The organism is Shewanella sp. S1-58-MNA-CIBAN-0166 (assembly GCF_040310085.1).
GTDB lineage: Bacteria > Pseudomonadota > Gammaproteobacteria > Enterobacterales > Shewanellaceae > Shewanella.
Window position 1 is genome coordinate 1 of record NZ_JBEOPN010000032.1, and the last position, 56,088, is coordinate 56,088.

53 protein-coding genes are annotated in these 56,088 nt (G+C 41.7%); 18 read left to right on the forward strand and 35 right to left on the reverse strand.

The features are described from left to right. The 5 genes from AAEY99_RS17080 to hemC all read right to left on the reverse strand — a co-directional run. On the reverse strand, positions 1-2,380 hold a 2,380-nt coding region (locus tag AAEY99_RS17080; RefSeq protein WP_351011344.1), incomplete at its 3' end, for a retention module-containing protein. 376 nt (positions 2,381-2,756) lie between these two features. Next, positions 2,757-3,926 carry a heme biosynthesis HemY N-terminal domain-containing protein gene (locus AAEY99_RS17085; RefSeq protein ID WP_101086287.1) on the reverse strand — a complete coding sequence of 390 codons (1,170 nt, stop codon included), beginning with the start codon at positions 3,924-3,926 and terminating at the stop codon, positions 2,757-2,759. After that, entirely contained in the window at positions 3,923-5,173 is a 1,251-nt protein-coding gene (locus AAEY99_RS17090; RefSeq protein ID WP_351011346.1) for a uroporphyrinogen-III C-methyltransferase, read from the reverse strand. Before AAEY99_RS17090 ends, AAEY99_RS17085 begins: the two co-directional genes overlap by 4 nt. Positions 5,174-5,258: 85 nt before the next feature. Next, positions 5,259-5,978, reverse strand: coding sequence for a uroporphyrinogen-III synthase (locus tag AAEY99_RS17095; protein ID WP_351011348.1), 720 nt, complete (start codon positions 5,976-5,978; stop codon positions 5,259-5,261). A gap of 25 nt (positions 5,979-6,003) precedes the next feature. Next, the gene (gene hemC, locus AAEY99_RS17100) at positions 6,004-6,933 is read right to left on the reverse strand and encodes a hydroxymethylbilane synthase (protein WP_162022194.1); all 930 of its coding nucleotides are present in this window, start codon (positions 6,931-6,933) and stop codon (positions 6,004-6,006) included. A gap of 272 nt (positions 6,934-7,205) precedes the next feature. Here hemC and AAEY99_RS17105 point away from each other — a divergent pair, with 272 nt between their 5' ends. Continuing rightward, entirely contained in the window at positions 7,206-9,665 is a 2,460-nt protein-coding gene (locus AAEY99_RS17105) for a class I adenylate cyclase (protein WP_350977233.1), read from the forward strand. Between the two features lie 70 nt (positions 9,666-9,735). On the opposite strand, the gene cyaY is transcribed toward AAEY99_RS17105, so the two are convergent. Beyond that, entirely contained in the window at positions 9,736-10,071 is a 336-nt protein-coding gene (gene cyaY / locus AAEY99_RS17110; RefSeq protein WP_101086282.1) for an iron donor protein CyaY, read from the reverse strand. A gap of 100 nt (positions 10,072-10,171) precedes the next feature. Here cyaY and AAEY99_RS17115 point away from each other — a divergent pair, with 100 nt between their 5' ends. From AAEY99_RS17115 to AAEY99_RS17140, 6 genes are all read left to right on the forward strand, one after another. Further along, the gene (locus AAEY99_RS17115; RefSeq protein WP_254439904.1) at positions 10,172-10,333 is read left to right on the forward strand and encodes a hypothetical protein; all 162 of its coding nucleotides are present in this window, start codon (positions 10,172-10,174) and stop codon (positions 10,331-10,333) included. A 20-nt stretch (positions 10,334-10,353) separates the two neighbouring features. Next, positions 10,354-11,598, forward strand: coding sequence for a diaminopimelate decarboxylase (gene lysA / locus AAEY99_RS17120; protein ID WP_101086280.1), 1,245 nt, complete (start codon positions 10,354-10,356; stop codon positions 11,596-11,598). A gap of 40 nt (positions 11,599-11,638) precedes the next feature. Further along, entirely contained in the window at positions 11,639-12,466 is an 828-nt protein-coding gene (dapF, locus tag AAEY99_RS17125) for a diaminopimelate epimerase (protein ID WP_059747101.1), read from the forward strand. A 110-nt stretch (positions 12,467-12,576) separates the two neighbouring features. Next, a complete protein-coding gene (locus AAEY99_RS17130) occupies positions 12,577-13,203 on the forward strand; it encodes a DUF484 family protein (protein WP_174839667.1) in 627 nt (208 codons plus the stop codon). Between the two features lie 135 nt (positions 13,204-13,338). Then, positions 13,339-14,238: a tyrosine recombinase XerC gene (gene xerC / locus AAEY99_RS17135; protein ID WP_162022197.1), complete on the forward strand. Its 900-nt coding sequence runs from the start codon at positions 13,339-13,341 to the stop codon at positions 14,236-14,238. Next, on the forward strand, positions 14,238-14,978 hold the full coding sequence (locus AAEY99_RS17140) for an HAD-IA family hydrolase (RefSeq protein WP_182744822.1): 741 nt from the start codon (positions 14,238-14,240) through the stop codon (positions 14,976-14,978). The genes xerC and AAEY99_RS17140 overlap by 1 nt, the downstream gene beginning before the upstream one ends. On the opposite strand, the gene AAEY99_RS17145 is transcribed toward AAEY99_RS17140, so the two are convergent. From AAEY99_RS17145 to AAEY99_RS17170, 6 genes are all read right to left on the reverse strand, one after another. Beyond that, the gene (locus tag AAEY99_RS17145; protein WP_101086277.1) at positions 14,958-15,473 is read right to left on the reverse strand and encodes an AlbA family DNA-binding domain-containing protein; all 516 of its coding nucleotides are present in this window, start codon (positions 15,471-15,473) and stop codon (positions 14,958-14,960) included. The genes AAEY99_RS17140 and AAEY99_RS17145 overlap by 21 nt on opposite strands. Positions 15,474-15,593: 120 nt before the next feature. Then, positions 15,594-16,106, reverse strand: coding sequence for a hemerythrin domain-containing protein (locus tag AAEY99_RS17150; RefSeq protein WP_432346163.1), 513 nt, complete (start codon positions 16,104-16,106; stop codon positions 15,594-15,596). Between the two features lie 115 nt (positions 16,107-16,221). After that, a complete protein-coding gene (locus tag AAEY99_RS17155; protein WP_351011349.1) occupies positions 16,222-17,505 on the reverse strand; it encodes a Kelch repeat-containing protein in 1,284 nt (427 codons plus the stop codon). 53 nt (positions 17,506-17,558) lie between these two features. Beyond that, on the reverse strand, positions 17,559-17,882 hold the full coding sequence (locus AAEY99_RS17160) for a CC0125/CC1285 family lipoprotein (protein ID WP_162022201.1): 324 nt from the start codon (positions 17,880-17,882) through the stop codon (positions 17,559-17,561). A gap of 34 nt (positions 17,883-17,916) precedes the next feature. Continuing rightward, complete coding sequence (locus tag AAEY99_RS17165) at positions 17,917-18,663, reverse strand: anti-sigma factor family protein (RefSeq protein ID WP_351011351.1); 747 nt, start codon at positions 18,661-18,663, stop codon at positions 17,917-17,919. Continuing rightward, positions 18,660-19,148 (reverse strand): RNA polymerase sigma factor, encoded by a 489-nt coding sequence (locus AAEY99_RS17170; protein WP_101086273.1) that lies wholly within the window; start codon positions 19,146-19,148, stop codon positions 18,660-18,662. The genes AAEY99_RS17165 and AAEY99_RS17170 overlap by 4 nt, the downstream gene beginning before the upstream one ends. A gap of 135 nt (positions 19,149-19,283) precedes the next feature. On the opposite strand from AAEY99_RS17170, the gene AAEY99_RS17175 reads away from it, so the two are divergent. Further along, positions 19,284-20,717: a S8 family serine peptidase gene (locus AAEY99_RS17175; protein ID WP_182744821.1), complete on the forward strand. Its 1,434-nt coding sequence runs from the start codon at positions 19,284-19,286 to the stop codon at positions 20,715-20,717. Here the strand turns inward: AAEY99_RS17175 and AAEY99_RS17180 are convergent. Both AAEY99_RS17180 and AAEY99_RS17185 read right to left on the reverse strand, forming a co-directional pair. Then, positions 20,714-21,619 (reverse strand): surface lipoprotein assembly modifier, encoded by a 906-nt coding sequence (locus tag AAEY99_RS17180; protein ID WP_351011353.1) that lies wholly within the window; start codon positions 21,617-21,619, stop codon positions 20,714-20,716. The two genes, AAEY99_RS17175 and AAEY99_RS17180, sit on opposite strands and share 4 nt — an antisense overlap. Before the next feature lie 58 nt (positions 21,620-21,677). After that, complete coding sequence (locus AAEY99_RS17185) at positions 21,678-22,568, reverse strand: hypothetical protein (RefSeq protein WP_351011355.1); 891 nt, start codon at positions 22,566-22,568, stop codon at positions 21,678-21,680. A gap of 499 nt (positions 22,569-23,067) precedes the next feature. On the opposite strand from AAEY99_RS17185, the gene AAEY99_RS17190 reads away from it, so the two are divergent. Then, positions 23,068-26,064, forward strand: a complete 2,997-nt coding sequence (locus tag AAEY99_RS17190; protein WP_351011356.1) for a UvrD-helicase domain-containing protein — start codon at positions 23,068-23,070, stop codon at positions 26,062-26,064. 142 nt (positions 26,065-26,206) lie between these two features. Here AAEY99_RS17190 and fis read toward each other — a convergent pair whose 3' ends face one another. The 3 genes from fis to prmA form a co-directional block, all read right to left on the reverse strand. Next, the gene (gene fis, locus AAEY99_RS17195; RefSeq protein ID WP_011635942.1) at positions 26,207-26,512 is read right to left on the reverse strand and encodes a DNA-binding transcriptional regulator Fis; all 306 of its coding nucleotides are present in this window, start codon (positions 26,510-26,512) and stop codon (positions 26,207-26,209) included. A 23-nt stretch (positions 26,513-26,535) separates the two neighbouring features. Then, complete coding sequence (gene dusB, locus AAEY99_RS17200; RefSeq protein WP_011635943.1) at positions 26,536-27,498, reverse strand: tRNA dihydrouridine synthase DusB; 963 nt, start codon at positions 27,496-27,498, stop codon at positions 26,536-26,538. A gap of 297 nt (positions 27,499-27,795) precedes the next feature. Then, entirely contained in the window at positions 27,796-28,677 is an 882-nt protein-coding gene (gene prmA / locus AAEY99_RS17205) for a 50S ribosomal protein L11 methyltransferase (RefSeq protein ID WP_162022207.1), read from the reverse strand. Between the two features lie 553 nt (positions 28,678-29,230). Here prmA and AAEY99_RS17210 point away from each other — a divergent pair. The 3 genes from AAEY99_RS17210 to AAEY99_RS17220 are packed head-to-tail and all read left to right on the forward strand — an operon-like array spanning position 29,231 to position 32,711. Next, a complete protein-coding gene (locus tag AAEY99_RS17210; RefSeq protein WP_101086266.1) occupies positions 29,231-29,974 on the forward strand; it encodes a fumarate reductase cytochrome b subunit in 744 nt (247 codons plus the stop codon). A 9-nt stretch (positions 29,975-29,983) separates the two neighbouring features. Beyond that, positions 29,984-31,984 (forward strand): fumarate reductase flavoprotein subunit, encoded by a 2,001-nt coding sequence (locus AAEY99_RS17215; protein WP_351011358.1) that lies wholly within the window; start codon positions 29,984-29,986, stop codon positions 31,982-31,984. Position 31,985: 1 nt separating this feature from the next. Continuing rightward, positions 31,986-32,711 carry a fumarate reductase iron-sulfur subunit gene (locus AAEY99_RS17220; protein WP_101086264.1) on the forward strand — a complete coding sequence of 242 codons (726 nt, stop codon included), beginning with the start codon at positions 31,986-31,988 and terminating at the stop codon, positions 32,709-32,711. Between the two features lie 377 nt (positions 32,712-33,088). Here the strand turns inward: AAEY99_RS17220 and rho are convergent, their stop codons facing one another. Both rho and trxA read right to left on the reverse strand, forming a co-directional pair. Then, positions 33,089-34,351, reverse strand: a complete 1,263-nt coding sequence (gene rho / locus AAEY99_RS17225; protein ID WP_059747484.1) for a transcription termination factor Rho — start codon at positions 34,349-34,351, stop codon at positions 33,089-33,091. Between the two features lie 222 nt (positions 34,352-34,573). Further along, positions 34,574-34,900, reverse strand: a complete 327-nt coding sequence (trxA, locus tag AAEY99_RS17230) for a thioredoxin TrxA (protein WP_011635949.1) — start codon at positions 34,898-34,900, stop codon at positions 34,574-34,576. A gap of 153 nt (positions 34,901-35,053) precedes the next feature. On the opposite strand from trxA, the gene rhlB reads away from it, so the two are divergent. Continuing rightward, positions 35,054-36,358, forward strand: a complete 1,305-nt coding sequence (gene rhlB, locus AAEY99_RS17235; protein ID WP_101086263.1) for an ATP-dependent RNA helicase RhlB — start codon at positions 35,054-35,056, stop codon at positions 36,356-36,358. A 3-nt stretch (positions 36,359-36,361) separates the two neighbouring features. Next, positions 36,362-37,303: a Ppx/GppA phosphatase family protein gene (locus AAEY99_RS17240; RefSeq protein WP_182744807.1), complete on the forward strand. Its 942-nt coding sequence runs from the start codon at positions 36,362-36,364 to the stop codon at positions 37,301-37,303. 113 nt (positions 37,304-37,416) lie between these two features. Here AAEY99_RS17240 and AAEY99_RS17245 read toward each other — a convergent pair whose 3' ends face one another. The 13 genes from AAEY99_RS17245 to rraA all read right to left on the reverse strand — a co-directional run bounded on the left by AAEY99_RS17245 (position 37,417) and on the right by rraA (position 48,976). Next, complete coding sequence (locus tag AAEY99_RS17245; RefSeq protein ID WP_101086261.1) at positions 37,417-37,968, reverse strand: thioredoxin family protein; 552 nt, start codon at positions 37,966-37,968, stop codon at positions 37,417-37,419. 228 nt (positions 37,969-38,196) lie between these two features. Further along, positions 38,197-39,210: a porphobilinogen synthase gene (gene hemB, locus AAEY99_RS17250; protein ID WP_101086260.1), complete on the reverse strand. Its 1,014-nt coding sequence runs from the start codon at positions 39,208-39,210 to the stop codon at positions 38,197-38,199. Positions 39,211-39,224: 14 nt separating this feature from the next. Beyond that, positions 39,225-41,150 (reverse strand): sensor domain-containing diguanylate cyclase, encoded by a 1,926-nt coding sequence (locus AAEY99_RS17255; RefSeq protein WP_351011361.1) that lies wholly within the window; start codon positions 41,148-41,150, stop codon positions 39,225-39,227. Then, positions 41,147-41,965: a TatD family hydrolase gene (locus tag AAEY99_RS17260; protein ID WP_101086258.1), complete on the reverse strand. Its 819-nt coding sequence runs from the start codon at positions 41,963-41,965 to the stop codon at positions 41,147-41,149. Before AAEY99_RS17260 ends, AAEY99_RS17255 begins: the two co-directional genes overlap by 4 nt. Positions 41,966-41,983: 18 nt before the next feature. After that, entirely contained in the window at positions 41,984-42,520 is a 537-nt protein-coding gene (locus tag AAEY99_RS17265; RefSeq protein WP_192115386.1) for a hypothetical protein, read from the reverse strand. A 45-nt stretch (positions 42,521-42,565) separates the two neighbouring features. Then, entirely contained in the window at positions 42,566-43,312 is a 747-nt protein-coding gene (gene tatC / locus AAEY99_RS17270) for a twin-arginine translocase subunit TatC (protein WP_101086256.1), read from the reverse strand. A gap of 3 nt (positions 43,313-43,315) precedes the next feature. After that, entirely contained in the window at positions 43,316-43,729 is a 414-nt protein-coding gene (gene tatB / locus AAEY99_RS17275; protein WP_101086255.1) for a Sec-independent protein translocase protein TatB, read from the reverse strand. A gap of 6 nt (positions 43,730-43,735) precedes the next feature. Then, on the reverse strand, positions 43,736-43,975 hold the full coding sequence (gene tatA, locus AAEY99_RS17280) for a Sec-independent protein translocase subunit TatA (protein ID WP_101086254.1): 240 nt from the start codon (positions 43,973-43,975) through the stop codon (positions 43,736-43,738). 110 nt (positions 43,976-44,085) lie between these two features. After that, positions 44,086-45,735 carry a ubiquinone biosynthesis regulatory protein kinase UbiB gene (gene ubiB / locus AAEY99_RS17285; protein WP_101086253.1) on the reverse strand — a complete coding sequence of 550 codons (1,650 nt, stop codon included), beginning with the start codon at positions 45,733-45,735 and terminating at the stop codon, positions 44,086-44,088. After that, positions 45,732-46,352: a ubiquinone biosynthesis accessory factor UbiJ gene (locus tag AAEY99_RS17290; RefSeq protein WP_101086252.1), complete on the reverse strand. Its 621-nt coding sequence runs from the start codon at positions 46,350-46,352 to the stop codon at positions 45,732-45,734. Before AAEY99_RS17290 ends, ubiB begins: the two co-directional genes overlap by 4 nt. Then, positions 46,352-47,107: a bifunctional demethylmenaquinone methyltransferase/2-methoxy-6-polyprenyl-1,4-benzoquinol methylase UbiE gene (gene ubiE, locus AAEY99_RS17295; protein ID WP_011635964.1), complete on the reverse strand. Its 756-nt coding sequence runs from the start codon at positions 47,105-47,107 to the stop codon at positions 46,352-46,354. Before ubiE ends, AAEY99_RS17290 begins: the two co-directional genes overlap by 1 nt. Positions 47,108-47,362: 255 nt before the next feature. Next, positions 47,363-48,397 (reverse strand): formimidoylglutamase, encoded by a 1,035-nt coding sequence (locus tag AAEY99_RS17300; RefSeq protein WP_502959509.1) that lies wholly within the window; start codon positions 48,395-48,397, stop codon positions 47,363-47,365. Between the two features lie 93 nt (positions 48,398-48,490). Beyond that, complete coding sequence (gene rraA, locus AAEY99_RS17305) at positions 48,491-48,976, reverse strand: ribonuclease E activity regulator RraA (protein ID WP_101086250.1); 486 nt, start codon at positions 48,974-48,976, stop codon at positions 48,491-48,493. Between the two features lie 386 nt (positions 48,977-49,362). On the opposite strand from rraA, the gene AAEY99_RS17310 reads away from it, so the two are divergent. The 3 genes from AAEY99_RS17310 (at position 49,363) to AAEY99_RS17320 (ending at position 51,867) form a co-directional block, all read left to right on the forward strand. After that, positions 49,363-49,611: a YgjV family protein gene (locus AAEY99_RS17310; protein ID WP_101086249.1), complete on the forward strand. Its 249-nt coding sequence runs from the start codon at positions 49,363-49,365 to the stop codon at positions 49,609-49,611. 536 nt (positions 49,612-50,147) lie between these two features. Next, entirely contained in the window at positions 50,148-50,660 is a 513-nt protein-coding gene (locus AAEY99_RS17315; RefSeq protein ID WP_182745125.1) for a phosphatase PAP2 family protein, read from the forward strand. A 157-nt stretch (positions 50,661-50,817) separates the two neighbouring features. Beyond that, positions 50,818-51,867 carry an MJ1255/VC2487 family glycosyltransferase gene (locus AAEY99_RS17320; RefSeq protein WP_351011365.1) on the forward strand — a complete coding sequence of 350 codons (1,050 nt, stop codon included), beginning with the start codon at positions 50,818-50,820 and terminating at the stop codon, positions 51,865-51,867. A 72-nt stretch (positions 51,868-51,939) separates the two neighbouring features. Here the strand turns inward: AAEY99_RS17320 and rsd are convergent, their stop codons facing one another. Then, positions 51,940-52,407, reverse strand: coding sequence for a sigma D regulator (gene rsd / locus AAEY99_RS17325; RefSeq protein ID WP_162022219.1), 468 nt, complete (start codon positions 52,405-52,407; stop codon positions 51,940-51,942). Between the two features lie 456 nt (positions 52,408-52,863). Here rsd and hemE point away from each other — a divergent pair, with 456 nt between their 5' ends. After that, entirely contained in the window at positions 52,864-53,928 is a 1,065-nt protein-coding gene (hemE, locus tag AAEY99_RS17330) for a uroporphyrinogen decarboxylase (RefSeq protein WP_101086245.1), read from the forward strand. Between the two features lie 589 nt (positions 53,929-54,517). Here hemE and AAEY99_RS17335 read toward each other — a convergent pair. Both AAEY99_RS17335 and AAEY99_RS17340 read right to left on the reverse strand, forming a co-directional pair. Then, entirely contained in the window at positions 54,518-55,057 is a 540-nt protein-coding gene (locus AAEY99_RS17335; RefSeq protein ID WP_351011367.1) for a hypothetical protein, read from the reverse strand. Between the two features lie 25 nt (positions 55,058-55,082). Further along, entirely contained in the window at positions 55,083-55,568 is a 486-nt protein-coding gene (locus AAEY99_RS17340; protein ID WP_351011369.1) for a hypothetical protein, read from the reverse strand. Positions 55,569-56,088 lie beyond the last annotated feature (520 nt).

A 56,088-nucleotide genomic window follows, 5' to 3' on the forward strand; every position in this document is an offset into this window, starting at 1 on the left:
CATCGGTGGTGGTACCGCTAATGTCGGCGGTGGCGCCGCTGTCATTTAAGACTAGATCGACAGTGATGTTACCGGCGACAGCATCTACTATTCCATCATCGTTATCTGTTGCAGAATTACCGGCAGGATCTGTAACTTCAGCGACAACGGTATAGTCTCCTTCTGACAATGGGTCAACTACATCGACTTCATATGTTCCATCAGGATTCACTATCGTTGTAATGGTCTGTTCGTTACCTTCACTATCAGTAATAATTAACGTAACAGTACTGCCTACAGGTGCGTCAGTCGTACCCGTGATAGTTGGTGTAGTGTCGTTTGTAAGAGCTGGTGTATCGACTGTAATAACCGGTGGTGTGGTATCTAAAATTGCAGAGTCACTTCCTTCAGGCGTTGTATTACCATTAGAATCAACGACTACAGCAACAACTTCAATTTCTTCACCTTCACCAGGAGCTGGTAAATTGAGATTTACGCTACCAGTATCAATATCTTCTTGTGTTAATACTATTTCAATGCCATTAACAATAAGTGTGTCACCGGCTTGAGCACCAGTGTTGTCCAGGCCGATAGTAACGTTTATTTCTGTAGCGCCATTCAGCTCTTCATTACTAATAAAACCGTCATCATTAAGATCTGTATTAATTACAACGGTAGGTGCGCCATCAGCGACTGGAGTTACATTAATAGTTAATGTCGCTGTTTCACCAGTGTTAGTAGTGTAAGTAATAACAGGAACGGTACCGTTCCAGTTTTCATTTGGGGTGAAGGTATAAGAGCCATCTTCATTGATGATCAGCACACCGCCCTCAAGCGTGACTTCAGTGCCGGCAGGATAGGTTTGGCCGTCAACTTCAAATGTTACCACGCTTAAATCTGAATCTGGATCGCTATCATTATCTAATACATTGCCTGATGCGGGTGTGTCCTCTGATACAGTGACAACATCATTAACTGTTACCGTAGGGTCTTCAACAGGGGTGATTTCAATGGTTAATGTTGCTGTTTCACCAGTGTTAGTCGTGTAAGTAATGACAGGAACTTGACCGTTCCAGTTTTCATTAGGAGTGAAGGTATAAGAGCCATCTTCATTGATGATCAGTACACCGCCCTCAAGTGTGACTTCTGTGCCGGCAGTATAAGTTTGGCCGTCAACTTCAAATGTCACCACGCTTAAATCTGAATCAACATCACCGTCGTTATCTAATACGTTACCCGTTGCTACACTGTCTTCAGCAACAGTATTGGTGTCGTTGACCAAAACGGACGCATCATCAACAGGGGTGATTTCAATAGTTAATGTAGCGGTAACACCAGTATTGGTGGTGTAAGTAATAACAGGAACTGTACCGTTCCAGTTTTCATTTGGAGTGAAGGTATAAGAGCCATCTTCATTGATGATCAGTACACCGCCATCTAGTGTGACTTCAGTGCCGGCAGGATAGGTTTGGCCGTCAACTTCAAATGTCACCACGCTTAAATCTGAATCAACATCACCGTCGTTATCTAATACGTTACCTGTTGCTACACTGTCTTCAGCAACAGTATTGGTGTCGTTGACCAAAAAGGACGCATCATCAACTGGGGTGATTTCAATAGTTAATGTAGCGGTAACACCAGTATTGGTGGTGTAAGTAATAACAGGAACTGTACCGTTCCAATTTTCATTCGGAGTGAAGGTATAAGAGCCATCTTCATTGATTATCAGTACACCGCCATCTAGTGTGACTTCAGTGCCGGCAGGATAGGTCTGGCCGTCAACTTCAAATGTCACGACGCTTAAATCTGTGTCGGCATCGGTGTCATTAGCTAACACATTGCCAGAAGCAACTTGATCTTCGCCGACTGTAATAGTGTCATTTAATAATACTGATGGGGAATCATTTTCAGTAAGAGCTTCTTCTTGAATGACTGCTGTTGGGGCAGCAGCTTGTCCGGTTGTGTCGTAGCCAGAATCCGCAAGTGTTTCGTCACCATCTCTTGTTACAGCAACATAACCAAAATCACCTTGGTTGGCCGTTGGGGTGCCAGCCGCGGTTTCTGGTAAATCTGCAGTTGGGTCTTCTCCAGACGCAATCAATGCCTGTAAAGCTTCGATTTCATCTAAAGCTTGTTGATCTGCTACTTGTTCAACAACGGTATCATCGATGTTATCGGCTAATGTATTAATCGATTCGTCATTAGGAATGTTAGCGCTATTAAAAATAGTGCCGTCATCAAACGTAATCACGAAACCAAGGTTATTACTGCTGGCAACTATTGCACCAGTCGGCACAACTTGACCGAGTTGTAGTTCCTTAGTTTCATTGTTAATCGTTATTGTTACTGAACCTTCCGAAGCAGAAAGTATTCCATTTTTTGACGTAGTCATTGATCCCATTTGAAGCTCCCAACAGCTTTAATACACTTATAATACCAATACATTAATATGCATAATATATGCTTAATTAAATACTAGTATTAACATTAAAATTAATTTAGACACAATATGTTAATAATATCATCCGCTGCTAAAGTAGTCAATTTTTTGACGTTGTACCAACGTTAAATATATTATTGAAAATAGAGTTATAAAATAGATAAATACCATAGAGCATAAACTGATACCACACGTTTCTCCGTCATAAAAAGTTCACAATTACGGATTAGCTCTACCACCATTATATCGGCAGATATAACATAAAATGAACAAATTGATGACAAAAAAGCCTGCAAGATTGCAGGCTTTGGATGTGTACAAAAATAATACTTATTGTTTACAGAATATTAGCTGCATTGCGATAGCTATGAGCCGCTGTCGAATTTTCGCCTAACTGTTCTTGTGCTTGGGCTAAAGCCAGCCATGATTGATGGGTTGGTGCTATGCGACATACATTTTGCCAATGAATTTTGGCTTGTTTAGTATCCCGACTCTGAATCGCTAGTCTTGCAAGGCACATTTGATAGTCAGCATCATTTTCATGAGTGGTTTCTAATTTACTGAGTAATTTACGTATATCTTGATCTTGAGCGGTAATTAAATCAGGTATTGCTGTAAATAACGCTGCTGATGGCGAAGCATTGAGTTGTTTATTAATTAACTTTAGCGCTTGATCTTTATGACCATACTGAATAAGTCCATGAGCATAAGCTAATATAAGTTCATCCTCTTTACGTTCTGACTTATTTAACCAATGCCAACATTTAGTTAACTCAGCTTCAGATACTTTTGCTGCATTGATCATTAAAATACTGTTGGTCTTAGTATTTAATTGGTTGAACTCTGTTTCAGCTAATAATTGACGCTTTTTAAGAATTGGTAACAACAACTTCAATGCCTGCCAATCGTGTTGTTGTTGATATAATTCTTGTGCCAATTTAAGCACTGGGGAGCTACTTTTGCTTGTAGGGTTCAGCTTATCTAATATTGCACGGGCCTTAATCAGTTCACCTTGTTTCATTAAATAACGGGTACGCGAAGTATAAACCGCTGTTTTTGCAATTGGGTTTTTCTCAGCTTGAGTTAAATAATGATCGCGAGCTGTAATATCACCTTGATAGTGTGCCGCTCTAGCTGCTGCAAATAGATTTAATACCGGAATTTCACCTTTTTCAGCCCCTTTTGCCATGGCTTTTTCTGCTGCTGACCAATCTTCTTCTGCCAACGCTAAAGCGCCGATTAACGTATGTTTTTTAGCGGCTTTTCTCCGCCATTGCTCAGGAAGATATCGGCTACTTAATACGATATTTAATAACAAGATGATTAACCATTCGAGTAATTGCAGCGCAAAATAAAACACAATTAAGCCAACAACACCTGTCACTAAGCTGGTTTCTATCTGATAGTCACCCATCGCGATGTAAATGTAACCGCTTTGCCCAATAATGAGTGGACTAAGACACAGTCCAATTAAAATGAGAACAACATAAACTAGCGTCTTAATCATTGCGTAGGCTCCCCAGTAGGCATAATTTCACCATAGATAACCAGTTGCTGCAGTAGTGGCGATGCTTGAAATTTATTGAGGGTAATCTTCTCGATGTTAACTTTGGCAAGCTTATCTAAAGACGCAATCATTGTTTTGGTCTTTGGATCACTTAAGTCAAAATACTGTTGTAACCACTTGTCTGCTAATGAAATAGATTGTTGATAATTCAGTTGATCAAATCGGTACAATGCTAATTGTGCTTGCAATAATTTGTTGCGAATATTTTCGACCAAATACCATTGCTGCTCAGGTGATAATAGTGGTTCTAGATCAGTAGTACGTTTACGGATAGTGATAAAGCCATCAGTTAAATCGTGCCAAGTTCGGGCCAAATTCTGTTGCCAGTCATCAATTGAATCAGTTACTTGTTGAGTGCTTTTATTGTCAGCAAAATTTTCATCAACACGATTTAATGGTAATTGTGTTAAGCCATCAATAAGGGTATCTAAGTCAAAGATAGTATTAGTGATGTCAGTCGTTTTTAATGCTTTAACTTTGGTGATGTCAGCTGCTAACGCTTTGCGTAATACTGTTAATGCAGGATCTTTCATCGCACTAATGCGTTCATCTGCCGATTGTAATAAACCAATAGCGGTTTGTGGATCGTTTTCTAACCACAGTTTTCTACCCGCCATGCGTACAAGGTATTCAGCTTCTGATGCCATCCAATGGTTAGGACTGCGCTGTGCAATCACCGCAACACGCTCTTGCAATTGTTTATTCGACTGCTGCAGTTGGGCTAATTTCGCATAAGCTTTGGTATCATTCAGTTGTTGTTGCTCTAACGTGCCAATGCGTTTATTCGTTGCCATTGCCGTTTGCTGTAATTCATATTTTAACGATTTATTTTGGGTTACTTGCTCAGAGATATTTTGCCCTAACTGAGTTTGGCTATTACTTTGTTGATCCAGTTGCAAATACAGCCAATAACAAGCTGCAATAGCCACTATTGCTACGAGTAAACTGAACAGTACTCCAAGACGGATCCACCAAGAACTAGGTTTCGCTTTGCGTCGACTATTATTGACAGGTGAATTAGCAGAGGAGTTTGCCTGGTTATTATTGGTTTTGCTGTCAGCAGATTTTTGGCTGGTTGCATTGCCTTTTTTGGTCTGTGTCGGCTTTTCTACAGGAGTTGGTGCTGGAGAAATAACTTTCTCATCCTTGTGAGCTGGCGAGTTTGGATCTTTTTTATTGTTTTCCATGAACAGTCCTTGAAAGCAAAAATACAACCAATAAAAGCAATATTAATAAATGCGTGTCGATGCAAGATAACAATACAATAACAAATTATAACGCAAGACTCGCTAGTATAGCTTGAGTATTTGCTCCATTTGCATTGGTAATGTGGCTTAAGCCCATTGCTTTTGCTTGTAATTCGACGCGATTACTGGGGACTATAATATGACATGCACGTAGCCATGCAAATAATTCTTTTGGTACAAGCTCAACTAAGTTGGATAATATTTCACCGCTGGTGACAACGATGGTGTCAATTCCAAACGATTCCCACTGCTGAGTTATCGCTTTAGCGTCAAGTTTTGGTATGGCTCGTTGATAGACTTGCCAATAGCTAACATTGGCGCCTCGCAGTCGTAACTGCTCCGCAAGTGTTTCTCGTCCGCCTAAACCCCGAACAATGATAAATGACTGTTTATCGACATTCTGTAATTGAGCTAGCGATAATAAACCTTCACTATCTTGATTGTCTTCAGGTGAGGTAAAAGCATTGATATTGTATTGAGCTAGGCTATCTGCCGTAGCTTGACCTACTGCAAAATAACGACAATGAGTCGGAAATTGTTGTTGTAATTTTTGCGCAGCAAAGTCCACTGAATTAGTGCTAATAAATAGTAAGTTGTCAGTGTTATTTAAGTGGGTAGGATCGAGTTGTTCTGTGGTTTCTACAACCGATAATAGCGGAGTAACAAGATAAGCAACGTCTCGCTGCGAGAGTTGCTCTTCCATTGCTTGATTGCGCCCTTGTGGGCGCGTTAACAAGACTTTCATGGTCTGTTATCTTGATGACACAAGATTAACTGGCATACACGGCATCTAAAATCGTTTTAGCACCGCGACTCAGTAAATCCTCTGCAAGTGACTCCCCAAGTGCAACCGCATCTGTTTTAGAGCCGGAGACAGTACCTACAATTATTTGGCTACCATCAGGATTACCAACTAAACCTCGTAGAGTTAAGTTATCACCGTTTATTTCAGCAAAAGCACCGATAGGGACTTGGCATCCGCCTTCTAAACGAGTATTCATTGCTCGCTCAGCAAGTACTCTATAACGGGTTTCTAAATGTTCAAGTGGTGCTAATAACGTTTTAACGCGCACATCATCAGTACGGCACTCAATTCCTACGGCACCTTGGCCATTAGCAGGCAGTGATTCTTCGGCAGAAATAAAGTTAGCGATACGTTCCTTTAGCTTTAAACGAATTAATCCGGCGGCTGCTAGAATAATTGCATCATAATCACCGCTGTCTAGCTTGGCTAAACGGGTACCGACATTTCCGCGTAAATCTTTGATAACTAAATCAGGACGAGCAGCTCTAATTTGGCACTGACGGCGTAAACTGGATGTACCTACCACCGCGCCTTGTGGCAATTCGCTGATAGATTTATAACTGTTAGACACAAATGCATCACGCGGGTCTTCACGTTCACATATAACTTGTAAACCTAAACCTTCTGGAAACTCTACCGGTAAGTCTTTCATGGAGTGCACTGCAATATCGGCACGATTTTCAAGCATGGCAACTTCCAGCTCTTTAACAAACAGGCCTTTGCCACCGATTTTAGCTAAAGGAGTATCTAAAATGACATCACCTTTAGTACTCATTGGTAATAACTCAACGGTTAGTCCAGGGTGAATACGCTCAAGCTCAGCTTTAACAAATTCAGCTTGCCACATTGCAAGTGGACTTTTACGTGTTGCGATACGAATTATATTTTCAGACATGGTAGTAGATCCATCAGATAGCCTCATTAAGGTAATGCTATCATCGCTCAAGCTTTGATGTAACAAATCGATGGTAATTGTTTGAAGTGTGTAGGGCTTATTTTTGATTACTATTGTTTGTTAGTGACGAGTTAAACAAAAACAAATGTTGCGACGATCACTATTTAAGCAAAAGTGTGATCTTGATTGGCAATAATGGCCATTAACGGTTAGTCTTTTATAATGAGTAGTTACCAGATAGTTGCATTAGAGAAAGAAAAAGGAAGTCAGCCTTGACCGATAAAACGGCACATTATCAAAAGGATTTAGCTGAAAAACTAAATTGCACCAGATTAGCTCGAGCACTTAATGTACTTACTAATTTGCAGCAACATTTATTTCATCTTATTCCCTTCCTAATACACCATAATCAAATTGATGTTCCCGGTATTATTGATCCTGACACACCGTGTGGTGTCCACGGTTTTATCTTATCAGATGCGATAATTTCAGCATGTGATTTCTTATCTTTATCTATTCCTGAGACAAACCAGCCAAGTGATTGTGTTTTTGAAGGCGTATATGCCATGGGAAGCACCGCTAGTTTTGGGCAGAACCCACAAAGTGATGTCGATATATGGCTGGTTTACAATAGTCAATTGACTCAAGAGCAGCTTAAATTAATTGAATATAAGAATAAACTCATCAGTGACTGGTTTGCAGGTTTTGAGTTTGAAGTGAACTTTTATCTGGTGCATCCGATGCAATTTAGAGAATGCAGCGCATTTGATAATTGTCAGCCAGTAGGATTAGAGCATAGTGGCAGTAGTCAGCACTGGCTATTATTAGAAGAGTTTTACCGTTCTCACATTCGACTCACAGGTAAAGTTGTTGCTTGGTGGCCCGATGCCGACAGTCAAAATACAGAGTCTGATGTCAATTTACTTTATCTTGGCGATATCAATTCTTTGCCAGCGGCAGAATATTTTGGCGCTTCATTATGGCAACTGTATAAGGGGCTAAATAAGCCTCATAAAGCATTATTAAAAGTGTTGTTGCTGGAAACTTATGCCTCGGAATACCCCCATACAACACTGATTACCCAACAACTTTGGCAATATTGTGAACAACAAGATTTTAGTGTTGATAACGATGCTTACTTACTGCTTTATCAGCGTATTGAAGCCTACTTGATTGCTCAAGGTGATGACAATCGTTTAGAAATTGTCAGGCGTTGTTTTTACTTAAAATCGGGTGTCACGTTATCGCGTTTATCACCTCATGGTGCAGCGGACTGGCGGGTAGAAAAAATTAGCTCTTTGGTTAAGCAGTGGACATGGAGTCATGAGTTGGTGGCCACATTGGATAATAGCCCTCATTGGCATGCAGGTCAGTTAAAATGGTTCAATCAGCAACTTAGTGAACTGTTATTAGTCAGTTATAAGAATCTATTAAAATTTGCTTCAAAACAAACGCTAAGCGAACGTATGCGGGTTGAAGAATTAGGCTTGTTGGCGCGTAAATTACACACTTATTTTAGTGAGGATGAACATTTATTACAACCTCTGAACCGCTTGTGGAGTTTATCGACTGCTGAAAAATCGTTGACTATCTTTCATTGCAAGCAAGCATCACGTTTTTATTTATATCGTCAAGCTTATATTGAACAGGATCCGTCTCAAGCTGTTGTGCACAATCAAGGAAATGAGTTCGATAATCATCCTATTCACGATGCGGATAATATATGCAGTTTAGTTGCCTGGTCAGTGTTGAATGGACTCGCAACGGTAGAGACTAAATGGTTTCAAGTTGGACGAGGTAAAAGACGGACTGATAAATTAAGTTACCTAACGCGTAAACTTATCCCTGTTATGCACAATGTACCAACGGTCTATAAGCGTGATTTATGCGAACCATGGTGCTATAAAAAAATTGTGTTGATTACCAATATGGATAAAGATCCGACCACTCAATTGAATGAACAAGAACTGATGTTGGAACATGTTAATGCCAATATTCTATCCTTCGGCCAGACAAAAATCAGTATGTTGTCATCGGTGGCGGTTGTTTGTTTAAACAGTTGGGGTGAGTGGCAGAGTCATCGTTTTAATGGGAAAACCGCATTGCTTGAAGCGATTTCATTTATTATTTTGGGACTAAAACGTTCAAATGAGCAAGTTGATTTATCAATTATTAGCTGCTCGGCAAAATTAAAACAACCGATTTTTAATCAACTGAAAACCTTACTGTTACGTTGTTATGGTTTAATGAAAAAGGTCAATCAGACAAATACATTGATGCATCCGATAACGATAGGCGATCAACATTATAGTATGCATTTCAATTCATTAGGTATGATGTATCGTAAAATTGATTCCACAACAGGTACAGAAAATCTTAATTCGTCTGTGTTGCCGTATGCTGATTTAGCTGACCATTCCCATTTGAATGCGCCATCGGTGATCCAAAAGTTCATCGCCATGGGGGCGAAGCAGTATTTTTTACGCGAACGTCTTCAAACGCTCGATGTGTTCATTGCAGACGAGCATAATCAGCTTGAGCATTTACAATACCAACACACTAGTATTAATGATTTTGTTGCCAAAGAAAGTCATTTGTATGTATTCGACGAGCAAAAGCAACGATCCCCTGTGTTTAATATGCCGCAGTTTTTTCAGCTTGTGGATATTGAAGGCAAGTTAACGGTAATACCTTTTGGTTTGTCAGTAGATGAGATGGGCTCAGCATTTTAAGCAAAAGCCCAATCTCAATGACAATTAAATGACTCACTTAGTGCTATCACACACTAAGTTCTTACGAGGTTTATGCGTTTATCTCGAGCAAAATGCCACTTTGTTTATTGATGGCATCAATCACAAAAGACATAAATTCCAAGCCATTACGGGTATCTAACCATTTACCATCTTTGTAATTAAAGTGATAACCACCTGATTTTGTCGCCAGCCAAATTTCATGAAGAGGCTCTTGTTTATTGATGACGATTTGCGAACTGTCTTCAAAAGCCAGCTGTAAAACATTGCCACTGGCGTTGATATCAACATCGGCATCTTGCTCGTCAATCGCTTTTTCTACCGCGTTCTCTATTTCGCCAAACATTTCATCGGCTAATCGATGAAACTCAGTATCTGTAATAGCCATGTATTTCTATCCTTTGCTTTATGCGTTATGAATGCGATTATAAGACCATTATTCACTAGATGCACAGATGTTGAAAAAAATGAGACTGCTTTTATTTATTATGCTTGCTAGCCTATTCGTAACCGCATGTGGTCAAAAAGGCGTTTTATACAAAACTCCCGAGCCGGTGGCCAATAAAGTCGCCCCAAAACCTGCTAGCACTGATGTGCTAAAGCAAACTGAGGAACTCGACTCTCAACCTTCAACTTCACAACAAGAATAGCATTTATAAGGGACCGCATTTTGGATTACTTTTCATATCAAAATAATTCACTATTCGCAGAAGACTGCGATGTAGCAAAACTGGCCAACACTCACGGTACGCCGTTGTACATTTATTCTCGTGCCACATTAGAGCGCCATTGGCATGCTTTTAATAATGCCGTTGCTGACCATCCGCATCTTATTTGTTATGCAGTGAAGGCGAATTCAAACCTTGCGGTATTAAATGTATTGGCTCGCTTAGGCAGTGGTTTTGATATTGTCTCTGGCGGTGAACTCTCGCGTGTGCTGCAAGCTGGCGGCGATCCTAAAAAAGTGGTTTTCTCTGGTGTGGGTAAAACCGTTGCCGAAATGGAGCAAGCTCTGAATATTGGCATTTACTGTTTTAATGTCGAGTCAAGTGCCGAACTTGAACAACTTAATGACGTCGCGAGGCGCTTGGGTAAAGTGGCACCAGTTTCATTACGCATTAATCCAGATGTTGATGCCGGTACGCATCCATATATTTCAACAGGTCTTAAAGAAAATAAATTTGGCATTGCCATGGAAGAAGCCGAAGTGGTGTTTGCCCGTGCAGCAGAATTAACCCATTTACATGTTAAAGGTGTGGATTGCCATATTGGTTCACAGCTCACCGAAATAAAGCCATTTTTAGATGCTATGGACCGTATGCTTGCATTGATCGATCGCTTAGGCGAGTTAGGCATTCAAATTGAACATTTTGATGTGGGTGGCGGCTTAGGGGTAACATATAACAATGAAACTCCGCCACATCCAGACGTATATGCTGCAGCATTACTTGATCGCTTAAATGGCCGTAAATTGAAGTTAATTTTTGAACCAGGTCGTGCCATTGCTGCCAATGCAGGGATTTTCGTCACTCAAGTGCTTTATCTGAAAGAAAATAGTGATAAGCGTTTTGCCATTGTTGATGGTGCAATGAATGATCTTATTCGCCCATCGCTGTATAGCGCATGGCAAAATATTATTCCGGTACAACAAAATGACGCGCCAACCTTTGCTTATGATATTGTAGGTCCAGTATGCGAAACGGGTGACTTTCTGGGTAAAGACAGACAGTTAGCGGTTAAATCAGGCGACTTATTAGCGATACGCTCAAGTGGCGCTTACGGTTTTGCGATGGCCTCAAATTATAATTCTCGCCCAAGAGTGGCTGAAATTATGGTTGATGGTGGTAATGATTTTGTTGTTCGTCAGCGTGAAACGCTAGAGCAACTTTGGCAAGGCGAACATTTATTGCCATAGGCAGTAAGCTAGCGGCATAACGTTTTATAAGGAAACTTTTGTGATCCATTTCACTAAGATGCACGGACTGGGTAATGACTTTATGGTCGTTGATGGCGTAACACAAAATGTGTTTTTTTCGCCTGAACAAATTCGCCGTCTTGCCGATCGGAATTTTGGGATTGGTTTTGATCAACTTTTGTTGGTTGAGCCGCCTTATGATCCAGATTTAGATTTCCATTATCGTATTTTTAATGCCGATGGCAGTGAAGTTGAACAGTGTGGCAATGGTGCTCGCTGTTTTGCTCGTTTTGTTCGCAATAAAGGTTTAACGCAAAAGAATAAAATTCGCGTGAGCACTAATTCGGGTAAAATAACTTTACGCATTGAGCGCGATGGTAACGTGACCGTTAATATGGGCGTTCCCGTTATCGAGCCAAGCCAAATTCCATTTAAAGCTAAAAAAAGCGAAAAAACCTATTTATTGCAAACGCCGATGCAAACTTATTTATGCGGTGCCATTTCAATGGGTAATCCACATTGTGTGATTGAAGTGGAAGACGTACAAGCCGTTAACGTAGATGAAATTGGCAGTAGCTTGACTCGTCATGAGCGCTTTCCTAAAGGCGTGAATGTTGGCTTTATGCAAGTGATTAATCCTGGGCACATTAAGTTACGTGTGTATGAGCGCGGCGCCGCAGAAACCTTAGCATGCGGTACAGGAGCATGTGCCGCGGCAGCGGTTGGGCAATTGCAAGATAAGCTCGATAAACAGGTGAGAGTCGATTTACCAGGTGGCAGCTTAATCATAAATTGGGAAGGCGAGGGTAAGCCGTTATGGATGACCGGACCGGCAGAACATGTATATGATGGACAAATACAACTATGAGTGACATTACCTCAAAAGCCAGTGTGACTAATGTGGCCGCTGACAATACGGTTAGCAGCGAACAAGCAAAAGATATTAATTCAATTGGACAAGATCTTGGCATCGACATGATGGCTAGCCTACAACAAGCTCCGTTTGATGAAATGTTGATCCGCGAATACTTATTGGATAATCCTGACTTTTTTAATCGTTATCCTGAGTTATTAGTGGCCATGCGTGTACCGCATGCGGAACGTGGCGCGGTATCATTAGTTGAACGTCGACAAGAATTGTTGCGTCAACGTGTTAGCCAGCTAGAAGAAGAAATTACCTCGTTAATGAATATCGCCACTCATAATGAGAGAATATTCAAATATAATACTGAGTTGTCGTTTAAAATGCTTGCGAGCCAAGATTTGGGTGAGCTGCGTTTAGTTTTGTCAGAAGGATTAAAAAACGAGTTTGGCTTTAGTCATGTCAGATTAATTACTGTGCACGATATCGACAGCGAATTAGCTAAAATTTGGCGTCATCGGGTTCAAAGTGGTTATTATTTTGGCCGGTTAACTCAATCAGAATCCAAACGTTTGTTTGGTAGTGAAGTTGGTTCTGTGGCATTAACTAAATTATCTGATGAAAATGGCCAAGTGATATTTGCTATAGCCAGTAAAGACCCAACGCATTTCCATCCTGATATGGACTCATTGTTATTCAGTCAGTTGCGTCGTTTATTAGATCATATGTTGCCGAAAATGTAATCGTTAAGCTAAGAGTATTGTTGAGAATACACGGATTACGTCAATCGTTTGTAACTGTTTTAAACGAGTATTCTTGAGCGATGAAATAGGCTCAAATGACGGCGGTCTTAGTCGTTACAATCTGGGAGTATCTTGATGAAGCCAACTGACTGGCAAGCGATATTTAGCCAACATTTGTCTTCAGAAAGACAGCTCTCAGCCTATACCGTGCGCAACTACCTATTTGAATTACGTCGTGTCGAAGACATGTTAGCTGAATCAACTCAGCTGATTGACGTTAGCCGTGATCAGCTGCAAGCAGTACTGGCTACATTACACCGTAAAGGGCTGAGTCCCCGTTCATTATCTTTGTGTTTATCTGCCTTAAAACAATTTTTTGATTTTTTGCTGCGCGAAGATGCTGTCACCGTAAACCCGGCACAGACGTTAAGCGCACCTAAACAAAATAAACCCTTACCGAAAAATATGGATGTGGATGCTGTCAGCCATTTATTGTCCATAGAAGGTGATGATCCTTTGAGCTTGCGTGATAAAGCCATTATGGAATTATTTTATTCAAGTGGCTTACGTTTAGCGGAGTTAGCCAGCTTAGATTGCGTTGACATTAAGTTTGATCAAAGCGAAGTTAAAGTGATGGGTAAGGGCAGTAAACAGCGTGTTGTGCCCATTGGCCAAGTGGCATTAACCGCGATCAAAACGTGGTTGGATTGCCGTAACCAGTTACCTTGTGCAGAAGCTGGGGATGCGTTATTTGTTAGCAGCCAAGGTAAACGATTGTCACATCGCAGTATTCAAGCGCGTATGGCTAAGTGGGGCCAAGAACAGGCCATGGCGGTAAAAGTTCACCCACATAAGTTGCGTCATTCGTTTGCAACCCATATGCTTGAATCAAGCCAAGATTTACGTGCAGTACAAGAATTACTTGGTCATGCGAACTTATCGACTACACAAATTTACACCAGTTTAGATTTTCAACACCTTGCTAAAGTGTACGATAACGCGCATCCAAGAGCGAAAAAAGACAGGGGGAAATAATGACTTTGCAATTGCCTAAAGCTTCGATGATCCAATATCAGCGCCTACAACCTTTTAGCGCGATTAGTTTTGATTTAGACGATACACTTTACAATAATCTTCCTTATGTAATACATGCCAGTGAGCAGCTGTTCTCGTTAATTAATCAAGCCTATCCTGCCACCACTGCATGGGATACCGCTCAATGGCAGCAACTCAAACATGCACTGTTCAAACTACATCCAGAGTTAGCTCATGATACTAGTGCAGCACGCTATGCCATGTTGCATCAAGGTTTATTACACTTTGGTTATAGTGAGACTGAAGCCAGCCAAGGTGCACAAGATGGCATGACATGCTTTCATCATCATCGCAGTGATTTTACTATTGATGATAACGTGCTGGGATTACTAGAACGCCTAAGCCAACGGTACCCACTAATCGGCATCACTAATGGTAATGTCGACACCCAGCGCATTGGGTTAGGTAAGGTGATGCAGTTTGTGCTACATCCTGGCCATGGGGTTAAAATGAAACCTGCCGCCGACATGTTTAGCCTTGCTTGTCGTCAATTAGATATTAAGCCGTCGGCGTTATTGCATGTGGGCGATCATCCGTTGTCTGACATTGCTGGAGCTAAAATGGCGGGGTGTCAAAGTGTGTGGCTAAACCCATGCATGCAGCAACGGCATAAAAAGGCGCAACCGGTATTACCGCATATCGAGATTAACCAATTGGATTTACTGCTTCAGTTGCTTTAGCTTGAGATCGATTCCGGCTTTTAGGCTCATTTGTTCAACTTGCTCACGGCTCGCATGCATATCGGCATCGCCAACTCGAAAATAGGTACCACTGTAAGGATCGGTGCCAACATAAATAGGTCGGAGTTTTACGTCGACACAGGGCACATGAATTCTGATCAGCTTTTTAGCCATAATTTCGATTATTTGTACGTCGGTAGGCGCTAAAATATTGTGACTGATTTTTTTCGGGTCATGTAAAATGGCCCAAATTTCACTGAGCATTGGCATTGGATTAATAATGCCCTCAATCGTAAACTCACCTTGTTGTTCTTTTACCCCTAAAATAATTTCCCCGCCTAAGGTGTTAGCAAAAGCACTATAGCTTTCCCACATGCCTTCGGGCAACATTCCATTACCATCTCTTCCACCTGCTAACTTAAATTCAACTTGGGCAGATTCATGTAAGTTTGCTATGTCGTCTAGGGCAAAGGTTGGGTAATGATGAGGTGACATTTAGGCTCCATATTGAAGTACGGTAAACTCATTATGTACTGTATGAAGTTTCGCAAAAAAAAGGAAGCAAATCCGTAAGGATGATCTCGAAGTTGCTTCAAAATGGGGAACCTAGGAGCATTATAGTGCTAAAGCTTTTGGGAATAATAAAGTGTTTTCAATCTCTATATGGATTTGCAAATCGGCATCAAATTCAGCCAAGGTGCGATAACACGCTTGCCACGTATGGCAAACACCTGCAGGTGGCGTGTAGTTATTGGTTAAGTTTCGAATGGTTTGCAACATGTGGTCTGCATTATCGTGTTCATGCAACATCATGTTGATAGGATTACTAATATGACCAAAGCATCCATCAACAGTTTTGCCTAAGCTGAGCGATTTAATCGCCGGAAATAAAATGCGTTCTTCTTTCATTAAGTGCGGCATTAATTCGGCAATTAACTCATTAACCGCATGTGCCAGAGGCTTTATCTCGCTGTGATCATCACCGTGTGCGCGAACCATTTTATCTGTGTATTCCACTAATAATGGGGCGGTTTCACGAATGTATTGATGATGAGTCGCTTCAATATGATCTATCAAATCAATTAATGATAAGTGCTGTAATGCGGGTGCTGCTTGTTCGGTTAACATGGCAATTCCAAAGGTGCACATAATTTACATGTATTTTATGTGCATCTTTAACAATGCTCAATTTATTCACCACTAATCTGTTAGCTAACTCACACATTAATTGAAAATTGATACGTTATTGAGTACAAGACTCGCCTTGCGCCAAAGTGCTTAGCAGTACTTTTGAACTGACTTTTTGTTGCTGTAGCATACCGCCGACTCTTAATAAGCTACCTTGCCAACACACTAACCCACGGTGATCCATGCTTGGCTGCGATAGTGTCTGCGGTGCGAGCCACTGCTTGGTAGCCAAGTCGAATCGATAACCATAGGCGTTTGGTTCGCTAGGTTCACCGTTATAACCAATACCTGAATAGTTATACGGATTATCACTTCCGCCTAAAAATACAATTTGGCCACCAGTTGCTGTTTTAATCCCGGTAGCAGCCATGCGGTAATGAGCTGTAGCAGTTGCAGCTGTGTTTGATTTGGTAGTGTTTGCTATTGCTTGATTTACGTTTGATTCAGTTATTGTAGATTTACTTACGTTGATATTAGCCGCGACAGAGTAATGCGGCAGTAATTGCCAATCAATTCGCAAATGATTATCTGGATTGACTTCACCATACAAACACACGGGTAATGCTTGGTAACTGCGGCGCGCGTTGATATTAGCTTGTACTTTTACGCCGTCGCATAACACCAGCTGATTACCTACCATTCCTACTGCTTGACCAAATACAGCCGGTGCTGGTATTGGGCTCGCTTGAGCCCAAGTGTTGGTCTGGGTGTCATACACTTGGACTAAATTGACGTTGCCGTCGTTGTGCCAGCCGCCAAATAAATAGATGTAACGCTGTTGATATGCTACTGCAGTGGTGTCATCAACAGCCACTGGCATGTCGGCAATACGAGTATATTGATTGGTCTTAATCGAGTATTGGTAATTATCAATTGTGCTAATTTCGTCATGATTGTCGGCCACGGTATAACCGCCAAACACATACGCCTTATCGTTAATGCCAATCGCAATCGATGCCAGCCTGCCCGCTAAAGGCGCAATATGAGGTACCGGCTTAATAGTTTGCCATTGGGCATTAGGGGTGTTTAAATTTAGTGCCCATGCCTTGTTATGTACAGCTTGATAATCTTTAGCTTTACCTAGCCCCATAAAGCTCAACAAGTAAGTGTGTTTATCGCTTTGCACCAACGCTATTGCGTTGTTGGTTACCGCTTGTGGCAATGGTGTTATATCGGTTGCTGCTGCATAAGCTGGTGTAGCAACAACTATTAATCCTATTAATGATCCTGCTAACCTACCCAATGTTGAGTTAATCATAGCGATATTGTGATTAGTCGATTTTGGTCGTTTAACGGAGATACGAATGCGCAAAGAGAGTTGCTCGATTAGGCGAGACATTGTGTGTGAAATCCTTTATGTGCTTTATGGATAGCAATAGAGTGTAAACCAATTTATGGTTTTACTCCTGTGCCCATGCGTATTTCGATGACCTTTTCAACGCGCGATGGCGTGGTTATTAGCCCGCTTTGTTCGACAATAATAAACCAATCGTAACCTTGTTGCTCAGTTAACATTGATGCTTGTGTTAATGCGTAAGCATCGATATTGGTTTTATTTTTACTGATAATATTGAGCATAAAATAATTGTCAGTTATTTTATGCTCAATATAGCGATAGCCATCTGCTTGAGTATATTTGACTCTAGGTGTTGTATTTACACAACCGCCCACTAGCGTAACGAGTAATACCGCGACAATGGCGCCAAGTTTATACATGTCCATAACCTTTTAGGTAAAAATTCATAGCGAATTAGTCTGTTAACTTGCTAAGTATTTGCTGTTCTTGTGCTGTTGTTAATGGCGCGCCAACCATAATATTGTCGAGTAAGCTATCAAGTGCAGAACCGCCGCTAGCCGTTTGGTATTCAGCTTGCTGATCTTGGCTAATAGTATATTCAATATTAGCGACTTGTTGCCATTGCCCCTGCTGCTGACAGGCAATATTTTCGCTGCGCAGGCTTAGGTCTTGCAAACCATACTGGCGACAAAAATCTCCCTGTTGATTATAAAAACTGAGTTGAATAGACATGATGCTGTCATCATCTAACAATGCAATAACACCGCTTGGAAAATGCGTTAGTTGTTCTGTTATGGTTGGGTCTATGCCTGCCGTTGTGGTATTGGTCTGTAGTGGCGTGTCTAGTTGATACACGCCATAACCCGCTATTAGCGCGATAACCGCAACTGCTGCAGCATATTGTTGCACCTGTTGCTGTGCTTGGCGCCACCAAGGAAAGGCTACAATGTTACTCTCTGTAGCGCTAGGCTCTTCAAACGGTGCACTAGGCGTTTCAAGTAGTGTGCTAATGGCTTTTGGAACGGGCTGTTGGTCAATGGCTTGATAGAATGTTTGTACCATAGGATCAACCATTGCCAGTTCTGCTAAACGTTCGGCAACCGCTTCATTATCGGCAATCGCTTGCCTGACTTGCTCCATGTCTTGCTCTGGTAGTTCTGCATCTAAAAAGGCTGATAAGGTTTCATCGCTGAGGTTCATGCCATGCTCCCGTTAGGTTGTTTAAAAAAGCTGACCATGTTGGATCGAGCTCTTGCTAGGCGGCTCATGATTGTTCCTGTTGGAATGGCGAGTATCTCAGCCGCTTCGCTGTAGCTCATGCCTTGTACAGCAATTAACGATAATACTTCACGCTGATCATCAGACAAATTGTTCATCGCGCTATTCACCTCACCTAAGGTGATATCGTTAATGATGTCCGCTTCACCGTCGGTGTAATTTTCTGCCTGCAGTTCTGGTTTACTGGTGGCTAAGGTGCGTACTTTTTGTGAGCGATAATCATCAATCCATTGATTTCGACATATCTTAAAGGCCCATTTAGCTAACAGAACATCTTCCGGTGGCGGCGATTTAAGTATCCGTAATAAGGTATTTTGCACCAAGTCATCGGCATCATGCATTGAGCCCGTTAATGAGTAGGCAAAGCGTCTTAATGCTGGTAGTAGTAGGATTAATTCGGGTTTCATATTTAGGGTATACTCCTCTTTACCCTGATAACGGTTCAATGGGCAAAGTTATTCCAACATGGAGGGAATTTTTTTTGTTGTCAGACGTTTTTATCTTACACACTATCAGCGCAGGTAGATAAATCAATGAGAACAATGACAGCATATTCACTCGCATTACTGAGTTTAACCCTCATACCTTTAGTGTCTTACGGGCAATTATTGTCTGTGCCAGCACTTCCTGCAGCAGTGATAGATAAACTCGATCAAAGCGTAAGCCGAAGCGCCGAGCGCTTACAAGCACTGAAGCAGCAACGTTTGCTGGAGCAGCAATTACAGCAAACATTAGCGCTAAAGGCGACATTGTTAGACCCCTTATTACAGTTGCCTGCTGTAGTGCCTGTGCTAAATAGTGCAGGTCAGCCTGTATGGAACGATATTGAAGTTGAACATGGTTTACGCGCCGTTGAGCGTGAATGGCTATTGTTAATATCCATAGCACAATGGCAACAGCTGTTAACGACGACTCCTGAGCTGGAAATGTATGTGCAAAGCCGCACTGAACTGGCAATGTTAGGCTTACAGTTGGTTAAAATACAAGTACCGATCGAGCTTGATAGCGTCGATGCATTACGCAATACTTTACCTACACTACTGGCACCTTATTTAAACCGAAATTATATATACCAGTCGCAAGCGGCTAATCAAGCAAGCACAGTTACGGATGCGCAGGCGAGTACTGAAACGGCTATCCAAGCAGACAGAGCGACAACGGATCAGATAACGGCAGTGCAGCAAGTGGTTTCAAGTGAAACGACAGCGATGTGCCATAGACCGATAAGATTAGGCATGATAGATACCGCGATTGTGCCCCGGCATAAGGCGCTGCATATAGCCGAAGATCGCTTAGTATTGATCCAACAAAATTTTCTTACTGATGACATCCCATCTTCATATAGTCACGGAACCGCAGTGGCAGGCGTATTAGCGGGTAACAATGATCAACTTAAGCCGTTGTTACCGTCATTAACCTTATACAGCGCAGGAGCCTTTTATGCCCAAAATGCGTATCAACAAGGGGCTACACTCGACAGTATCTTGCAGGCGTTAAATTGGTTAGTAGGTCAACAGGTGCGGGTGATCAATATGAGTTTGACTGGACCAGATAATCCAATATTACATGAAGTTGTATCTCGTTTAGCTGAAACAAAGACCATTTTAGTGGCTGCAGCAGGTAACGGTGGGCCAGCCGCTAAGCCATTATATCCAGCTGCATATTCAGACGTTATTGCCGTCACTGCGGTAGATAAACAGCTGGGATTATATCGTTGGGCTAATCAGGGGGATTACATTGATTTTGCGGCGCAAGGAGTAAAGGTGTTGACTACCCGAGCAGATGGAAGCGTGGGTATTGAAAGTGGCACTTCAATGGCCACGCCCGTTGTATCGGCCAAAGTGGCCTGTATGCTGGCTGCAACACCAGAGCTGCTATTGGAGCAGGTGTTGCTGCAATTACAGCAGCAGGTGATTGATTTAGGCGCACCAGGTAAAGATCCACAATTTGGTTATGGGGTAGTAACACGCCCTTAAAAACTGGCTTGTAACATCAGTCCTGCTCGTGTTTCATCATAATCTGCACTGGTCAAGATTGACTGATAGTCACCATATTCAACGGATGTCAGCAGCGCAAAAGTGGAATTAATATTTAACTCCCACTTAGCATCAATGTGTTGATGTATATCGTTACGTTTATTATCGTCAATGGCCAAAGCATAATCTCTTTGAGTTAATTTCATTCCTAGTTGAATTTTTTGTACAACGTGCCATAAATCAAATTGATTAGACAAGCGGATATTCATACTTTTAGCGCGATAGCTAAAGGCTTTATCAAGTGTATCTTCATCCTCATAAGTTGCGCCTAATGAGATAAAGCGTTGGCCCTGTTGAAAAAACCAAAATGAATCGATATTAGCACTTTTATTGCTAGCGTCACGCGATTCAAACTGAGCAAAATCTTTGTCGGCATACACTACGCTGGGACGAATAAACCAGCTGTCGCTAAGATTATGCATGGCATACACGCTAAATTGGTTGAGCGCTAAAAAATCGCTGCCATCTAAATCAGCTTGAGCCAGATAGACACTGCTGCCCAGTGTTAGATTATCAAAGGCATAGCTCGCATCGATAAAAGCCAGCTGTAAGCGACTGTCATAAGCACTGGCATTTCGATAGCGTTTGTCATTAATACTATAGCCACTGTCTAGGCGGAAATTGTCGCTAACTTGCCAAGCTGCATTGATTTCTCCCTCTAAAACCGTCGCCGTATCCGACTCACCACTGGCTTGTTCAAGTTCACTGATGTTGACGTTAGACTGGTATTCCATACCTGCTTTTAGCTTACCGTTAACGGATAGGGTTTCTGCCGCTACTCCCATATGAGCGCAAGCCAGCAGAAATAATGTACAGGTAACGCGAGAGTGTAAAGTCATCATAAGGACTCCTAACAATAAAGATAGGCCGGCAGTATTGCCGGCATATGGAGTATTCGACTTAAAGACCGCTTGATAAGCGAATGGTATTTTGAATGGTGTTAGTGACTTCTGCATTCACTGTTTGGCTCACCGCTTGCGTCACTTGTTCGCGAGTGTTCTGCTGCATGAGTTCACTTGCACTTGCCTGTAACTGTTGTTGCACTGCGCTGGTTGCTGCGGCATTGATGGCCGATGATGTTGTCCCAGAAACTGCCGCGCTTACTGAATCAGATACTGCTGTGCTAGTGGCAAACAGTGTATCGGCACTCATACGTGATTGAATCTCTTCTGCGGCGGTGTTCGCACCAAGTTGTGCTGCGTTTACTGTCGCTGCTGCGGTGTTGAGTGATGTCTCTGCTTGATTAACCGATAACTCTGTTGCTGCAGATAATCCGGCAGAACCAGATGCTATTACTTGAGTTGACACCAATTGCGCAGCCGTCGAGGCGTTATTAATCAGGCTATTAGCTATGCCAGCACCAACAGTTGTGGTGTTGGCTAATTGGTTATTAGCAAGTGTTGTTGCTGAGTCAGCGTTGGTGATTGATGTATCAAGTGCTGACGTTACCGTAGTGAGCATTTCTGTTGTGGGTATGGTTATCGCAACTTGGTTGTCAGTTGTGGCTGCCATTTCAGTTGATGAAGTTTGCGTGGAGTCACTCGAGCCGCCTGACTCTGCTTCATTTGAAGCAGTTTGATCTGAGGCGGTGTTGGTCGGCTCGCTTGAGGCAATTGTTGACTCATTATTGCTTTGTGTTTCAGCGTTAGCATTTGGGCTATTCTGTTGGTTTTGGCTTAATTGAACATCAGCTTGGGCTGATACGGTTGTCGATGCTGACATTTCGGCACTTATTGCCATGGTTGAGAAACAAGCCAGAGCAATAATCGTTGGTTTAAGTAATGTTTTCATTTTTAATTCCCTCGTAATGTCGTGATTGACACTGTGATAACGAGGCGGCCGTCGATTCTATTCCATTTATTTTTTCTTAATTGGCATTATTGTCTTGCGCGGTGAACGTGAAATTAATAAGTGATTGTTTAATATTGTTATTTTGTTTTTATCTTTATTGATGTAAAAAGACTAAATGATGCTTAGATAGACATCTCTACTGAAATATAACCATCGTTTAGTGCAGTTGCTTGAAAATAAATAGTGGTTTTGTCGCCCGCTGGGATTCGTCGGCAGAACTAGCGATTGAGCCGCGGACAAATGTCATGCTCAGTATGTTAAATGCTGTGTATATGTTTACTTTTATGGTTAATGTAAATCAATTATCATTGGTATCAGCGCGAAAGCCCATTGAGTCATTCGCACACCCAGTATTGTCCGTAATGAATGCTTAATTACGATATAGTTATCTTAAATATAAGCCGGTTACCCCTGAAACCATTGAGTCGTAGGTTTTACTTTGTCATTAGAAAATTCAGTTAACTTTATCCCTCATAGTTGGTTTGGGCATTTGTATCAGCGTGACGTAAATGCGATCAAATTGACGCAAGAGGGTATGACTTTTATGCCTAGCCAAGGCCGATTTTTAGCAAGATTTCGGCATACCAATAAACCGCTTATTATGGGGCAATTATCATGGCAGCAATTAGATCATCCGCCACTGTTTAGTGCCAGTTTACTCGGTAACTTACTGATTTTTAAGACGGCTGGTGCTCATTATCAAATTCCATTTTTAAGTTATTTGGCTAAATCTCATTTTAAGCAACAGGTCGAAATACTCTGGGCTTTATCTCATCAAAAATCGCTTTGCGATTTGATATTACGAGTTGAAAAAGCCATATCAAGCCGGTATTTACGCCAGTCATTACTAGAAAAAATGCGCGCTAGAATCGAGCGTGAGTATTTTCGCTGGTTTCCCTGGAGTGAAGGGGTCGAGTTACCCGCCAATATACGTACCGCATTAATTCAACTACACGCTTTTTACCACTGGAATAAAGCGGATATAGATCGCCTACGTGAAGGCTATATTCAATCGCAGTTACTCGCATTTGCAGACTTTTTTGATCATGTGGAGTCACAGCCATTAACCGATAAGCAGCGCCGAGCATCTATTATCGATGATGATAATAATCTACTGCTCGCGGGCGCTGGCACGGGGAAAACCAGTGTAATGGTAGGCCGTGCAGGCTATTTACTAAATAGTGGCCAAGCTAAAGCTAATGACATTCTATTACTGGCTTATGGCAAAAAAGCCGCCATGGAAATGGATCTGCGAATTAAACACAAACTGGGCAGTGATGATATTAAGGCCAGTACTTTTCACAGTTTAGGCCTGAAAATTATTGCCGATGTTGAAGGTGTGAAACCTAGCTTATCAGCGTGGGTAAATGATGAACCCGCCAAAGACAAATGGGTGCACGATAGATTAGAAGTTTTGATTGAAAATGAATCTTATCGTAAACAACTTTTTGACTATTTCAGTCGTTATTATTACGTTGAAAAAAGCCCATTCGAATTTTCAACACAAGGTGAGTATTTTGAATATTTAAATGATAACGACATTCGCTCATTGAAAGGTGAGAGGGTCAAAAGTTTTGGTGAGTTGCATATCGCCAATTGGTTGTTTACCAATGGCATAGAGTATCAATATGAAGCCAAGTATGAATTTGATGTCAGCACGGTTGATTTTCGCCAGTATCAAGCTGATTTTTATCTACCTGAATATGAGGTTTATATTGAATATTATGGCATTGATGAAGCCAATAATACGGCTCCTTATATCGATCAAGCAGCCTATTTAGCATCAATGGAATGGAAACGACTGTTACATCATCAGCGCCAAACCAACTGCATCGAATTATTTTATTATCAGCACAAGAAAAATCAGTTAATCAACAAGCTTGAGCAAGCTTTAACGGTATTTAAAGTTAACTACTCACCTTTACCCGATGACGCGATATTGGCAACTCTTTATGAGCTTGGGCGAGTGACTGAGCTGGCAAAATTGTTTAGTCAGCTCATTGGCTTATACAAAGCAGCTTGTATTGACGAGGCTGGGCTGGAAAAGGTATTTGCCAATGCTGCTGATGCGGCCCAAACGCGTAAAGCATTTGAATTACTCGAACCCATTTTACAGCAGTACCAACAGTACTTATCAGCTCACGGTGATATCGACTTTGAGGACATGATAGCCAAAGCGCTCGCATACCTGCAAAGTGGTCAATATGTCAGTCCATGGCGATATATCATGGTCGATGAGTTTCAAGATATTTCAGAACCCAGAGCGCGTTTAGTGCGAGCCTTGCGAGATTCGCGCACGAAAAAAGGTAACAGCGATACTTCATTATTTTGTGTTGGCGACGATTGGCAGGCTATTTATCGCTTTAGTGGTGCAGATGTCCGTTTAACGACTCAATTTAAACGTTATTTTGGCCATGCCAGCGAAACGCATTTGGATCTTACTTTTAGATTTAATAACCGTATCGGTGAAGTGGCTAGCGCTTTTGTGAGTAAAAACCCGCATCAACTCAACAAAGATATCCATTCATTGGTACAAGTTGCCAAGCCTGCAGTATCAATACTTCGTCGTGGTACCAATGAGGGCGCAACTAAAGATGAGCTGAGTAACAACGCATTAGAGCAAGCCTTAAATGCTCTGGCCGTCCGCGTTACTCAAGCTGGTGATAAGCTTAAAGCTAAACCGACAGTATATTTGCTGGCCCGTTTCTGGTTTCAGTTGCCAGATAAAGACATGTTGCGTCAGTTAACGGCTAAATACCCGATGTTCGTGATTGAGTGTTTATCGTTTCATGCTTCCAAAGGTAAAGAGGCCGACTATGTGGTGATTATGGGAATGACCCAAGGCATACATGGATTTCCGTCGAAAAAAATAACGCCACCTTTACTTGATGCATTTTTACCTAAAGCTGAAAATTTTGAGTTTGCAGAAGAACGGCGTTTATTTTATGTCGCGCTAACCCGCGCAAAGCACCGAGTTTACGTTATCGCCGATATGACCAATGTGAGCCCATTTATTGTGGAACTGATCCAACAAGATTATGCCGTTGAACAACAAGAATTTAGTACGTCTTTGGTGCAATCCTTGTTTGAACAAATTAACTGTGTCCGATGTACCACTGGGATATTAAAACCACGAGTGGGCAAGTTCACATCATTCTTTTCTTGCTCACTCTTTCCATTATGCGATCACAAAGAAGCAGGCTGTGACGAATGCGGCAGTCCGATGACACGTAAACGTTTTATCGGTTTCAAGGTATGTCTCAATGACAGTTGTAGCCATATGGCGCCGATATGTAACGTCTGTGGCGGTGATATGAACTTAAGAGAAAGTGCTAGAGGTGCTTTTTGGGGCTGTAAAAATTATCGAGGTAACCGCGTGCCTAGTTGTAGCAATACCATTGATAAAGCCAAAATCTCTCCGCAACAGGTGCAGTAGTTATTAGAAATGGATGACTGTTTCTACTCGTATATAACACTTGCTGATAAGTGATGTGTTACTACGAGTGTAACTGATAAAACAAAACGGGCTTATCATTGCTGATAAGCCCGTTTCATTACAATCACTTAGACGCTAGGTCTTAGTTCATGCCGTATTTCTTTAATTTTTTACGTAAAGTACCACGGTTGATACCTAACATATTAGCAGCGCGCGTTTGGTTGCCACGAGTGTGTTGCATGATGATGTCTAGTAAAGGTGCTTCAACTTCGCACAATACCATTTCATATACTTCAGAAGCTTCCTGACCGTCTAACTGAGAGAAGAAGTTAGTCACGGCACGTTTTACTGCGTCACGTAATAACTGCGGCTTGATAGTGCCGTTTGCTGTTTCGATTTTGCCTACGGTAAGCTGGTGAACTTCTGTGTTAGTTGTCTGATCAAACATTCTATTCTGCTCTTTATTAAATTCTAAACTAATTCATCAAAATAACATTCTACGAGGGAATGTTGCTGGGCAGCGGTTTCAAGCCGATTGAAGTCAGCACGAAATTGGCGCTGTTCCTCATGGTTTAGGTACCACCCGACATGCTTTCTAGCAAATCGGACACCTTTGTATTCGCCATATAAGTCATAAAGTTTCTTAAGGTGTTCAAGCATCACACTGCGTTGCTCTTCTGCCTTAATTGGCGCTAACTTTTTACCTGTTTCCAGATAATGTAGGATTTCTTTAAAAATCCAAGGCCGTCCTTGTGCACCTCTTCCAATCATCAGGGCATCGGCGCCAGTGTAGTCAAGTACAAACTTGGCTTTCTCTGGTGTGTCGATGTCCCCGTTAGCGACAACAGGAATTGAGACATTCTGTTTAATTGCTTTAATGGTGTCGTACTCGGCAAAGCCTTTGTACATGCATTGTCTGGTTCGGCCGTGAACGGCGAGCGAGACAATGCCACAATCTTCAGCAATTTGGGCTATTTCAACACCATTACGATGTTCAGGCTCCCAACCCGTGCGTATCTTTAACGTTACTGGCACGTCTACTGCAGCAACCACGGCTTGTAAAATCTCTTTTACTAAGCTGGGGCTTTGCATTAACGCAGAACCAGCAAATTTTTTATTCACTTTCTTTGCTGGACAGCCCATATTGATATCAATGATGTGCGCACCTTGTTCAACGTTGAACTTAGCGGCATTGGCCATTAAATCAGGATCTGCACCTGCTATTTGTACGGAGCGTATTCCTTCTTCACCAGAATGCATCATGCGCTGGCGGCTTTTGTCGCTGTCCCAAACGTCGGGATTCGATGAAAGCATTTCTGATACGGCTAAAGCTGCGCCATAGCGTAAACAGAGATTTCGGAAGGCCTGATCGGTGACACCTGCCATTGGTGCCACAATCAGCTGATTAGACAGTTGATACGGGCCAATTTGCATTTCGGACTTCACCTTGCTCTCCAAAGGGGCGCTATAGTAGCCCTTTTTTACGGCCGTGAAAAGGTCAATAAATGACCTAAATGCAACTTTTTTGCTTGACTTTTATTAGCCGTCACATCTTTGACTAATAATTGGCGTTTTTCGGCCATTTTTGAGCACTGGTGCGTGTTGCAGAGAGACGTTTTCATATATACCAGTGTCAATTATTGATGTTAACAACCTGTAAACGAGAATTTACGCACGCAATCCGCTCATAATATAGCCCATAATTGAGTGCGTTTTAGGCTTGTGGGCAGGCTACTTACGTATTCCTGTTAAGCGACTCCAGTCTTCTTTGTTACATACTGGATCCATGATGAACCATTGGCTGTAGAAGTCGGATACTTCTTGTGCTTGTTCTTGCAATAAACCCGATAGCGCCAGTTTGCCACCTATTTTGACTTTTTCAGCTATCAGCGGTGCTAGCTCTTTTAACGGACCGGCAAGAATATTGGCGACTAATACGTCTGCTTGTAAGTTGGCTGGTTGATCTTCTGGTAAATATAGGGCCAATTTATCCACTACGTCGTTACGTTCAGCATTGGCTTTTGAAGCGTCAATAGCCTGATAGTCAATATCAACACCTGTTACTTTCTTGGCGCCGAGTTTGATTGCGGCAATAGCCAAAATACCCGATCCACAACCAAAATCGATGACTTCTTGGTTTGATAAATCTAGGCTGTCTAACCATTCTAAACATAAGGCCGTGGTAGGGTGAGTACCTGTACCAAAGGCTAAACCTGGATCGAGAATGACGTTAACCGCAGTCGGATCAGGAATTTCACGCCAGCTAGGGCAAATCCATAAACGTGTACCAAATTGGATTGGGTGAAAGCTGTCCATCCATTCGCGGATCCAGTCTTTATCTTCGACTTGTTCAATTTTATGATTAAAGCCTTTGCCTAAAAATGGCATCGATTCTAAAAATTCGATTGTGGGTGCTAAGTTAGTACCTGCATCAAACAATGCAATCATTACGGTATCTTGCCACAGCGGTGTTTCACCTAACTTAGGTTCGAAAATAGGCTCGTCTTGGCCATCTTCGTAGGTGATGGAAAGTGAACCGTGATCCATTAATAAGTCGCCAAGCAAGTCGGCGTTATCGCGATGAGTGTGAATGCGTAATTGGATCCAAGCCATGGGATTTTCCTAACTGTGGTAAAAGTAATATCAAATTGGCGCTTATTATACCCAAGTTATTTTAAGATGCTCGTTTAGGTGAGAGTTTATTGGTTGTTTGCTAGATGAAGATGGACCATTTTCGGTCACGTTTATATTAAAAAGCGCGCAGGATATTGCTGATGATTAGAAAACAGGTAAGTTAGTCCCGAAACTTACTGAATGTGTTGGTGAGTCAGTTGCGTTAAATTTGATCTGTCCTGGTCGCGAAAATATCACTCAGGTCATGTTGCTATTACGCGATAAATTACGTCAATATTGCCCGTAATTATTAGCGTTACGACACCTTTTTAGATACACGTTAGATTGTTTTATCTACCGAATACTCGTTTCGATATTTAGTTAACTATCAGTATTGTTTAAGTTTTTATTTGCTAGTTTGTGTGACATGCTTCTAACTCCCGCTTAATAATAGGTGAACATTATCACGGTTTGATCATTGTTCATTGCCGCTATTCAAAAACTCTTGATATGGTCAATACTTGTTATTGTGCTTAACAGGATATGATGCTTTATGGCTGCGAATTCTTTGCAAACGAAAGTCGACAGTGCGGTAAATACCGACAAAGGTTTTGCTCACCCTCTTTGGGCTGCTCGAGCGGATAAACTACAAAGTTTGTCCGGTGTAATACTGGGACTTTTTCTAGTGATGCATTTGCATTTTGAGTCGAGTATTTTGTTTGGCAAAGAAGCCTTCTACCAAGTGGCACAGTTTCTTGAGGGTGGAATATTCAGTGAAACTGGTCATGGTTACCCGCTGGTAACTCAAATTTTTTCCTGCTTTATGTTATTGGTAGTACTGATCCATGCGGTATTTGCATTACGGCGTTTTCCGACTCAATTAGGCCAATGGCGCGCCTTACGCAATCAAATGCGTTTTTTACCTCATGAAGATACCAAAATCTGGTTTTGGCAAATGATCACTGGTTTTTTATTGTTCTTCCTCGTACCAACGCACTTATTCACCATGATAACCAATCCTGAAATAGGCCCACATCTTTCGGCCGAGCGTGTGTACCACCTTAATGCTTGGGTTTTATATATCCTGCTATTACCTGTTGTAGCAGTGCATGGCGTATTTGGTTTATATCGAGTAGTGGTGAAATGGGGCTTGGTTGAGCAACGCTTTGCCATGCTCAAATTTGCTAAGGTGCTGTTAGCGTATTTAATGGTGCTAGGAGTAGCGAGTTTGCTGACTTATATTTTTATTGGCCGTTCTTTGGCGTTACCTGTGGTGCCATATGTGTCGATGTTATAAGGAATTAAAATGAAAATTATTTATACCGACACCTTGGTAGTAGGCGCTGGACTGGCAGGGTTAAGAGTCGCGATAGCCTCAAAAGAACGTGGCCTCGATACCTTGGTGTTATCGCTTGTTCCCGCTAAGCGATCGCACTCTGTCGCTGCCCAAGGTGGCATGCAAGCCAGTTTAGCCAATACCATAAAAGGTGAAGGTGATGATGAAGACATCCATTTTCAAGATACGGTAAAAGGTTCCGATTGGGGCTGCGATCAAGATGTTGCTCGAATGTTTGCTCACTGTGCACCCAAAGCGGTAAGAGAGTTAGCTCAGTGGGGCGTTCCTTGGACTCGAGTAACTAAAGGCGATAGACAAGTTATTGTTAATGCGGAAAAAGTGACTATCACTGAAGCAGAAGCTGCTCATGGACTCATTAACGCGCGTGATTTTGGGGGTACCAAAAAGTGGCGTACTTGCTATACCGCAGACGGTGCAGGTCATTCTTTATTGTATGCCGTCGATAATAAGGCTATTTCGCTAGGTATTCCTGTGCATGAGCGGATGGAAGCATTAACGCTTATTCATGATGGAGTGCGTTGCCATGGTGTCATCGCTCGTTGCTTAATTACGGGTGAATTACGCGCTTACATCGCTAAATCTACCACTATTGCCACAGGTGGCTATGGGCGGATTTATGTGGTGTCGACCAATGCCATTATTTGTGAGGGGATTGGTCAAGCATTGGCGCTAGACACTGGCGTCGCGACGCTGGGCAATATGGAAGCGGTACAGTTTCACCCTACGGCTATTGTTCCAGTGGGTATTTTAACGACGGAAGGTTGCCGTGGTGATGGTGGTGTGCTGCGTGATAAAGACGGTTACCGCTTTATGCCCGACTATGAACCAGAGAAAAAAGAACTGGCTTCGCGAGATGTTGTGTCTCGTAGAATGACTGAGCATATGCGCAAAGGAAAAGGCGTAAATAGCCCTTATGGGCCGCATTTATGGCTGGATATTACCTTATTAGGTCAAAAGCACATTGATACCAATTTGCGTGAAGTTAAAGAGATTTGTGAGAACTTTTTAGGTATTGATCCGGTTAAAGATTGGATCCCTGTTCGGCCTACACAACATTATTCTATGGGCGGTATTCGTACTAAAGCCAATGGCGAAAGTCCACAATTATCAGGGCTGTTTAGTGTTGGAGAAGCGGCTTGTTGGGATATGCACGGCTTTAATCGACTCGGTGGCAACTCCCTAGCAGAAACTGTGGTTGGCGGAATGATTATCGGTAAGTACGTCGCTGACTTTGGTGAGCAAAATAGTTTGGTCGTTGATACCGATTTAATCGCCCAGTTTGGTAAGCAGTTACAAACAGAAGTTGATCAGCTTATTGAAGGCGAAGGAACAGAAGATCCATTTAAACTTAAAGCTGCAATGCAAAAAATCATGATGGATTACGTCGGTATTTTCCGCAATGGGCCTGAACTTGAACTGGCTGTTAACCAATTAACTGAACTGCTTGAACGTTCGAAAAACCTCGGGTTAAAGTGCAAAAAACGTCATGCAAATCCTGAGCTTGTTGAAGCGTTACGCGTCAAACGAATGTTGAAAGTGGCAGTGACCGTTGCATGCGGGGCGCTTGCTCGTACCGAAAGTCGAGGCGCGCATTCTCGCGAAGATTTTCCACAGCGTAATGACCAAGACTGGTTGAACCGTACCTTAACAAGTTGGCCAGATGCGAATAGTTTACGACCAGAAATGAGTTATGAAGCCCTTGATGTGATGCGAATGGAATTACCGCCTGGTTATCGAGGTTATGGTGTTGATAATGCGATTGCTCATCCTGATACCCAAAAACGTCAGCAACAGGTTGAAGCTATTTTAGCTGAACTCGGTGACGATGCAGATAGGTATGCCAAGCAAGCGGCATTAATGCCTTATGAGTTACCTGAAGAATATCAACCACGTAATCAGCGATTCACTGATATTTTAGCCAAAATCAACGCTGAGTCTGGAGAAAAGTAATATGAGCCAAGCACGCACGTTAACTTTTTCAATTTTTCGATATGACCCGCAAGAGCCTGGCGACAAACCTAAAATGGTGAGTTACAGCTTAACAGAGGCACCCGGAATGACGGTGTTTATCGCGTTGAATCAGCTACGTGAAACACAAGATCCATCACTACAATTTGATTTTGTTTGTCGTGCGGGGATTTGCGGCAGTTGTGCCATGGTGATCAATGGTTTTCCGACGTTAGCTTGTCGAACCTTAACCGCTAATTATCCAGATGGACATATTAAATTGATGCCATTACCTGGCTTTGATTTAATTGGCGATCTGTCGGTGAATACCGGTAAATTTATGCGCGAATTATCTGAGCGTTTATCGTTGTGGTTGCATCCGAATAGTGCAGATAATGATATTCATCGTATCGAAACGCCGATGTCACCGGAAGAAGCAACCAAGCTTTATGAGTTAGAGCGATGCGTAGAATGTGGTGTATGTGTTTCTGCTTGTGCGACTAAACAAATGCGTGACACTTTTGTTGGCGCAGTCGGTATGATGAAAATTGCCCGTTTTGAATTAGACAGCCGTGATACTCGAACCGCAGATGATTTTTACCATGTCATAGGTAATCAAGATGGCGTGTTTGGTTGCATGACGTTACTCGGCTGCCAAGATACTTGCCCGAAAGATTTACCGCATATGCAGCAAATTGCGTATTTACGTCGGAAAATGGCATCTGTTTAGGTGGAAAGAGCGGTAGCGAACGGTAAAACGATAACAGGCGATAGCAAGCGATAGAAGTACAAAGACTAGATGCTAGAGCGCTTAGCTGCTAGATGCTATACAAGCTAATGCTTTAAAAGCGGGGGGATCGATAACGAACGGTAAAACGATAACAGGCGATGGCAAGTGGAAAGACTAGATGCTAGAGCGCTGCGCTGCTAGAGTGCTACGCAGCTACAGACGATACAAGCTAAAGCTTTTATAGCAGCGAAGCGTACTATCAGGACGAAGTCCGCTCTAGATTCTAGGCATGGCTTTGGTTAGTAACCTTGATATACATATAAAAATGCCGCTAAATTAGCGGCATTTTTGCGATTATTTTGCGTTTAGGTAATTAATTACTTAGCGCGTTTCATTGCTGTGAAGAATTCTTCGTTAGTTTTGGTCATAGCCAATTTATCGATTAAGAATTCCATCGCAGAAACTTCATCCATTGGATGTAAGATTTTACGTAAAATCCACATTTTTTGAAGTTCTTCAGTTGTCGTTAGCTTTTCTTCACGACGAGTACCAGAGCGATTGAAATCAATCGCAGGGAATACGCGTTTTTCAGCAGCTTTACGAGAAAGGTGTAACTCTTGGTTACCAGTACCTTTAAATTCTTCGTAGATTACTTCGTCCATTTTCGAGCCTGTATCAACCAAGGCTGTGGCGATAATGGTTAAGCTGCCACCGTGTTCAATGTTACGTGCAGCACCAAAGAAACGCTTTGGACGATGCAGTGCGTTAGCATCAACACCACCGGTTAACACTTTACCCGATGAAGGGATGACGGTGTTATAAGCACGGGCTAAACGAGTAATCGAATCTAACAAAATGACGACGTCTTTTTTATGCTCAACTAAACGTTTTGCTTTCTCGATAACCATTTCGGCTACTTGAACGTGACGGCTGGCTGGTTCATCAAAGGTAGAAGCAATCACTTCGCCTTTTACCATACGCTGCATTTCGGTCACTTCTTCAGGACGTTCATCGATAAGTAATACCATTAACACCACATCTGGGTTGTTATAAGTAATACTTTGAGCAATATTCTGTAGTAACAATGTTTTACCGGCTTTTGGCGGCGCAACAATCAAACCACGTTGGCCTTTACCGATTGGAGAACAAAGATCAAGAATACGCGAGGTGATGTCTTCTGTTGAACCATTACCGCGCTCCATGCGAAGGCGTTCTTCTGCATGTAATGGGGTTAAGTTTTCAAACAGGATTTTGTTGCGAGAGCTTTCTGGTTTATCAAAGTTGACTTCACTGACTTTCAACAGTGCAAAATATCTTTCGCCTTCTTTCGGCGGTCGAATTTTACCAAAAATACTGTCACCAGTACGCATGTTAAATCGACGAATTTGACTTGGAGAAACATAAATATCGTCAGGACCCGCAAGGTATGAGCCATCTGAACTTCTTAAAAATCCAAATCCGTCTTGGAGGATTTCTAATACACCGCCACCGAAGATGTCTTCTCCGCTTTTAGCGTGAGCTTTCAAAATTGAGAAGATGATATCTTGTTTACGGGTACGAGCCATATTTTCCAGATTCATGCTTTCAGCAAGCGAAACTAGATCTGAAATTGGCGTGTCTTTTAATTCTGTTAAATTCATGTATGGGAGTCTTGTTTTGCGCGACGAAGCTTACCGCAATCAATCAGCAAGTTTGAAAAGATATTTTATGATTGATAAACGAGAAGAGGTTAATTGAAAAAATCTGATGAATAAATTAGCACTTTATATGTTGGCCGTCCAGAAATTTAGCGTAAATAAAATCTAAAAACGGCACAAATTGTTCAAAACTTGTGCCGTTTAACATTTCTAGGCTATTTCTAGTTAGATTTTAGCGTCAATGAATTCTTTTAGTTGCGTCTTTGATAGTGCACCAACTTTAGTTGCCACTAGCTCGCCACCTTTGAACATTAACAATGTTGGAATACCGCGTACGCCGTATTTCGCAGGTGAAACGTTGTTTTGGTCAACGTTTAGTTTTGCGACGGTTAGTTTGCCTGCGTACTCTTCGGCAACATCGTTTAGGATTGGGGCAATCATTTTACAAGGACCACACCACTCAGCCCAGAAGTCGACTAATACTGGTGTTTCAGACTTTAATACGTCGTTTTCAAAGCTGTCATCGCTTAGGTATACAATTTTATCGCTCATGTAGTTCTCCAGATTTGGTTCCATTGCTAGTTTATTAATGGCTTACCATGTATATTGGGTCAGTTAAATAGCTTTTCAAGAGACCGTTTTAGTAATGTAGCTATTTCAAACGATCGAATCTTTTTTTGCAACCCCTACAGGTATGCTTGTGCTATGAGCCAAACACATTTATCGACCCAGAAATTCGCCGACTTCCCTTTAAAGCCCGAAATACTCGCGGCATTGAACGAGAACGGCTTTGAGTTTTGCACGCCAATACAGGCGTTATCTTTACCTATTTTACTTAATGCAAAAGATATTGCCGGACAAGCCCAAACCGGCACCGGTAAAACTATGGCATTTTTAGTGGCCACATTTAACCACTTACTCAATGTTGCTGCACCTGAGAGTCGCAAAGCAACCGAACCCCGCGCTATTATTATGGCGCCAACGCGAGAATTAGCAATTCAGATTGCTAAAGATGCCAAGTTATTAGCGGCACATACAGGCTTAAAAGTTGGTATTGTTTACGGTGGCGAAAGCTATGAAACCCAACGTGCTGTATTAGACAAAGGCGTTGATATTCTGATTGGTACAACCGGACGTATTATTGATTATGTACGTCAGGGTGTCATTAGTCTAAGCCACATTCAAGCCGTAGTGCTTGATGAAGCCGACCGTATGTTTGATCTTGGTTTTATTAAAGACATTCGCTTTTTGTTCCGCAGAATGCCTGATGCTAAGTCACGTTTGAATATGTTGTTTTCTGCCACGCTTTCAATGAAAGTGCAGGAATTAGCATACGATCATATGAATGATCCTGAAAAAGTTGAAATCGAACCATTAGAAAAAACTTCTAAAAATATCAAAGAAGAAATTTTCTATCCGTCGATGGAAGACAAGATGCGTTTATTACTGAGTCTAATCGAAGAAGATTGGCCAGATAAAGCGATTGTGTTTTCGAACACAAAACACAGCTGTGAAAAGTTGTGGTCTTATTTAGAAGGTGATGGTCATCGTGTGGGTTTGTTAACCGGCGATGTTCCGCAAAAGAAGCGTATTCGCATTCTTGAGCAATTTACCTCAGGTGATATCGATGTTTTAGTGGCAACAGATGTGGCCGCTCGTGGGTTACATATTTCTGATGTGTCACATGTATATAACTATGATTTACCTGATGATTGTGAAGATTATGTGCATCGTATTGGCCGAACAGGTCGTGCGGGACAGAAAGGTATTTCAGTCAGTTTTGCTTGTGAAGAATATGCACTGAATTTACCTGAAATTGAAACTTATATTAATCATTCAATTCCAGTATCTAATTACGATAAAGATGCGTTACTAGATGATATTCCGCCTCCGGCGCGTATTCATCGTAAGCCTCCTACATCTCGGACTCGTGATGGTGGAAGTAAAGGTGCGCATCGTAGTGGTGGAAATACTTCGCGTCCGCCACGCCATAGGACTCGTAGACCATAGTCAATGCCATTGTTAACTGTATCTCAGCCGTATGCGGCGATAACATTAGGTTCTAACAGTTTCAATATGTTAGTGGCTAATTCGGTGGGTAATAAGCCGATTGTTATCGCTAAATATAAACGCAAAGTACGCCTTGCCGAAGGTATAGGTGATGACGGTATGTTGTCTGAACCTGTTATGCTGCGTGGTTTAGAATGCTTAGCCATGTTTGCCGACATGTTAGCGCAGCACCATATCGATAGCGCTAATGTGGCTGTATTTGCTACCGCTACTTTGCGTGTTATCCGTAATGCCGATGAATTTCACCAGCGAGCGATGCCAATATTGTTGCATCCAATCGAGGTCATTTCGGGGTTGCGCGAAGCTGAACTGATTTATCAAGGTATGGTGGCCACCACTAAAGGTGAGGGACGCCGGTTAGTGATTGATATTGGCGGCGCTAGTACCGAGTTTATTATTGGTGACGGCAGTCAGGTGTTGTTTAAAACCAGTTTGCCAATGGGGTGCGTGCTATTTAATCAACGATTTTTTAGTCATGCGCCGCTTCAAAGCATCGATTTTGAACAGGCCGTAGATTACGTTAATACGATTTTGGCAGAACATCGTCCTCACTTACTCAATTTAGGGTGGCAAAGTGTTGTAGGGGCTTCTGGTGCGGTTCAATCAGTGGTATCGGTGTTACAGCATCGACAACGCTCTGAAGTGATTACCCTTAAGATTTTGTATGCTTTTCGTGATGAAATATTATCGCAAGCAGATGCAAGGCTTAGTGGTATTAACGGTTTAAATGCCGAACAAGCTCCCACATTTGCTGCGGGAGTTGCGATTTTAATCGCGTTGTTTGAAAGTCTATCAATGAGTCGTTTACATCTTGCTGGTGGTGCACTTCGCGAAGGCGTATTACAACTGTTAGCCGATCGCATAGCCGCTAAAGTCTCGTTGTAGTTACTGACATAAGCGTAATAAAAAATAGGTCACCATTGGTGACCTATTTTTTTGATTATTAAGTTATTACTTTTAGTTGTTTAAACAAAAATTTTCAATAACTTCTTACATAACTACTTTAAAATCTCAACTAAATCGGCTTCCAGTGTGGCTTGAGGGCGTTCAACGATACGACCTAGCTCATTGCCTTGCTGTTTAACAATAAACGTTGGAATGCGGCTGAACGCATATTTTGCCGCTAAACCTTCAGGGTCCTGCTTGCTTCGGTCGACACCAATGTATTCAACTTCAATGTTGGGATTGGCTGCCGCTTCAATAATTCGCATAAAGTGCGGTGTTTCGCGATGGCAGTCAGGGCACCAAGTGCCAATAATCACGACTATTTGCGTCGGTTCATTAATGGCTTTGAGTACATCGATTGCTTGCGCATCAACTTGGTAATTGGTAAACCCTTCAGTATAGCCTGGTAATTCAGTCGTTAGAGTTTGTGGTTGGATTACGCCAGTTAAAATCACTTCTTGTTTCTCCTCGCTGCATGTTGCCATAAAGCCTTGTTGATCTTTTTCAAATGCGCAACCTGAATTCGCAGATGCGGCCATAGGCAGCATTTGGGCACTGAAAAAGAGTGCCGTGGTGGCCAATAATGTTCTAACGTTATTGTGCATGATAATGTCTCGCTTAAGAAGAAAATACTGTTCTTGAGTGTATTCAAGCATGCTTAAACAGGGCTGTTAAGAGACTATGAGCTATGATGTAGAGCTGATCACGATAATGAGGTGTATGTGACTTGCCCCACGAGGAAATCGAATTAAAACCGACGCAAAGTAGGCGGTGTTAAATTAAAAAAGCCAACCCGAGATGGATTGGCTTTATAACCACTTAATATCGGAGGTTTATGAGTTTTGTTCTTTAAGCCACTGAGCAGCACGTTTAGCAAAGTAGGTTAAAATACCATCAGCACCAGCGCGCTTAAAGCAAAGTAATGACTCCATCACAATGGCTTTTTCTGCTAACCAACCGTTTTGAATAGCAGCCATGTGCATGGCGTACTCACCACTGACTTGGTAAGCAAATGTTGGCACTGCTAATTCAGTTTTGACACGGCGTACTATGTCTAAATAAGGCATCCCTGGTTTAACCATGACCATGTCAGCACCTTCTTGAATATCTAATGCCACTTCGTGTAATGCTTCGTCGCTATTGGCCGGATCCATTTGGTAGCTGTGTTTATTGCCACCTTTTAAATTACTAGCCGATCCGACAGCATCACGAAAAGGACCATAATAACTTGAGGAATACTTAGCGGAATAAGCCATGATCTGAGTATTCACAAAGCCATTTTCTTCAAGGGCTTGGCGAATTGCACCTATACGACCGTCCATCATGTCTGATGGCGCGACAATATCTGCCCCTGCAGCGGCATGAGATAAAGCCTGCTTGACTAGGATCTCGGTGGTGATGTCATTCATGATATAACCAGTGTCATCGATAATACCGTCTTGACCATGAGTCGTGTAGGGATCTAAAGCTACATCAGTCATGATACCAAGCTGTGGGAATGCTTGCTTTAATTCACGCACGGCACGCTGCACTAATCCATCTGGATTGTACGACTCTTCCGCAAGTAAACTCTTTTTATCCGCTGGCGTCACGGGGAATAATGCAATAAGCGGAATGCCAAGCTCAACCAGCTCAGCGGCTTCTTTTAACAATAGATCAACTGAAAATCGTTCAATTCCTGGCATTGAAGCAATTTTTTCTGAGCGTTGAAAACCTTCTAACACAAACATTGGATAAATGAGATCGTTAACTGTTAAGGTATTTTCAGACATTAAACGACGGCTAAATTCATGTTTACGCATGCGGCGCATTCTGCGCTGTGGAAAGGCACTAGTAATAATATTCAATTTCGACTCCTGGTTTAGATCTCGTCTGTTTCGAGCGGGTAATAGCAGACTTTGTTACGGCCACTGCGTTTGGCTTTATACAGGGCTTTATCTGCTTGTTCTAGTAATAGCATTGGATGCTCATCACTGTCGATAATTGTCTCACTCACACCGATACTGACCGTTAAGGGTATCGTGTAACCATTATGGGCAATGGTAAGATCGCTGATAGCTTGGCGAATTTGCTCCGCAACTAGCACAGCACCTTCTATATCTGTACTAGGTAATATAATAGCAAATTCTTCACCACCAAAACGTGATACGAGATCCGTTGGACGTTTAATGTATTCACATAATGTATTTGCAATCATCTTTATGGTGAAGTCGCCACTAAGGTGACCATATTGGTCATTGATATTTTTAAATTTATCGATATCAATCATTAACAAAGACATCGGTGTCTGTTGGCGTCGGCTAATACGGCCTTCTGCAATGAGGCGACGATCAAAAGCACTACGATTCTTCACTCCAGTAAGGCTGTCTATGGTGTTTTGTTCTGTCAGCTTTTGATTCACCTCATTGAGTTCACGTAAGGTAATTTCTAATTCAAGTGTCCGTTCTTGAACCATTTGCTCAAGTTTTTCACTATTTCCAGCCTCACTACGCAGTGCTTCTTCACGGATTTCTCGCAGCCGTTGTTCTTGCTCTAATGTCTGTTGCTGGATCTCAAATTTAGCCTTTCGTTCATCGTTATAACGTAAGGCGAGCACTGCCGCCATGGTGATGACTTCAAAAGTGAGTCCTATCATTACGGGGATCTGTGGCGATATGTTTAGGGTGATTAGACCGAGATAAATTAGCCCTGTAATGATGCACCCAATCATTAAGCCCATACGGCCAATGGCATATAAAGGGGCATTGCGTTGGCCGCTAAAAGCTTGGATTAATGAGAAAGCCATTAGGATTGTGCTGATAGTTAACACCACAAATGCTAAAACATACAGAGCAAAACTGTAGTTAATAAATGGCATGATGATCGTTAAGCCAAAACAGAGCACTGCCATGATGCGACAAATACGCAGCATTTTTAGATTATGATATTTTAGTTGCAATACTTTTTCAGTAAACATCAATGAAAAACCCAATGTTAATGGGATAATAATAATGAAAATATACTGTTGTATAATGGGCCATTGAGGCCACAAATAGCGAAATGATACGCCATGAATTGTCGCCGTGAGTAACGTAAGCCCTAATACATAGCCGCTGTAATAACTGTAACTATAAGATGCCGACGCGAGCGCGATAAATAAACTGAACAAGCAAATAGCGAGTAATAATCCTATTTGCATGCCATTAAACAAATTCTTAGTTTCAGTGAGTTGGGTTAGGTCGTTTGATGACCACAACACTAATGGCAAACTGATGCTACCTTTGCTGTTTATTTTTAAATAAAAAGTATGTGTATCACCAGGTTCAAAATTAACTGGGTATAAAAAGATATTGCTTTGTAATGGTCGTTGCTTAAACGGTAAGGAGTCGCCCATTATTTCAGTACTGACCAGTTCCCCATTGATCAGGTGGTATATTTTAACACTGTCGAGTAATGGGTTATCTAAGGCAATAATGCGTGATAGATGGTCGTTGGGATTAAATATACTAAAACTCACCCAATAGTTTTTAATGCCTATTTGATATGGTTGATTGGTATCAAGTTTTTTCCAGCTGTTTTCTGGCAGTTGTAATAATGTGGTTAGAGTTTCAATATCATTACTTTGATTGGCATAAACCCAGTCGTGTAATTCAATTTTTGTTATGGAGTCTGATGTCAGTCTAAGCGGTACTCCAGAGAGTGTATTAGCCCAACAGTTTTGGCTAATCAACAGCAAAAATAATCCAATTAACACCCTAAAGTGATATTTACATTGCTGTTGTAACTGATGAGTTATGATGGCCATCATGAGTTATTATTCACGCTAAAATGAACTGGCAGTTGGAAAAAGTCACAACTGTTTTTATAACATTCTTGCGCTAATGATTGTACTGATTGTTGGCGTAAATTGGCCATGTATTCGACAATATAAGGTAAGTATTGGGGTAGATTTTTACTCGATTTAGGTTTAGGTCGCATACTGCGAGGTAATAAGTAAGGACTATCGGTTTCTGCCATAATGCGATTATTAGGAATTAATGGTACTAATTGAGCAAGGTCTTGCCCTCGACGTTCATCGCAAATCCACCCAGTAATGCCAATATATAAATCAGCGGCTAAGCACTCAATTAACTCATCTTTACTGCCAGTAAAGCAGTGTAGTAAGGCATTAGGGAGATGAGCTCGATACTCATTTACAATGGCGATAAAATCGCTATGCGCTTCACGACAATGCATCAGCACTGGCATATTGAGTTCGCAAGCTAGCTCTAATTGCGCTGCAAATGCCTTTCTTTGTACCGGGCGTGGTGAAAAGTCACGATTGTAGTCAAGCCCACATTCACCAATAGCTACCACGGTGTCTTGTTTGGCCAGCTGAGTTAAACGTGCTTTGCTATGTTGATCCCAAGATGATGCATGATGCGGATGTACACCTGTCGTGCAGTAGAGTTGTTGCGGGTATTGTTGGCAGAGAGATATTGAGTCGGAGCTTTCATCGAGATCGCTGCCAATAACAATTAACGGCGAAACATGATGTTTCGCCGCGTCATTGATAATAGTGTCAATATCGTGCTTCAGCCTGTCGCTAAGCAGATTAACAGCAATGTCGATGTATTGAGTCATGTAATAAAAGTACTGTAGTTACTTTAATCGTCTAACTCGGGTAGTAGCATTGCGATCATCGCTACCCAATAAAAATGAATTCAATGCACCTGTTTCAATAAAGATGCGTTGACCTTTTTTGATTTTATAATACTTTGAGCTACTTTGCTTCCAGACTTGACCATTGCTGAGTGTTATCACAAATGCGCCTAACGCATCTTTCTTAACACTAATGACTTCAGAGTAAATCTTATCGACTTCATCTTCTATGACTTTCTTTTGTAAACCAAAATCATCAACGCTGAGTACTTGAGGACTTGTTGCAACCAAAGGTAACACAACGTTTGGTGTAGCGGGTGGCCTTGGAGCCTCAGATGGGGCAATCTTAGTTGTATTTGCCGTCGTCATTATGTGAGCACTGGGTTTAGCATTAGCAGCTAATTCGTCATAACAAGTTAATCGCACAGTTTTGTCCGTTTTAGCGGCACATATAGACAGTTGCTGGCCAAGATTGGTATTGGCATATGCATTAGCCGAGATCAATATGATCCCGACGGCAATTAAACTTAAACGCATTGATTCTTCCTTATTATTTTAGTCTGTAGAGCCTTTCTTTATCGCTTAATTTTCAGCTTCTTCGTTCTCTGGCTCATCTTCTTTTTTGCTGTAGAAACGTGCGGCGATTAGTCCACCTTCAAACAATAACAGCATTGGTACGGCTAGCATAGTCTGCGAGATAATATCGGGCGGTGTGAGTACCATGCCAACAACAAAAGCTCCTACTACAATATAAGGGCGTTTTTGGCGTAACTCATCGGGTGTTGTAACACCAGCCCAGCAAAGCAAGACGACTGCTACAGGTATTTCAAAAGCTAAACCAAAGGCAAAAAATAATTTTAGAATAAAACTCAAATAACTGCTGATATCAGTAGCAACTTGCACGCCTTCTGGAACGACACTGGTGAAAAACCCAAATACAACTGGGAAAACAATATAGTAGGCAAAGGCTATTCCAAGATAAAACAACAGAGTGCTGCTGGCTAACAAGGGAACAACTAAGCGTTTTTCATGTTTATATAACCCAGGCGCTACAAAAGACCATACTTGATAAAGCACATAGGGAATGGCGATGAAGAATGCTAATACTAGTGTTAATTTAAAGGGTGCAAAAAAAGGCGCGGCTACGTCGGTTGCAATCATACTGCCCGTTTCTGGAAGCGAGCGCATTAAAGGCAGAGCTATGTAGTGATAAATATCGTTAGCCCAATACACAATAGTAATGAATACCAATAACACGCTGCCAATGGCTTTAAGCAATTTGTTACGTAATTCAAGCAAATGGCTAATAAGCGGTTGCTGTTGCGACATGGATTATCCGTTTGATTTAGGGTTTGAACTGTTTTCGCTAGTCACTTCAGATGACTTAGCTTCTTTGACTGAAGGAGACTCGTCAGCTGATTTTTTTGGCTCGACAGGTGATGTGTCTTCAACCTTATAAGGACGATTCACTGATTCAGCGGCTTTTTTCAGCTGATCAATCGACTCTTGTAACTCTGGCGACAAATTGGCTAAACCTTTGCTTTCAGCTTTTTTTAAATCAGCATGTAACTGATCAATTTTAAGCTCTTGCTCAAGTTCATCTTTGACAGAGTTAGCCATGCGCTTAAGCGCACGGATCCAACCTGTTAACGAACGTACTGCAACCGGTAGTCTTTCGGGGCCTAGTACCACTAGCCCCAAAATACCGATCAGCAGCAGCTCCATAAAGCCGATACCGTCAAACATAATAAATTACGCCTGTTTATCTTTAGATTCTGTTTCAGGTTGCTTTTCTGCAGCCTGTTGCGAAGTCGCTGCCGTTTGGTCTTTGTCTTCTAGTGATTTACTTTCATCTTCTGGAGTCATGGCGTTTTTAAAGCCTTTTACTGCTCCACCTAAATCACCGCCCAAAGAACGCAATTTTTTAGTCCCAAATAATAGAATGACAATTAACGCTACGATTAGAAGCTGCCAAATACTGATGCCGCCCATGAAGATTTTCCTCTTTAAAGTAAAAATGGTTTTTGTAAAAAAGTTATTTCAAAATCCATAATAACACCCAATTCTTTAAGTATTATGAACCTCTAATAAATTAGTGCTAGCTAAAACTTACGATTCTTTGGCCTAGATCGCCATCCTATTGCCCAAATCAATATGCCTGCACCTATACAGGTATATGCAGGCCATAGTGTAGCTATTTGAGTAAATAAAATTGTGCCACAGATCAATAATACAGCCGAAGTGATAAGTAGATAATTACTCTTGTGAGATTTCTGTTGGTAGCGCAAGTACTTATCTAACATTTGCTGTTGAGTGCCGAGTAATTTACGGCCTAGTTTTAAATTGTCGTAAATCAATTCAGGAAACTCAGGGAGTTTATCGGCCCAAAATGGCGCATTTGATTTTACTTTATTGAACATGGCTTTAGGGCCAACTTGTTCTGACATCCAATTTTCTAGGAAGGGTTTGGCGGTTTGCCATAAATCTAATTGTGGATATAACTGACGGCCTAAACCTTCAATATACAGTAAGGTTTTTTCGAGTAACACCAATTGTGGCTGCACCACAATATCAAAATGACGCGCAGTTCTAAACAGCTCTAACAGAACATGACCGAATGAAATTTCATCCAATGGTTTATTAAACATGGGTTCGCAAACTACTTTTACAGCTTGTTCAAACGCAATAATATCTGTGTGTTCAGATACCCAACCTGACTCAATATACAGCTGGGCAATACGGTGATAATCGCGATTAAAAAAGGCTAAAAAGTTTTCTGCTAGGTAACGTTTATCCACTTCGGTTAATGTGCCCATAATGCCGCAGTCTAGGCCGATATAAAATGGGTCGTCTGGATGTTCACGACTGATAAAAATGTTGCCTGGATGCATATCTGCGTGGAAAAAATTGTCGCGAAACACTTGGGTGAAAAACAATTCTACACCGCGTTCAGCAAGCAGTTTAAAGTTGGTACCTTGAGCTCGTAACGCTTCGGTGTCAGAGACTGGAATACCGTAAATGCGTTCCATGACCATAAGGCGTTGATAACTGTGTTCTTCGTAAACAAAAGGCACATACAGCGAATTAGAATCCAGAAAATTATTGCGCAGTTTGATGGCGTTAAGCGCTTCTAGCTTTAAGTTTAGCTCGCCTAAAATGGTGGTGCGGTAATCTTCAATCACTTCTGCTGGGCGTAAACGATTACCGTCACCTAATAAGGTTTCGAGTAAGTTAGCCGTTTGAGTCATTAACTGTAAGTCAGCTAATATCTGCTGCTCAACATTAGGTCGCAGCACTTTAAGCACCACGGCTTTACCGTTAGATTTTAAGGTAGCGGTGTGTACTTGCGATATGGATGCAGAGGCAAGTGGTGTATCGTTAAAATCATCAAAATAGGTTGCGATAGGAGCACCAAGCTCAGCTTCAATGGCTTCTCGTGCTAAAGCAGAATCAAACGGTGGCACTCTGTCTTGCAACATGGCCAACTGATACGCCCATTCGTCGTCAAGTAAATCACGGCGAGTCGACAGCATTTGTCCTAATTTGATGTATACCGGCCCTAAATCTTGCATCGCTAATTTTAAGCGCTCTGCAGGCGATTTAGTTTTATGCTTATTACGGATCCAAAATAAGCTGTTGCGCACAATGGCGAAATACCAGGGCTTTTTGTGTTTAGGTATTAAGTCATCTAAGCCAAAATGCAGAATGGTTTTAATGACATGGTAACCACGCCTGATACTTGCAGTTGTCATTGCGTTATTTGATCTCTTAATTGGGCTATCTTGGCTTCGATACGTTCGGTTTGACTCACCAGTTCGTCCAGATTATCACGAAAATGTAGCCATTCGATTTTATGCGGCGCTAGGCGATATTCTTCAGTGGTTAACTGGCTGATGTGTGAGCGAGTTTTTTGTAAGACCAGCTTGATATCATGGTTAAATTGTTTTGCTGTAGCAACGAGTTTATGCGTCGGAGCATCACCAATATAACGTGATAATGGTTCGGCAAAATCAACATGAATATTCTGTAAATAATGGCTTAACGATTGCAGTAATTGAATATCGCCTTCCAAACTGAGTTTATCTTGTTTGATAAGCTCAGTTAAATTAGCGCCTTCAGTCAGCTGATATAATGTTGATACATCAGCACGTACGGTTACTGCTACATCACCTTCGTAATGGCTGAGTACTTGAATTTGTTTGGCAAACACCAAATAAATGGGCCAATTTAACTGACTCAGCTGGATACAAAATACTTTGCCGTGCAATGACTTTTGGCGAGCATAGTCACTTTTAGCCTGTGCTGGCAGTTGGTTAAAAGCGGTTTCAATGGCAGCACAAGTTAACAAAGCAAAGTGATTAGGGGTCATTAGAACTTATAACCTCTATGCAATGCGACAACGCCGTCTGTCATGTTGGTGTAGTCGACTTGTTCAAAACCTGCATCTACCATCATTTGTTTAAGCGTTTCTTGATCAGGATGCATCCGAATTGATTCGGCAAGGTATTCGTAGCTGTCAGCATCTTTAGTGATTAATGCGCCCATTTTAGGTAACACCTTAAAGCTATACATGTCGTAAACTTTACGCATTAATTCATGTTTAGGTGTTGAAAACTCAAGCACGAGTAGTTTTCCACCAGGCTTTAATACTCGTTGCATTGAACGTAACGCCGCATCTTTATCGGTAACATTACGTAAACCAAACGCGATAGTGATGATATCAAAATGGTTATCAGGAAACGGCAGTGCTTCAGCGTTAGCTTGAACATAGCTGACGTTATTGACGATACCTTTGTCACGTAATTTAGTGCGACCGACCTTGAGCATTGAATCATTAATGTCAGCAAGAACGACTTGACCTCTATCGCCGACTAAATGTGAAAACTTAGCCGTGAGATCGCCAGTACCACCGGCTAAATCAAGCACTTTCATTCCCGGTCTTGCAGCCGCGACTTCAATGGTGTGGCGCTTCCAAAAGCGGTGAACTCCAAAAGACATCACGTCATTCATAATGTCGTATTTTGCCGCGACGGAATGAAACACGTCAGCGACTAAGTCTGCTTTTTTATCGGCTTCGACAGTTTTATATCCAAAATGAGTGTTTTTCGGTTCGCCTTCAGACATCGGTATATTCCTATAATGTGCGATAATTAATAGCGAGTGTATGCCATTGCGAATGATTGCTGAAATGCTGTGGTGCGAGAGTGTGACAACAATCAATTAGTTGTCTTACCTTGCACCTAATATACATTTCACTTCAACTTGAACGCAGCAATGAGCTTCGCGTCGATTAGCCCCAATAAAAAGCAGCAGTTAAGGCTAAAAAATTGCCTGCATTAGAGCATAAAATTAGCCTTTAATGAATAGCCGTAGCTGATTCTAATTCAGACCGGTTAATCGACCCTGAAGATAAGCATAAATTAACTCACTGAGACCTTGACCTGCATCGCGGTAACCCGCTTCTAAACCCGCGTGATGACATGCTGGGGCAGTTTCTGCAAAATGAGCGTAATGGCATGGACAATGCCTAGCAATATAATGCACATAATGGCAGGCATCGAGTATCGATATACCGGCAAAAGTCGCTGCACTGCTGGGCATATTGGCAATCGCATCGACATCGAGCTCTAATGCGACGGGCAGTTGGGTTTGATTTAATGATTTAGCGATTTGTTTTAATGCGGTTTCTAGCGACAGTTCACGCCGGATCCAAATTTGTTGAAAACTGTTCCATGTAGCGCCAAACAGGCTCAGTTGTTCTAGGGTTTCTTCGCTATTTTTTAATTCATGCAAGCCGAGAATATGATAATGGTCGAGTGCGCCATTGGCGGCGGCATAACTAAATCCATTACCACTGTGGCGACCTTCTCGTGGTCTAAAATCACTGTGTGGATCGAGGTTGACGGCTGCGACAGGTAGGCCTGTAGTGGCTTTTGTTGCCATTAATAAACCATAAGCATTATTGTGGCCGCCGCCGATAACGATGGGTTCTAATCCTGCTTGCATGATTTCACTTACTGCAGCAATGACGATGTCATCCAATTTTGCGGTTGCTTGGCGTAATTGCTCAACGGTAGCGGTTGTGGATACTGATGTATCAAGACTGATCTGGCCTAAAATGGCACATTCGTTACCATTAAGAAATCGATTGGACTGTAAATTAATCAACTGTTTGATGCTAGCGATAAAGGCATCATCAGCGCCGCCTCGGCCGAGGTTAGCTCGTGGTCCCACATCTTCTGCAATGGCAATAATGGCAAACTGGGCGCCACTGGATTTAGCCTGTTGTGCATTTTGCGCTAATGACAGTTCAGCCGATGCCAGATAAACCTGTTGGCCTATTTTGGTTTCATTAGGGCGTAAACTTAATAATGCATCGCAATGCTGCTGAGTAAATGCGCTAAACATGGTGATTCTCCGAATTACAGCCACAAAAAAACCAGCATAGCTGGTTTTTAAAGGAATTGTCTGCCAGCTTTTTACAAAGCTAAATTGGCTATGACGGGGTTATTCAATATCTAATGGTTCTGGAGACAGAATAACGCCCGTGTTATCAGCATAGATATGATCACCCGGTAAGAAGGTCACGCCACCAAAATTAACTGGAATTTCGATTTCGCCCACACCGTTACTTTCAGCACCGACAGGAATCGAAGCAAGCGCTTGGATACCAATATCAAGTTCTTCAAGAGCGTCAACGTCACGTACTGAACCGTAAATGAGAATACCTTCCCAATTATTGGCTACAGCAATTTCAGCAATTCTAGCATCGAGTAGCGCACGTCTTAACGATCCGCCACCATCAACTAATAATACTTTACCTTCACCGTCTTCTTCTAAAGCTTCAGCAATCAGGCCATTATCTTCAAAACACTTAATTGTACTGATTGAGCCACCGAAGGAGCTGCAACCACCGTAGTTACTGAACATTGGTTCGACGACATCGACTACATCTATATACATGTCGCAGAGTTCTGAGGTGTTGTATTCCATATTTCACTCCTGTTGGACAGCAAAGGTAAATTGCTGGGTAAAGCAAAGTTAAATGAATTATATGAGCTTTTTATGAAAATAAAAGCCTTATCAATCACTGGATTGTTATAAATCAACTTATGGTGTGACTTATGTGCAGATGACGCATTGGCCTAAATAGAGAACAGGGATCAAATTTGTAAGTAATTTTCTTTCAAATTGAACCAATTAGTCGATATATGTTGATTTAGGTCATCCTAATACGTTTTTTAATTACATTTTTGCTCTACAGTTTGTTAGCATATTGCTAGATTTATTAATGTTAGTTTACAAAATAATACTAGCTTTAGGGGCACGGAACCCCCGTTACGCATACGGAAGGCAGAGAGCCTGAAACAGAGGTTCTTATGGAAAATATCAATATTATTGAAGTATTAGGCTATGCCGCATCCGTTATGGTTGCCATTTCACTAATGATGAAAGACATCGTTTTACTAAGATGGTTAAACTTTATTGGCTGTTCTTTTTTTGTCGCCTACGGATATGCAATCGAAGCATGGCCAGTAGCGGGCATGAATGCCTTTGTTGCATGCATTAACATTTTTCACTTAATTAAGATTTATCGTAATAAAGGTGCACAGCCACAAACTGCATAATTGCACGAGTCATATTAAGTTATCGTGTTAGTGAATGACGATAACACGGTCGCGATTAATAACCCCTCAAGCCAAACTTGAGGGGTTATTGCTTTAAATCGCTTTGATTTAAAGCAATAAATGGCTATCAAACCGCTCTGTATTCCCCTGTCTGCGTTTTAATGGCCCACAATAAGCTCTCTATTGACGAGTCAATACATCTTGTGAGTAACATCAATGGCAAGCACATAGTGCCGATTTTAAATAAAACCGTTGTTATCGATTTATCCCATCTCTTATTCTCAGTTGAAGTGACCTCGCGGGTAAACATCAGCCGTTAAGCTTCTTTATGGTTATTCGCTAATTTATGCTTATTCTCGAATTTATGGTTATTTCTAACGTGAAACTCAACTCTGGGCTGTGTCATAAAACTTTAGGCTAACTGTCACCTCGTGTTCATTACCTCTGTCTATTATCTAAACTGTTAACAAATACATAACTTTAGTCGGATGAATATTAGCTAAATGATATTACCGACGTTTGACATGGAGTCAGGCATGAAGAGTATCAGCCAGTTAGATAAATATTGGTTTTATTGGATAGTGCAATTTAGTCGAGATAACGGCCTAAGTCAGGCTGCTAAACGTGTATCTGCAACCGGTGATGGCCACTATTATGCTTATTTATCTGTTGCGCTATTGTTTTTTCATCCCAACGGTCAACACTTTTTTAATTTAGTGTTGGGGAGTTTCTTGGTTGAGTTTCCGTTGTATTTACTGCTGAAAAATAGCATTCGACGTCATCGTCCTTGCCATGCGTTAGCTGGGTTTGAGTCTGGTTTTGAACCGTCGGATAAATTTAGCTTACCTTCAGGGCACACTGCTGGCGCCTTTGTGTTTGCTAGCGTGGTGAATCTGGTGTTTCCTGCCTTAGCACCGATTGCGTTTGCTTGGGCTTGTTTTGTTGGCTCATCGCGTATCGCTCTGGGAGTTCATTATCCTGTGGATATTATGGCTGGCGCTGGGTTGGGGATCGGCTCGGTATTTCTGGTCGATCAACTGATGCTGTAAAGCTTATGTTAAGAACGCTCATGAAGTAATCGCTCATGCCGTCACAGTACATGTGGTAAAGGTTCGCGTAGCCACTCTTCATGTAGTAACTGTTTATGTAGAAAGAAGTACAGCGTTTTAATCTTGATCATTAAGCCGTTGAGGGATGTAAGGCAATATGAAAATCTTGTACGGAGTTCAAGGCACAGGGAATGGCCATATCAGCCGCGCACGCGTAATGTCTACTGCGCTTAAGCAACATAATATCGATGTCGATTTTCTTTTTTCAGGCCGAACACCACAGCACTACTTTGATATGCAATGCTTTGGCGATTATCAGACCCGTAATGGTATGACTTTCGTAACCGAAAATGGTCGTGTTAATTGTGTTAAAACCGCCAAATACAATTTAACCACTCCCATTTTATCTGAAATTAAGCAGCTCGATTTAACGGGTTATGATTTAGTTTTAAACGATTTTGAACCTGTGAGTGCTTGGGCGGCCAAACAACAAAATGTGCCGTCAATCGCCATTAGTCATCAAGCAGCATTACAGTATCCAGTCCCTAAACAAGGTAACAGCTGGTTTAATGAATTTCTGCTCAACCATTTTGCACCCGTTGACATCGCTTTAGGTTGTCATTGGCATCATTTTGGCTTTCCTATTTTACCTCCATTTGTGGAGGTGTGGCCCAATGGTGGTGATCATAGCCACCAAATTTTAGTCTATTTACCCTTTGAAGAGCCTGATCGTATAGCTGCCTTTTTAGCCCCATTTGATCAATATCACTTTTCTGTTTACCACAGCACTAAACCATTAAAACCATTAGCAGATCATATTCATTGGCATGGTTTTAATCGTGAAGGCTTTAAACAACACATGGCTCAATGTGGTGGGGTGATTGGCAATGCTGGCTTTGAGTTGGCCAGTGAGGCGATGACGTTAGGTAAAAAGTTATTGGTGAAACCGTTACAGGGTCAGTTTGAGCAATCTGCTAACGTTGCGGCGTTAGAATTACTTGCTGCGGCAGAAAGTATGCAAACTTTAGATCCTGCCGTGCTCAAGCGTTGGTTAAAAAGCCCGTCACCTAAGCCTATTGCGTATCCACAGGTAGGCGATGCATTAGTGGAGTGGTTAAAAATGGGCGATTGGCATCAGCCGCAAGATTTATGTCAACATTTGTGGTCACAAGTTGAGTTGCCTGAAAACTGGCATAAACGGCAATAATGTTTGCTGCAATCAAGTTAACCGTATTAAAAAGTGCGTCAATTAATCGCACTTTTTAATGGGCTGGCTCAATTAAGGAAGGCGTTGATATAGCAATTCTAGCAGCTGATCTTCTAATTCGAAACGCGACTCCATCGCTTGTGCTAAATGTGATAAATCGTTGTCGAGTTGATACAGCACTTGTTCGTCAGATGCGTCGGTATATTTATCATTAAAATCCAATGCCGTGTCAGTACTTTCGCTAATTAGCGGTAATAAGGCGTTGGCTGTTTCGATACTCGTTTCACCAAACTTCTCACAAGCTTTAATAACGTTGTTGTAAACCTCAAAGTGACCTTCTGAGACATAATCAACTAATTGGGCACAAAATTGTTTCACTTGATCCATGCTCGGAAGTGATTTTTCGCTACGAGAATAGGGTGCTAATCCGGCAACGATAAAATATTGGATTAATAATTTGCGGCGATGATTAAGCCATTGATCGATTAAATTATGAGAACCGCCCCAGCGTTTTTCTGCTTTTTCTAGTTTTGTTAGCATGTCTTCTCTCTAATTGGCAGCCATTCTGTTACAACTAATGTATTGGACAAAGTGTATTGCGATCAACTGTTTTATTTTTATTTGCTTATCGACGAGCTTGCTTTGGGGATGAAAAGGACAGGGGTCTTGGAGTGGGATAATAAAAAACCCCGTGATGGCATGCCATCACGGGGTAACGAAGTTTTCAAAGGCTCGATTTGTCGGGCTTCTTGATTGTTCTTGCTAGCGCACACTTTTTATACCAAACCACTTAACGCGACGCAACTTTTAATCCAATAAATTGCGATTTACACATCAGTATTGTGTGTTTTGTGAGCATAGTGGCGGTTGTGTTAATAAAATCGACCATAGATTTAGGAATAGCTCACATAAATTCTGCATGAGTGGTTACATTAATCGCGTAAGTGCTAAACTAACGCCCAGCAAAAATCATAACAGTCTAGGAACAAAGTCCACATGGCAGAATTAAAGAATGATCGTTATTTACGTGCGTTGCTAAAGCAGCCTGTTGATGTCACTCCAGTATGGATGATGCGTCAAGCAGGACGTTATTTACCTGAGTATAAAGAAGTTCGTGCTCAAGCGGGTGACTTTATGTCTTTATGCCGTAATGCCGAATTGGCTTGCGAAGTCACTTTACAGCCGTTACGTCGTTATGACTTAGATGCTGCGATTTTATTCTCAGATATCCTGACCGTGCCAGACGCAATGGGCTTAGGTTTGTATTTTGAAGCAGGTGAAGGTCCGCGTTTTGAACGTCCAACGGATACTATCGATGCAATCAAAAAATTATGTATTCCAGATCCAGAAGATGAATTGGGTTATGTAATGCGTGCAGTGAGTACGATTCGTCGTGAACTGAATGGCTCTGTGCCGTTAATTGGTTTTTCGGGTTCTCCTTGGACTTTGGCCACTTACATGGTTGAAGGCGGCTCAAGCAAAACCTTCGAAAAAATCAAGCGTATGGCGTATGCAGAACCTGCTGCATTACACATGTTATTAGATAAGTTAGCAGACTCAGTAGTGTTATATCTTAACGCTCAGGTGGCTAACGGTGCACAATCGTTAATGATATTTGACTCGTGGGGCGGTGCGTTATCACACCACGCTTACCGTGAGTTTTCATTACGTTATATGCAAAAAATTGTTGATGGCTTAACTCGTTTTGCTGATGGCCGTAAAGTGCCAGTTACCTTGTTCACTAAGGGCGGCGGATTATGGTTAGAGTCTATGGCTGAAACAGGCTGTGATGCATTAGGTTTAGATTGGACTGTTGATATTGGTGATGCTCGTCGTCGCGTAGGTCATAAAGTGGCGTTACAAGGTAACATGGACCCATCAATGTTGTATGCTACGCCAGAGCGTATTCATCAAGAAGTTGATCAAATTCTAGCAAGTTATGGTGAAGGTACTGGCCATGTATTTAACTTAGGACATGGTATTCATCAACATGTTGATCCTGAACATGCTGGTGCATTTATCAATTCTGTGCATGAGTTGTCAGGTAAATATCACAAGTAATTAGTGATATTTACTAACAAAAAAGCGAATCTTCGGATTCGCTTTTTTGTTGATCGTTTTTTGTTTTTTAGCTTTTGAATGTGAGCAGTTAGTTTTTCTATTTATCTATTTATCTATTTTTCTATTTTACGTCTTTCCGGTAATGCTTGTGAGCCGGAATCCAGCTGTTTTTTATGATTTTGATTTAGGTTTTATGGCCTGCGGCCACTAACGTCGTGGCGCTTCGCCCACACCAGACCAAGAGGAAACCAACGGCTGCTCCCTCTTGGAACTCCCAGCCGCCACATCAAAATTATCTGAAAAGCGATAATTTCGCGACGTGGTTGAATCCAGCTTTTGGGCTCTTTTGAATCTTGCCTCGGCCTTATTCGAAAATGCTAACGCTTCCGATGGTACATCCTGTACCGCGAAAGCTAAGCTCACATCCATGTGTGCTTCACGCTATTTTCTTCAACGGCCTCAAGTTCAGAGTTGAGTTTAGACTTTTGCAAGCGTTACTAACTCGTTTGTGGACAGAAATGATTTAGAAAAGCCAGTGTTTCAATTTACTTTTTATAAAAGTTTACCCTGATTCCAATAAATTATAAGCCTATTCACCATACCATTCTGGTTTTGATTCTTTCGAGTTCCATGCCCAGTCTCGCAAAGTTTCAATGACATTGTCACGATCATATTTATCGTAGTATGTAGGATTAAGTCCCGTGCCTTGAAAGCCATCTAATTTGCTTGCTTCAAAACAAGCTTCATCATCATCTTTACGAGATGTAATCAATGTACCGTTTTTACCACCAAACTGGGGGAGTAAACCTGTAATTTGATATTCTTCACCATCTGAGCCAATAAACTCGTATGGCGATATAAATTCTATACCCAAGTCTTTTGCTGCATTTATCCAAGCTTGCTGGGGACGATTAAACAAAGATTCTAGTAAATCAGCATTTTCATTGTCGGGTGCATTTATATCTTTATAAATGACAAAATCAACGAAACCGTCTTCATCGAAGGAGACAACCCAACGTTCTGAAAATGCTTCCACTTCCACATCAACGCACCCGATATGTTCACGGTAATCTATGCGAAGTGGAAATTTTTCTTCTTTCATTTGAGCTAAAAACTCGAAAAGTTTCATCGGTATCCTAAAGGCTTATAACGCTTCAAATATGGGGCGCGCGTTGTTTGCGCGTCCCTGCCATAATTTGTTTGTTATACGCTGACTTTTGCACTAAAAGATAGCCAAATAAAAATAACAAACCTGTCACTAACCAAATTACACCAGTGTAAAAAACAATTGAATTAACCTTCTCTGGGTGACGTATCCAAAGCTGTAAAGGTAATACTCCACGAATAATACAAAGTGTTGAAATTGTATAAATACCAAGCTTTAGCAAAGGTAACTTTCTAATAATGCCTGCACCAGATAACGCATATAGCCCGACAACCAAGAAGATGGCCGATATAAATATGGTTCCAACTGGCGCTAACCAAGTCCCATTTTTAGCGGATTCAATAACTTGAGGGGGAGCCATTTGAGCAGAAAAACATTCAGGCCCTAGGAATATACAAGACATATGGGCAATAGCAGTGGCCACAGCAATTAAGGCAACAACAACTAAATATAGGATTCCTGGCTTCGACTTCACTCGACTCTCCATTTAAGCGTATAACGCTTAAAACTAAAACAAAGGTTATTTATAGCATTAAGCATAGCGAATATAAATAATCCTTTGATTTTACTTGCTATCTGGCAGCCAGAGCGTTAACTCGTTTTGGCGGTGAATCAAAAAACGGAAATAAACGGCACTGGCGGGATATTCGTAGCCTTAAGCTAATCGCTAGATTTGATTGCGAAGAACCACTAGATAGCATTATTCTTTAGGTAAAACCGAGAATTTTCGCAATTACATAACGAGAAACAACACTGTTGTTTTAACACAAATGAATTATAACTGTATAAAAATACAGTGTACAATCGAAAAGCTTTTTATGATGTTTATCGTAGATAGATTTACCTCAAAATGGTGCTTTCATAAACTAGCGATAACTATGTTCAAGCATAGTTTAAATTGGATATTCTCTAACAAGTAATGGGGCGTGCGACGTGAGGTCGTATGAAGCGCTGTTCACCGCTTTTGAGTGAACCATCTGTATCACCAGATGAAC

Bases quoted from the DNA above. Each gene is read 5' to 3' on its own strand.
- AAEY99_RS17095 (WP_351011348.1), bottom strand. From the start codon at position 5,978: ATGAAAGTCTTGTTAACGCGCCCACAAGGGCGCAATCAAGCAATGGAA.
- AAEY99_RS17315 (WP_182745125.1), top strand. From the start codon at position 50,148: ATGAAGAGTATCAGCCAGTTAGATAAATATTGGTTTTATTGGATAGTG.
- tatC (WP_101086256.1), bottom strand. From the start codon at position 43,312: ATGTCGCAACAGCAACCGCTTATTAGCCATTTGCTTGAATTACGTAAC.
- AAEY99_RS17175 (WP_182744821.1), top strand. From the start codon at position 19,284: ATGACAGCATATTCACTCGCATTACTGAGTTTAACCCTCATACCTTTA.
- tatB (WP_101086255.1), bottom strand. From the start codon at position 43,729: ATGTTTGACGGTATCGGCTTTATGGAGCTGCTGCTGATCGGTATTTTG.
- xerC (WP_162022197.1), top strand. From the start codon at position 13,339: ATGAAGCCAACTGACTGGCAAGCGATATTTAGCCAACATTTGTCTTCA.
- AAEY99_RS17115 (WP_254439904.1), top strand. From the start codon at position 10,172: ATGCTTGCTAGCCTATTCGTAACCGCATGTGGTCAAAAAGGCGTTTTA.
- AAEY99_RS17085 (WP_101086287.1), bottom strand. From the start codon at position 3,926: ATGATTAAGACGCTAGTTTATGTTGTTCTCATTTTAATTGGACTGTGT.
- AAEY99_RS17150 (WP_432346163.1), bottom strand. From the start codon at position 16,106: ATGTTAACCGAACAAGCAGCACCCGCATTACAGCACTTATCATTAATT.
- AAEY99_RS17090 (WP_351011346.1), bottom strand. From the start codon at position 5,173: ATGGAAAACAATAAAAAAGATCCAAACTCGCCAGCTCACAAGGATGAG.
- AAEY99_RS17335 (WP_351011367.1), bottom strand. From the start codon at position 55,057: ATGAAACTTTTCGAGTTTTTAGCTCAAATGAAAGAAGAAAAATTTCCA.
- AAEY99_RS17210 (WP_101086266.1), top strand. From the start codon at position 29,231: ATGGCTGCGAATTCTTTGCAAACGAAAGTCGACAGTGCGGTAAATACC.
- AAEY99_RS17220 (WP_101086264.1), top strand. From the start codon at position 31,986: ATGAGCCAAGCACGCACGTTAACTTTTTCAATTTTTCGATATGACCCG.
- AAEY99_RS17310 (WP_101086249.1), top strand. From the start codon at position 49,363: ATGGAAAATATCAATATTATTGAAGTATTAGGCTATGCCGCATCCGTT.
- dusB (WP_011635943.1), bottom strand. From the start codon at position 27,498: ATGCAAATTGGCCCGTATCAACTGTCTAATCAGCTGATTGTGGCACCA.
- AAEY99_RS17170 (WP_101086273.1), bottom strand. From the start codon at position 19,148: ATGAAACCCGAATTAATCCTACTACTACCAGCATTAAGACGCTTTGCC.
- AAEY99_RS17215 (WP_351011358.1), top strand. From the start codon at position 29,984: ATGAAAATTATTTATACCGACACCTTGGTAGTAGGCGCTGGACTGGCA.
- hemE (WP_101086245.1), top strand. From the start codon at position 52,864: ATGGCAGAATTAAAGAATGATCGTTATTTACGTGCGTTGCTAAAGCAG.
- AAEY99_RS17265 (WP_192115386.1), bottom strand. From the start codon at position 42,520: ATGCGTTTAAGTTTAATTGCCGTCGGGATCATATTGATCTCGGCTAAT.
- AAEY99_RS17130 (WP_174839667.1), top strand. From the start codon at position 12,577: ATGGCTAGCCTACAACAAGCTCCGTTTGATGAAATGTTGATCCGCGAA.
- AAEY99_RS17165 (WP_351011351.1), bottom strand. From the start codon at position 18,663: ATGAACCTCAGCGATGAAACCTTATCAGCCTTTTTAGATGCAGAACTA.
- tatA (WP_101086254.1), bottom strand. From the start codon at position 43,975: ATGGGCGGCATCAGTATTTGGCAGCTTCTAATCGTAGCGTTAATTGTC.
- ubiB (WP_101086253.1), bottom strand. From the start codon at position 45,735: ATGACAACTGCAAGTATCAGGCGTGGTTACCATGTCATTAAAACCATT.
- AAEY99_RS17320 (WP_351011365.1), top strand. From the start codon at position 50,818: ATGAAAATCTTGTACGGAGTTCAAGGCACAGGGAATGGCCATATCAGC.
- AAEY99_RS17260 (WP_101086258.1), bottom strand. From the start codon at position 41,965: ATGACTCAATACATCGACATTGCTGTTAATCTGCTTAGCGACAGGCTG.
- AAEY99_RS17185 (WP_351011355.1), bottom strand. From the start codon at position 22,568: ATGAAAACATTACTTAAACCAACGATTATTGCTCTGGCTTGTTTCTCA.
- AAEY99_RS17160 (WP_162022201.1), bottom strand. From the start codon at position 17,882: ATGTATAAACTTGGCGCCATTGTCGCGGTATTACTCGTTACGCTAGTG.
- hemC (WP_162022194.1), bottom strand. From the start codon at position 6,933: ATGTCTGAAAATATAATTCGTATCGCAACACGTAAAAGTCCACTTGCA.
- rsd (WP_162022219.1), bottom strand. From the start codon at position 52,407: ATGCTAACAAAACTAGAAAAAGCAGAAAAACGCTGGGGCGGTTCTCAT.
- AAEY99_RS17240 (WP_182744807.1), top strand. From the start codon at position 36,362: ATGCCATTGTTAACTGTATCTCAGCCGTATGCGGCGATAACATTAGGT.
- AAEY99_RS17255 (WP_351011361.1), bottom strand. From the start codon at position 41,150: ATGATGGCCATCATAACTCATCAGTTACAACAGCAATGTAAATATCAC.
- AAEY99_RS17145 (WP_101086277.1), bottom strand. From the start codon at position 15,473: ATGTCACCTCATCATTACCCAACCTTTGCCCTAGACGACATAGCAAAC.
- AAEY99_RS17245 (WP_101086261.1), bottom strand. From the start codon at position 37,968: ATGCACAATAACGTTAGAACATTATTGGCCACCACGGCACTCTTTTTC.
- AAEY99_RS17140 (WP_182744822.1), top strand. From the start codon at position 14,238: ATGACTTTGCAATTGCCTAAAGCTTCGATGATCCAATATCAGCGCCTA.
- rraA (WP_101086250.1), bottom strand. From the start codon at position 48,976: ATGGAATACAACACCTCAGAACTCTGCGACATGTATATAGATGTAGTC.
- AAEY99_RS17290 (WP_101086252.1), bottom strand. From the start codon at position 46,352: ATGACCCCTAATCACTTTGCTTTGTTAACTTGTGCTGCCATTGAAACC.
- rhlB (WP_101086263.1), top strand. From the start codon at position 35,054: ATGAGCCAAACACATTTATCGACCCAGAAATTCGCCGACTTCCCTTTA.
- prmA (WP_162022207.1), bottom strand. From the start codon at position 28,677: ATGGCTTGGATCCAATTACGCATTCACACTCATCGCGATAACGCCGAC.
- AAEY99_RS17180 (WP_351011353.1), bottom strand. From the start codon at position 21,619: ATGATGACTTTACACTCTCGCGTTACCTGTACATTATTTCTGCTGGCT.
- trxA (WP_011635949.1), bottom strand. From the start codon at position 34,900: ATGAGCGATAAAATTGTATACCTAAGCGATGACAGCTTTGAAAACGAC.
- AAEY99_RS17155 (WP_351011349.1), bottom strand. From the start codon at position 17,505: ATGTCTCGCCTAATCGAGCAACTCTCTTTGCGCATTCGTATCTCCGTT.
- fis (WP_011635942.1), bottom strand. From the start codon at position 26,512: ATGTTTGATCAGACAACTAACACAGAAGTTCACCAGCTTACCGTAGGC.
- ubiE (WP_011635964.1), bottom strand. From the start codon at position 47,107: ATGTCTGAAGGCGAACCGAAAAACACTCATTTTGGATATAAAACTGTC.
- rho (WP_059747484.1), bottom strand. From the start codon at position 34,351: ATGAATTTAACAGAATTAAAAGACACGCCAATTTCAGATCTAGTTTCG.
- cyaY (WP_101086282.1), bottom strand. From the start codon at position 10,071: ATGGCTATTACAGATACTGAGTTTCATCGATTAGCCGATGAAATGTTT.